The 57,098-nt window shown below is 53.9% G+C and carries 52 protein-coding genes, 1 tRNA gene and 1 pseudogene (2 of these 54 only partly in view); 32 read left to right on the top strand and 22 right to left on the bottom strand.

Features of this window, described 5'->3' with window-relative positions:
- A protein-coding gene (locus RTM13_RS13885) for a LuxR C-terminal-related transcriptional regulator (protein ID WP_312212573.1) crosses the window boundary here: on the bottom strand, window positions 1–233 show its 5' portion. It extends 505 nt beyond the left edge of the window; only the first 233 of its 738 coding nucleotides appear in the window; its start codon is at window positions 231–233; its stop codon lies off the left edge, out of view.
- A 470-nt stretch (window positions 234–703) separates the two neighbouring features.
- Between RTM13_RS13885 and RTM13_RS13880 the strand changes: the two genes are divergently transcribed.
- The 9 genes from RTM13_RS13880 (at window position 704) to opgB (ending at window position 8,176) form a co-directional block, all read left to right on the top strand.
- Complete coding sequence (locus RTM13_RS13880) at window positions 704–1,480, top strand: threonine/serine exporter ThrE family protein (RefSeq protein WP_312212572.1); 777 nt, start codon at window positions 704–706, stop codon at window positions 1,478–1,480.
- Complete coding sequence (locus tag RTM13_RS13875) at window positions 1,471–1,944, top strand: threonine/serine exporter (protein WP_312212571.1); 474 nt, start codon at window positions 1,471–1,473, stop codon at window positions 1,942–1,944. The genes RTM13_RS13880 and RTM13_RS13875 overlap by 10 nt, the downstream gene beginning before the upstream one ends.
- Window positions 1,945–2,009: 65 nt before the next feature.
- Complete coding sequence (locus tag RTM13_RS13870; protein ID WP_312212570.1) at window positions 2,010–2,651, top strand: TetR family transcriptional regulator; 642 nt, start codon at window positions 2,010–2,012, stop codon at window positions 2,649–2,651.
- A 63-nt stretch (window positions 2,652–2,714) separates the two neighbouring features.
- Window positions 2,715–3,170, top strand: a complete 456-nt coding sequence (locus tag RTM13_RS13865; protein ID WP_312212569.1) for a MarR family transcriptional regulator — start codon at window positions 2,715–2,717, stop codon at window positions 3,168–3,170.
- Window positions 3,171–3,275: 105 nt separating this feature from the next.
- Window positions 3,276–3,704 (top strand): organic hydroperoxide resistance protein, encoded by a 429-nt coding sequence (locus tag RTM13_RS13860; RefSeq protein WP_042388279.1) that lies wholly within the window; start codon window positions 3,276–3,278, stop codon window positions 3,702–3,704.
- Between the two features lie 123 nt (window positions 3,705–3,827).
- Window positions 3,828–4,367 carry a primosomal protein DnaT gene (dnaT, locus tag RTM13_RS13855; protein WP_312212568.1) on the top strand — a complete coding sequence of 180 codons (540 nt, stop codon included), beginning with the start codon at window positions 3,828–3,830 and terminating at the stop codon, window positions 4,365–4,367.
- Window positions 4,368–4,369: 2 nt separating this feature from the next.
- Window positions 4,370–5,107, top strand: a complete 738-nt coding sequence (gene dnaC, locus RTM13_RS13850) for a DNA replication protein DnaC (RefSeq protein ID WP_312212567.1) — start codon at window positions 4,370–4,372, stop codon at window positions 5,105–5,107.
- A gap of 72 nt (window positions 5,108–5,179) precedes the next feature.
- Window positions 5,180–5,680: a DUF2501 domain-containing protein gene (locus RTM13_RS13845; RefSeq protein ID WP_312212566.1), complete on the top strand. Its 501-nt coding sequence runs from the start codon at window positions 5,180–5,182 to the stop codon at window positions 5,678–5,680.
- Window positions 5,681–5,884: 204 nt separating this feature from the next.
- Window positions 5,885–8,176 carry a phosphatidylglycerol--membrane-oligosaccharide glycerophosphotransferase gene (gene opgB / locus RTM13_RS13840; protein WP_312212565.1) on the top strand — a complete coding sequence of 764 codons (2,292 nt, stop codon included), beginning with the start codon at window positions 5,885–5,887 and terminating at the stop codon, window positions 8,174–8,176.
- A 109-nt stretch (window positions 8,177–8,285) separates the two neighbouring features.
- On the opposite strand, the gene tsr is transcribed toward opgB, so the two are convergent.
- The gene (gene tsr, locus RTM13_RS13835) at window positions 8,286–9,953 is read right to left on the bottom strand and encodes a methyl-accepting chemotaxis protein (RefSeq protein ID WP_312212564.1); all 1,668 of its coding nucleotides are present in this window, start codon (window positions 9,951–9,953) and stop codon (window positions 8,286–8,288) included.
- A gap of 311 nt (window positions 9,954–10,264) precedes the next feature.
- On the opposite strand from tsr, the gene btsT reads away from it, so the two are divergent.
- The 5 genes from btsT (at window position 10,265) to RTM13_RS13810 (ending at window position 15,111) form a co-directional block, all read left to right on the top strand.
- Window positions 10,265–12,415, top strand: coding sequence for a pyruvate/proton symporter BtsT (gene btsT, locus RTM13_RS13830; protein WP_312212563.1), 2,151 nt, complete (start codon window positions 10,265–10,267; stop codon window positions 12,413–12,415).
- A 94-nt stretch (window positions 12,416–12,509) separates the two neighbouring features.
- On the top strand, window positions 12,510–12,704 hold the full coding sequence (locus RTM13_RS13825; RefSeq protein ID WP_090463333.1) for a YbdD/YjiX family protein: 195 nt from the start codon (window positions 12,510–12,512) through the stop codon (window positions 12,702–12,704).
- Between the two features lie 8 nt (window positions 12,705–12,712).
- Window positions 12,713–13,672: a GTPase gene (yjiA, locus tag RTM13_RS13820; protein WP_312212562.1), complete on the top strand. Its 960-nt coding sequence runs from the start codon at window positions 12,713–12,715 to the stop codon at window positions 13,670–13,672.
- Window positions 13,669–14,415: an AraC family transcriptional regulator gene (locus RTM13_RS13815; RefSeq protein WP_312212561.1), complete on the top strand. Its 747-nt coding sequence runs from the start codon at window positions 13,669–13,671 to the stop codon at window positions 14,413–14,415. The genes yjiA and RTM13_RS13815 overlap by 4 nt, the downstream gene beginning before the upstream one ends.
- A 48-nt stretch (window positions 14,416–14,463) precedes the next feature.
- Complete coding sequence (locus tag RTM13_RS13810) at window positions 14,464–15,111, top strand: LysE family translocator (protein WP_312212560.1); 648 nt, start codon at window positions 14,464–14,466, stop codon at window positions 15,109–15,111.
- Window positions 15,112–15,150: 39 nt separating this feature from the next.
- Here the strand turns inward: RTM13_RS13810 and RTM13_RS13805 are convergent, their stop codons facing one another.
- From RTM13_RS13805 to RTM13_RS13795, 3 genes are read right to left on the bottom strand one after another with little or no spacing between them, the layout of a single operon-like run.
- On the bottom strand, window positions 15,151–16,254 hold the full coding sequence (locus tag RTM13_RS13805) for a M20 peptidase aminoacylase family protein (protein WP_312212559.1): 1,104 nt from the start codon (window positions 16,252–16,254) through the stop codon (window positions 15,151–15,153).
- Between the two features lie 42 nt (window positions 16,255–16,296).
- Window positions 16,297–16,764, bottom strand: a complete 468-nt coding sequence (locus RTM13_RS13800) for a YjiG family protein (protein ID WP_312212558.1) — start codon at window positions 16,762–16,764, stop codon at window positions 16,297–16,299.
- Window positions 16,757–17,440: a nucleoside recognition domain-containing protein gene (locus RTM13_RS13795; RefSeq protein WP_312212557.1), complete on the bottom strand. Its 684-nt coding sequence runs from the start codon at window positions 17,438–17,440 to the stop codon at window positions 16,757–16,759. The genes RTM13_RS13800 and RTM13_RS13795 overlap by 8 nt, the downstream gene beginning before the upstream one ends.
- Window positions 17,441–17,760: 320 nt before the next feature.
- Between RTM13_RS13795 and RTM13_RS13790 the strand changes: the two genes are divergently transcribed.
- On the top strand, window positions 17,761–18,657 hold the full coding sequence (locus tag RTM13_RS13790) for a LysR family transcriptional regulator (RefSeq protein ID WP_312212556.1): 897 nt from the start codon (window positions 17,761–17,763) through the stop codon (window positions 18,655–18,657).
- Between the two features lie 25 nt (window positions 18,658–18,682).
- On the opposite strand, the gene RTM13_RS13785 is transcribed toward RTM13_RS13790, so the two are convergent.
- A complete protein-coding gene (locus tag RTM13_RS13785; RefSeq protein WP_312212555.1) occupies window positions 18,683–18,847 on the bottom strand; it encodes a DUF1127 domain-containing protein in 165 nt (54 codons plus the stop codon).
- Between the two features lie 177 nt (window positions 18,848–19,024).
- Between RTM13_RS13785 and RTM13_RS13780 the strand changes: the two genes are divergently transcribed.
- The gene (locus RTM13_RS13780; protein WP_312212554.1) at window positions 19,025–20,437 is read left to right on the top strand and encodes a PLP-dependent aminotransferase family protein; all 1,413 of its coding nucleotides are present in this window, start codon (window positions 19,025–19,027) and stop codon (window positions 20,435–20,437) included.
- 30 nt (window positions 20,438–20,467) lie between these two features.
- On the opposite strand, the gene RTM13_RS13775 is transcribed toward RTM13_RS13780, so the two are convergent.
- Complete coding sequence (locus tag RTM13_RS13775; RefSeq protein WP_312212553.1) at window positions 20,468–21,838, bottom strand: NAD-dependent succinate-semialdehyde dehydrogenase; 1,371 nt, start codon at window positions 21,836–21,838, stop codon at window positions 20,468–20,470.
- Between the two features lie 223 nt (window positions 21,839–22,061).
- Between RTM13_RS13775 and RTM13_RS13770 the strand changes: the two genes are divergently transcribed.
- On the top strand, window positions 22,062–22,583 hold the full coding sequence (locus tag RTM13_RS13770) for a VOC family protein (RefSeq protein WP_312212552.1): 522 nt from the start codon (window positions 22,062–22,064) through the stop codon (window positions 22,581–22,583).
- 41 nt (window positions 22,584–22,624) lie between these two features.
- On the top strand, window positions 22,625–23,896 hold the full coding sequence (locus tag RTM13_RS13765) for a DUF445 domain-containing protein (protein WP_312212551.1): 1,272 nt from the start codon (window positions 22,625–22,627) through the stop codon (window positions 23,894–23,896).
- Here RTM13_RS13765 and RTM13_RS13760 read toward each other — a convergent pair whose 3' ends face one another.
- Window positions 23,897–24,967 (bottom strand): DUF2955 domain-containing protein, encoded by a 1,071-nt coding sequence (locus RTM13_RS13760; protein WP_312212550.1) that lies wholly within the window; start codon window positions 24,965–24,967, stop codon window positions 23,897–23,899. It lies immediately after the preceding gene.
- Window positions 24,957–26,024: an HlyD family secretion protein gene (locus RTM13_RS13755; protein ID WP_312212549.1), complete on the bottom strand. Its 1,068-nt coding sequence runs from the start codon at window positions 26,022–26,024 to the stop codon at window positions 24,957–24,959. The genes RTM13_RS13760 and RTM13_RS13755 overlap by 11 nt, the downstream gene beginning before the upstream one ends.
- A gap of 479 nt (window positions 26,025–26,503) precedes the next feature.
- On the opposite strand from RTM13_RS13755, the gene RTM13_RS13750 reads away from it, so the two are divergent.
- Genes RTM13_RS13750 through RTM13_RS13725 form a run of 6 tightly spaced genes read left to right on the top strand, consistent with a single transcriptional unit; the run spans window position 26,504 to window position 32,666 of the window.
- Complete coding sequence (locus RTM13_RS13750) at window positions 26,504–27,439, top strand: ATP-binding protein (protein WP_312212548.1); 936 nt, start codon at window positions 26,504–26,506, stop codon at window positions 27,437–27,439.
- A 9-nt stretch (window positions 27,440–27,448) separates the two neighbouring features.
- A complete protein-coding gene (locus RTM13_RS13745) occupies window positions 27,449–28,735 on the top strand; it encodes a hypothetical protein (RefSeq protein WP_312212547.1) in 1,287 nt (428 codons plus the stop codon).
- Entirely contained in the window at window positions 28,732–30,366 is a 1,635-nt protein-coding gene (locus RTM13_RS13740) for a hypothetical protein (protein WP_312212546.1), read from the top strand. The genes RTM13_RS13745 and RTM13_RS13740 overlap by 4 nt, the downstream gene beginning before the upstream one ends.
- An 8-nt stretch (window positions 30,367–30,374) precedes the next feature.
- Complete coding sequence (locus tag RTM13_RS13735) at window positions 30,375–31,022, top strand: OmpA family protein (protein ID WP_312212545.1); 648 nt, start codon at window positions 30,375–30,377, stop codon at window positions 31,020–31,022.
- 19 nt (window positions 31,023–31,041) lie between these two features.
- On the top strand, window positions 31,042–31,776 hold the full coding sequence (locus RTM13_RS13730; RefSeq protein WP_312212544.1) for a DUF3944 domain-containing protein: 735 nt from the start codon (window positions 31,042–31,044) through the stop codon (window positions 31,774–31,776).
- Window positions 31,776–32,666 carry a hypothetical protein gene (locus RTM13_RS13725; RefSeq protein ID WP_312212543.1) on the top strand — a complete coding sequence of 297 codons (891 nt, stop codon included), beginning with the start codon at window positions 31,776–31,778 and terminating at the stop codon, window positions 32,664–32,666. Before RTM13_RS13730 ends, RTM13_RS13725 begins: the two co-directional genes overlap by 1 nt.
- A 75-nt stretch (window positions 32,667–32,741) precedes the next feature.
- Here the strand turns inward: RTM13_RS13725 and RTM13_RS13720 are convergent, their stop codons facing one another.
- Window positions 32,742–33,863, bottom strand: a complete 1,122-nt coding sequence (locus RTM13_RS13720) for a cupin domain-containing protein (protein WP_312212542.1) — start codon at window positions 33,861–33,863, stop codon at window positions 32,742–32,744.
- 206 nt (window positions 33,864–34,069) lie between these two features.
- Here RTM13_RS13720 and symE point away from each other — a divergent pair, with 206 nt between their 5' ends.
- On the top strand, window positions 34,070–34,381 hold the full coding sequence (gene symE / locus RTM13_RS13715) for an endoribonuclease SymE (RefSeq protein ID WP_312212541.1): 312 nt from the start codon (window positions 34,070–34,072) through the stop codon (window positions 34,379–34,381).
- Here symE and RTM13_RS13710 read toward each other — a convergent pair.
- Window positions 34,378–35,283 carry a WYL domain-containing protein gene (locus tag RTM13_RS13710; RefSeq protein ID WP_312212540.1) on the bottom strand — a complete coding sequence of 302 codons (906 nt, stop codon included), beginning with the start codon at window positions 35,281–35,283 and terminating at the stop codon, window positions 34,378–34,380. The genes symE and RTM13_RS13710 overlap by 4 nt on opposite strands.
- 430 nt (window positions 35,284–35,713) lie before the next feature.
- Here RTM13_RS13710 and RTM13_RS13705 point away from each other — a divergent pair, with 430 nt between their 5' ends.
- Complete coding sequence (locus RTM13_RS13705; protein WP_312212539.1) at window positions 35,714–39,415, top strand: NAD(P)-binding protein; 3,702 nt, start codon at window positions 35,714–35,716, stop codon at window positions 39,413–39,415.
- A gap of 53 nt (window positions 39,416–39,468) precedes the next feature.
- On the opposite strand, the gene RTM13_RS13700 is transcribed toward RTM13_RS13705, so the two are convergent.
- Both RTM13_RS13700 and RTM13_RS13695 read right to left on the bottom strand, forming a co-directional pair.
- Window positions 39,469–40,365 (bottom strand): manganese catalase family protein, encoded by an 897-nt coding sequence (locus RTM13_RS13700; protein WP_312212538.1) that lies wholly within the window; start codon window positions 40,363–40,365, stop codon window positions 39,469–39,471.
- A gap of 585 nt (window positions 40,366–40,950) precedes the next feature.
- A complete protein-coding gene (locus RTM13_RS13695) occupies window positions 40,951–44,463 on the bottom strand; it encodes an AAA domain-containing protein (protein WP_312212537.1) in 3,513 nt (1,170 codons plus the stop codon).
- A gap of 207 nt (window positions 44,464–44,670) precedes the next feature.
- On the opposite strand from RTM13_RS13695, the gene RTM13_RS13690 reads away from it, so the two are divergent.
- Together RTM13_RS13690 and RTM13_RS13685 are read left to right on the top strand one after the other, a co-directional pair.
- Window positions 44,671–45,339 (top strand): hypothetical protein, encoded by a 669-nt coding sequence (locus RTM13_RS13690; RefSeq protein WP_312212536.1) that lies wholly within the window; start codon window positions 44,671–44,673, stop codon window positions 45,337–45,339.
- A 243-nt stretch (window positions 45,340–45,582) separates the two neighbouring features.
- A complete protein-coding gene (locus RTM13_RS13685) occupies window positions 45,583–46,062 on the top strand; it encodes a type VI secretion system tube protein TssD (RefSeq protein WP_312212535.1) in 480 nt (159 codons plus the stop codon).
- A gap of 46 nt (window positions 46,063–46,108) precedes the next feature.
- On the opposite strand, the gene RTM13_RS13680 is transcribed toward RTM13_RS13685, so the two are convergent.
- Window positions 46,109–46,747: an HNH endonuclease gene (locus RTM13_RS13680; RefSeq protein ID WP_312212534.1), complete on the bottom strand. Its 639-nt coding sequence runs from the start codon at window positions 46,745–46,747 to the stop codon at window positions 46,109–46,111.
- Window positions 46,748–46,884: 137 nt separating this feature from the next.
- Window positions 46,885–47,643: a metallophosphoesterase gene (locus RTM13_RS13675; protein WP_312212533.1), complete on the bottom strand. Its 759-nt coding sequence runs from the start codon at window positions 47,641–47,643 to the stop codon at window positions 46,885–46,887.
- A 156-nt stretch (window positions 47,644–47,799) separates the two neighbouring features.
- On the opposite strand from RTM13_RS13675, the gene RTM13_RS13670 reads away from it, so the two are divergent.
- Window positions 47,800–48,450 carry a hypothetical protein gene (locus RTM13_RS13670; RefSeq protein ID WP_312212532.1) on the top strand — a complete coding sequence of 217 codons (651 nt, stop codon included), beginning with the start codon at window positions 47,800–47,802 and terminating at the stop codon, window positions 48,448–48,450.
- Here the strand turns inward: RTM13_RS13670 and RTM13_RS13665 are convergent.
- From RTM13_RS13665 to RTM13_RS13650, 5 genes and pseudogenes are all read right to left on the bottom strand, one after another.
- Complete coding sequence (locus RTM13_RS13665; protein ID WP_312212531.1) at window positions 48,439–49,620, bottom strand: hypothetical protein; 1,182 nt, start codon at window positions 49,618–49,620, stop codon at window positions 48,439–48,441. The genes RTM13_RS13670 and RTM13_RS13665 overlap by 12 nt on opposite strands.
- 3 nt (window positions 49,621–49,623) lie before the next feature.
- Entirely contained in the window at window positions 49,624–50,535 is a 912-nt protein-coding gene (locus RTM13_RS13660) for a serine/threonine-protein kinase (RefSeq protein WP_312212530.1), read from the bottom strand.
- Between the two features lie 178 nt (window positions 50,536–50,713).
- Window positions 50,714–51,039 (bottom strand): annotated as a pseudogene (locus RTM13_RS20225) (tyrosine-type recombinase/integrase).
- Window positions 51,040–51,077: 38 nt separating this feature from the next.
- Window positions 51,078–51,341, bottom strand: a complete 264-nt coding sequence (locus tag RTM13_RS13655) for an Arm DNA-binding domain-containing protein (protein WP_312212529.1) — start codon at window positions 51,339–51,341, stop codon at window positions 51,078–51,080.
- Window positions 51,342–51,505: 164 nt separating this feature from the next.
- Window positions 51,506–51,590: transfer RNA gene (locus RTM13_RS13650), tRNA-Leu, on the bottom strand.
- Between the two features lie 241 nt (window positions 51,591–51,831).
- Here RTM13_RS13650 and RTM13_RS13645 point away from each other — a divergent pair.
- The 3 genes from RTM13_RS13645 (at window position 51,832) to RTM13_RS13635 (ending at window position 54,546) form a co-directional block, all read left to right on the top strand.
- Entirely contained in the window at window positions 51,832–52,857 is a 1,026-nt protein-coding gene (locus RTM13_RS13645) for an HNH endonuclease domain-containing protein (RefSeq protein WP_312212528.1), read from the top strand.
- Window positions 52,854–53,441, top strand: coding sequence for a class I SAM-dependent methyltransferase (locus RTM13_RS13640; protein ID WP_312212527.1), 588 nt, complete (start codon window positions 52,854–52,856; stop codon window positions 53,439–53,441). Before RTM13_RS13645 ends, RTM13_RS13640 begins: the two co-directional genes overlap by 4 nt.
- Before the next feature lie 85 nt (window positions 53,442–53,526).
- Complete coding sequence (locus RTM13_RS13635) at window positions 53,527–54,546, top strand: NAD(P)-dependent alcohol dehydrogenase (protein WP_312212526.1); 1,020 nt, start codon at window positions 53,527–53,529, stop codon at window positions 54,544–54,546.
- Window positions 54,547–54,587: 41 nt separating this feature from the next.
- On the opposite strand, the gene RTM13_RS13630 is transcribed toward RTM13_RS13635, so the two are convergent.
- Window positions 54,588–56,231, bottom strand: a complete 1,644-nt coding sequence (locus tag RTM13_RS13630; protein ID WP_312212525.1) for a dihydroxyacetone kinase subunit DhaK — start codon at window positions 56,229–56,231, stop codon at window positions 54,588–54,590.
- Between the two features lie 108 nt (window positions 56,232–56,339).
- Window positions 56,340–57,098 carry the 3' portion of an LPS export ABC transporter permease LptG gene (gene lptG / locus RTM13_RS13625; protein ID WP_312212524.1) on the bottom strand. It continues 324 nt past the right edge of the window, so the window shows 759 of its 1,083 coding nt (coding positions 325–1,083); the start codon falls outside the window, past its right edge — the gene reads right to left on this strand; it ends in the stop codon at window positions 56,340–56,342.

Genomic DNA, 57,098 nt, shown 5'->3' with positions numbered 1-57,098 from the left:
ACCATGATCGAGTGGTATTTTTTACAGGCGCTTCGGGCCTGTCTTAAATCGTTAGTCAAATCGACGATGATCACGTTCGCGTGCTGTAGTAAAGAGAGTGTCATCTCCTCTGGGGTGGTGCAGTAGATAATTTCATATTCACAAAATGATTGCGCCATAATAGCGCCAAGGCCAAATTGTATTATAGGTGCTCTGCTTATTATTACTGCGCACCTGTACTTTTCTGACAGCATATCCCCTCCGCTTACATTCGAGAACTCAGTGTGTTAATTCATCACGATAACGTTCATGAATAAATAAATGCCAGAACAAAAGCGCTACTCAACATCACAGCTGTTAACACAGCATGTCATTATCTCTGTATGTCACACTTACATCTTTCAGACTAACGGTGGCCAACTGCGGTATTAATCTTTTATCCCTGATATAATATCGCATACCTTTGTTAAAAAAATAATGGGTTGGAAGGCAAAAAAATAACTTATTGCGAAATCAGATCTAAATATATAAATATGATGAATGGTTAATGTCTCTCATATAGCGTAAAAGGCCGATACTACGGGGGTGGGCGGCCAGAAAGAGATTAAACCAATTTATTAACTAAATATTGATCTATCACAGCGCCGAGCAGGTAGCACGTTGTGTTAAAAATAGGTTTTCTATTTCACCACATGGGTATTTCGCTACGTTACCAGGGCAAATTATGCAAGCAGATCGGGATAAACAGCGTGCCGTAACGCGGCTGTGCATTCAGTGCGGTCTTCTCCTGTTGCAGCACGGGGCAGAGAGCGCCCTGGTGGAGGAGCTCTCTACCCGTCTCGGCCTCGCGCTGGGAATGGATAGCGTAGAGAGCGCCATCGCCGCGAACGCCATTGTGCTCACCACCATTCAGGATGGCCAGTGTCTGACCTCCACGCGTAAAAACAGCGATCGAGGTATCAACATGCACGTGGTCACCGAGGTGCAGCACATCGTCATTATGACCGAACATAAGCTGCTGGATGAGAGAGGCGTAGAAAGGCGTTTTCAGCAGATTAAGCCGCTGCGCTATCCACGCTGGTTGGTTACGCTGGTGGTGGGCCTCTCCTGCGCCTGCTTCTGCAAACTGAACAACGGCGGCTGGGATGGCTCAGCTATCACCTTCTGTGCCAGCAGCGTCGCCATGTACGTACGCCTGATGCTGGCCCATCGGCATCTGCATCCGCAGATCAACTTCTGCCTGACGGCCTTTGTGGCAACTACCGTCTCGGGGCTGCTGCTTACCCTGCCCGCCTTCGCCCACACGTCAACGGTGGCGATGGCGGCCAGCGTCCTGCTGCTGGTTCCCGGCTTTCCGCTGATTAACGCCGTTGCCGACATGTTTAAAGGACATATCAATACCGGGCTGGCACGCTGGGCTGTCGCCAGCATGTTGACGCTGGCCACCTGTATCGGGGTAGTGATGGCCATGACGTTATGGGGACTACGCGGATGGGTATAACTGATTTTCTGCTGACGCTGGCGCAGGATATGCTGCTGGCCGCCATTCCTGCCGTCGGCTTTGCCATGGTGTTCAACGTACCGCAGCGCGCTCTGCCCTGGTGTGCGCTGCTGGGTGCCATCGGCCACGGCGCACGTATGGTGATGATGACCAGCGGCATCAACGTTGAGTGGTCCACCTTTATCGCTGCCATGCTGGTTGGCTGCATCGGTATCCGCTGGTCGCGCTGGTATCTTGCCCACCCCAAGGTCTTTACCGTCGCAGCGGTGATCCCCATGTTTCCCGGGATTTCGGCCTATACGGCGATGATCTCCGCGGTAAAGATAGGCCATTTGGGCTACAGCGAGGCGCTGATGATCCTGCTGCTGACTAACTTTCTCAAGGCGACCTCAATCGTCGCAGCGCTCTCTGTCGGCCTGTCGGTGCCCGGATTGTGGATCTACCGTAAGCGCCCTCGCGTTTGAGATTTGTGTTCTGCCTGCGTCGTGGTAATAATCCCTGTTTCTGTTGCGGCCAAAAAGAGGCGGATGTGAAGCACGACGGCGTGTATTTACCGGAGAAACTGGACGAGTCCAGCCTGAAGGACAAAATCTTCACCAGTGCCATTGAGCTGTTTGCCGAGTATGGTCTGAACGGCGCCCGTATGGAGCAGATCGCCGAGAAGGCGGGCACCACCAAACGGATGGTGGTTTACCACTTTAAAACCAAAGAGAACCTCTATCTGCAGGTTCTGGAGTATGTCTATACCCAGATCCGCGCCAGTGAAACGCGGCTCAACCTGACGCGCCTGCCGCCGGTAGAGGCGATGGTGGAGCTGGTAGAGAGCACCTTCGACTATCATGCTGCGCACCCCGACTTCATTCGCATTATCTGCATGGAGAACATGCAGCGTGGACGCTACATGCAGCAGTCGGAATATCTGCGTAAGGTTAATCGCAGCGCGCTGATCCTACTGGAGGATATTTTACAGCGCGGCCAGCAAAAGCAGCTCTTCAGCCGCAGCGTGAACGCCAGGGACGTGCACCGTCTGATGAGCAGCTTCAGCTTCCACTACGTGGCGAACAGCTACACCTTTACCCTGCTGTTTGAAGAGGGCGCGGATAATCAGGCTCAGCAGGCGCACTACCGTGCCATGGCGGTGCAGGTGGTACTGCGCTATGTCTGTCCCTGATTGCTTAGCTGCAAGGTAAAAAAATCACTTGCAATTAAATCGCGCACTACCTATATTCAAACCATGAAGACGAAATCGACAGCCCCGGCGGATGCGCCGCTGGCCCTGAATAACCAGCTCTGCTTTGCGCTCTACTCCGCAAACCTGGCGCTGAATAAACTCTATCGGCAGCTGCTGGCCCCGTTAGGCCTCACCTATCCGCAGTACCTGGTGATGCTGGTGCTGTGGGAGCGGGACGACGTCACCGTGTCAGAGATTGGCGAGCAGCTGTTTCTGGACTCAGCCACCCTGACGCCGCTGCTTAAGCGTCTGGAGAGCGCCGGGCTGCTTGTTCGCCAGCGCTCGCGCCAGGACGAGCGTCAGGTTGCTGTAACCCTGACCGAATCGGGACGGGCGTTGCAGCAGCAGGCACTTACGATCCCGGAATCGGTACGCTGCGCTGCCGCCTGCGATACGGATTCCCTGGCCGCGCTTCAGCACGAGCTGGAGACGCTGCGCCATCAGCTTCACCGGACGTAGATTTCACCAGGCACAGCACCGTTCCGACGGTGTTATGCTTAGCAGATAAATAGCGCGCTATTTTATAGCGAACATATTGATAACAGCGAAAATAAGGAACCTGCCATGTCTTTAGAAAAAGTAGTTTACACCGCAAAAGCCAAAGCAACCGGTGGCCGTGACGGCCGTGCAACCTCCTCCGACGGCGTGCTGGACGTACAGCTGGGCGTACCGAAAGAGATGGGCGGCATGGGCGGCAACGTCACTAACCCGGAGCAGCTGTTTGCTGCGGGCTACTCCGCCTGCTTCCTCGGCGCAATGAAATTTGTTGCTGGCCGCGACAAGATCGCCATGCCGAAAGAGGCCTTTGTAGAAGGCGAAGTCGGTATCGGGCCGCTGCCGACCGGTTTTGGTATCGAAGCTAAGCTGAATATTCACCTGCCGGGTATGGACGCGGCCGAAGCGCAGAAGCTGGTCGACGCAGCGCATATCGTCTGCCCTTACTCTAACGCCACCCGTAACAACATCGACGTGACGCTGAACATTATCGCCTAAGACGTTCGCAAGGCCGGGCGGCGCGACGCTTGCCTGGCCTATAAAAGCACCCCCTCTCTGTGCTACTATGAGCACATATCACCCGCGGATCTTTCCGCTCTGTTTTTAGCTTGAGATAGCGCTATGTCTTCCAGAATCCTCTCCACCAATGTCATCGGTATCGACGCGTTTATGCACGATCACGCCCGCGTCCTGACCCAGTCCCTTGAGGGGACGGTGGCCGTTTTTGCTGATAACGCCCCGGCGTTTTATGCCCTGACGCCTGCGCGCCTGGCCCAGCTGCTGGAACTGGAAGCCCGACTGCAGCGCCCGGCCAGCGATATCGCGCTCGATCAGCAGTTTTATGGCGAACCGACCGACGCACCGCCCAGCGTACCGATGGGCAAATTCCCCATGTACGCAGGCTGGCAGCCGGACGCCGATTTTCAGCGCCTTGCCGCACTGTGGGGCATCGGCCTGAGCCAGCCCGTTACCCATGAGGAGCTGGCCTCGTTTGTCACCTACTGGCAGGCCGAGGGCAAGGTGTTTCACCATATGCAGTGGCAGCAGAAGCTGGCCCGCAGCGTACAGATCGGCCGTGGTAGCCTGAACGGTGCCGCTAAGCGCGATGTGAACGCCGTCTCCGAGCCAGATAACCAGGTTCCCCCAGGCTTCAGAGGTTAATCATGAAAGACGTCGGCGAAATGATGAAGCGTTTGCAAAAGATGATGCCTGCCCATGTGAAACCGGCGTTTACCACCGGCGAAGAGCTGCTGGCCTGGCAAAAAGAGCAGGGAGAGATCCGCTCGGCGGCCATCGCCCGCGAAAACCGGGCCATGAAGATGCAGCGCACCTTCAACCGCTCCGGCATTCGTCCTCTGCATCAGAACTGCTCTTTCGATAACTATAAGGTCGAAAACGAGGGGCAGATGAACGCCCTGAGTCAGGCCCGCCAGTACGTCGAGGAGTTCGACGGTAATATCGCCAGCTTTGTCTTCTCCGGCAAGCCCGGCACCGGCAAAAACCATCTTGCGGCGGCCATCTGCAACGAGCTGCTGCTGCGCGGGAAGTCGGTGCTGATCATCACCGTCGCCGACATTATGTCCGCCATGAAGGAGACCTTCAGCAGTCGGGAAACCAGCGAAGAGCAGCTGATTAACGATCTCAGCATGGTCGATCTGCTGGTGATCGACGAGATCGGCGTCCAGTCTGAATCCCGCTACGAGAAGGTGATCATCAACCAGATCGTCGATCGTCGCTCCTCATCCAAGCGCCCGACCGGCATGCTTACCAATAACAACGTGTCGGACATGACCCGACTGCTCGGCGAGCGGGTCATGGATCGTATGCGTCTCGGCAATAGCCTGTGGGTCAATTTTAACTGGGATAGCTACCGCAGCCGCGTGACCGGCAAAGAGTATTAAGAGCTTTCCTGGCGTGGCCTGCCGGGTCTCCCGTTATATACTGACGCGATTCATCACAACAGGTTATGCCACATGAAATCAGCTAAACGTTTACTGTGCAGCGTCGCGATCGCCAGCGCCCTGCTCTCTTCTCTCTCTCACGCCGCCACCTGGCAGGAGCAGCTGACCAGCGCTGCCAACCAGCTGAGCCAGAATTCAGGTTCGGCCACGTCGACGCAGCAAAGCAATACCTCTATCTCTGCCCTCGGCAGCCTGCTGAACGGCGGCAACCAGGCGCTGAGCGCTGGCACCATGAACAACGCCGCGGGCATCCTGGAGTACTGTGCTAAAAACAAGCTTGCCTCGGTCACCAGCGCGGAGAATATCAAGAGCCAGGTGCTGGAGAAGCTCGGCCTGAGCGCGCCGGAGCAGAAGGAAGATACTAACTTCCTCGAGGGCTTACAGGGGATGCTGAACACCAAAGATGGTGAGCAGCTAAACCTGAACAATATCGGCAGCACGCCGCTGGCACAGAAGGTGAAAACCAAAGCCTGCGACCTGGTACTGAAGCAGGGTGTTAACTTCCTCTCCTGATAGCTCTCCCCCTGGCGCGTCTGCCCCGATATGCAGCAGGCGCGCCTGCTGCATATAAATGAGACATTGCTCATAAAACGTCCCTCTCTAAACCTTTTCTTAATAGAATCCAGGCTTTGTGACGCTAGAATTGCAGCTATGTGAATTCGCCATTAAAGTGTTATTCCTGCAACATTCCGGCTTGCTGCTATTGAGGATCGACCGTTGTCTGAATTTCTCTCTCTCGTGCTGTTTATTGCCTCGATAGCTATTTATTCTCTGAAGGCAGGCCGTAATACCTGGTGGTTTACCGCCATGCTTGCCGTGCTGGGTCTTTTTGTTGTCCTTAATATCGCCCTCTATGCCAGCGACTATTTTACCGGCGACGGTATTAACGATGCGGTGCTCTACACTATCACCAACAGCCTGACCGGCGCGGGCGTCAGCAAGTATATTTTGCCCGGCGCGGCCCTGGCGATCGGCCTGCTGGTGCTCTTTTTTGCCCTCGGCTGGATCCTGCGCCGTCGCCGCCATCATCCGCTGCACGTCGGCTATAGCCTGCTCGCGCTGCTGCTGGCCCTCGGTTCGGTGGATGCCAGCCCGGCCTTCCGGCAGATCACCGAGCTGGTCAAATCCCAGTCCCGGGCGGGAGATCCGGATTTTGCAGTCTGGTATAAAGAGCCAGCCAAAAGCATTCCGCAGCCGGCGCTTAACCTGGTCTATATCTATGGCGAAAGCCTGGAGCGTACCTACTTTGACAGCGACGCCTTCCCGGGGCTGACGCCGGAGCTGGGCGCGTTGAAAGATGAGGGGCTGGATTTTACCCATACCGCGCAGCTGCCGGGCACCGACTACACCATTGCCGGGATGGTCGCCTCCCAGTGCGGCATTCCGCTGTTTGCCCCCTTCGAAGGCAACGCCTCGGCCTCAATGTCGAGCTTCTTCCCGCACAATCTCTGTCTCGGCGATATCCTGAAAAACTCCGGGTATGAGAACCACTTTGTGCAGGGGGCGAACCTGCGCTTTGCCGGGAAAGATGTCTTTTTAAAATCCCACGGCTTTGACCACCTTATTGGTGCGGAAGAGCTGAAGGGCCGCGTCGCCGATCCGACCTACCGCAACGACTGGGGTTTCTACGACGACACCGTGCTGGACGAGGTGTGGCAGCAGTATCAGCAGCTCTCCCAAAGCGGCAAGCGCTTCTCGCTCTTTGCCCTGACCGTTGATACCCATCACCCGGACGGCTTTGTCTCCCGCACCTGCGAGCGGAAAAGCTACGCCATCGACGGCAAAGCGAACCAGTCCTTTAGCGCAGTCACCTGTAGCCAGCAGCATATCGCCGCGCTGATTAACAAGATCAAAGCCTCACCGTGGTTTAAGGATACGGTGATCGTCGTCTCCTCCGATCATCTGGCGATGAACAACACCGCGTGGAAGTACCTCAGCAAGCAGGATCGCAACAACCTCTTCTTTGTACTGCGCGGCGACCAGCCTGCGCAGGACGTCATCGGGCTGAAACGCAACACCATGGATAACGGTGCCACCGTGCTGGATATCCTCGGTGGGGATAACTTCCTCGGCCTCGGGCGCAGCAGCCTCTCTGGCCAGTCCCTCTCCCAGTCGTTCCTCAACATGAAGGAGAAGGTGCTGGCGTGGAAGCCGGATATTATCCGCCTGTGGAACTTCCCGAAGGAGATGAAGGATTTTACCGTTGAGCGCGATAAAGAGATGATCGCCTTCTCCGGCAGCCGGTTCCGCCTGCCGCTGCTGATCCGCGTCTCGGACCAGCGCGTAGAGCCGCTGCCGGAGAGCGAATACTCTGCGCCGCTGCGCTTCCAGCTGGCCGACTTTGCACCACGGGATAACTTTGTCTGGATCGACCGCTGCTACAAGATGGCGCAGATGTGGGCCCAGCAGCTGGCGCTCTCCACCGACTGGTGCGTTTCGCAGGGTCAGCTGGGCGGTGAGCAAAGGGTGCAGCACGTCGATAGCGCACAGTGGCAAGGCAAAACCACGTTTAAAGATACGGTCATCGACACCGCCCGCTATCAGCGCAACGTAGATATGCTCAAGGTGGTGGATAATGACGTTCGCTATAAGGCAGACAGCTTTATCTTCAACGTGGCTGGCGCGCCGGAAGAGGTGAAGCAGTTTAGCGGCATCTCTCGCCCGGAGAGCTGGGGACGCTGGTCCAACGCGCAGCTGGGTGAAGAAGTGAAGATCGAGTACAACGCACCGCTGCCTGAGAATTTCGATCTGGTTATTACTGCTAAAGCCTATGGCCCGAACGCCAACAAACCGATCCCGGTGCGGATAGGTAATAGTGAGCAGACACTAACTTTAGGCAACGAGGTCTCTACCACCACGCTGCGGTTCCATAACCCGTCGCATAGCAATACGCTGACGATAGTGCCGCCGGAGCCGCAGTCCACTAATGAAGGGAATATTCTTGGCCACTCGCCGCGCAGGCTGGGGATTGGGATGGTGGAGATTAAGGTAGTAAAAATCGAGGGCTAGCTGTTTGGTGTGAGTAGGCCGGGTAAACGCAGCGCCACCCGGCGTTACCGTAATGCCGGGTGGCGGCTCTCGCCTGACCCGGCCTACGGTCCTACGATGCTTCTAGAATTTAGAACGTTTCCCAGTTATCGCCTGCTTCGGCGACGGCTGGTTTGCGGGTCGCCAGCGGCGCGGCGGCTTTTGCCACGATAGCCTGGTCACGGGCCTCTTTACGCTGATCCTGCATAATGCGGAACACCGCTACGGCCTGGGTCAGACGGCTCGCCTGCTCTTCCAGCGCCGCTGCCGCTGCGGCAGACTCCTGCACCAGCGAGGCGTTCTGCTGGGTGACGCGATCCATCTCGGCAACCGCCAGGCCCACCTGGTCGATACCGCGGCTCTGCTCGTCGGAAGCAGAGGCGATTTCGCCCATGATGTCCGTTACGCGGGTGACCGCATTAACGATCTCGTCCATGGTCTCACCGGCGCTCTCGACCAGCGTTGAGCCAAGCTCTACGCGGCCTACGGAGTCTTCGATCAGGCTCTTAATTTCGCGAGCGGCCTGGGCGCTGCGCTGGGCCAGGTTACGCACTTCCCCTGCTACCACTGCAAAGCCACGACCCTGCTCACCGGCACGCGCCGCTTCTACCGCCGCGTTCAGCGCCAGGATGTTGGTCTGGAAAGCGATGCCGTCGATCACGCTGATGATGTCAGCGATTTTCTGCGAGCTGCCAGCGATGTCGCGCATGGTCTGCACCACGTTATCCACCACTTTACCGCCCTTCTGCGCGGTCTCAGAGGCGCTGAGCGCCAGATGGCTCGCCTGACGGGCGTTTTCGGCGTTCTGCTTCACGGTCGCGGTCAGCTCTTCCATGCTGGCAGCGGTCTCTTCCAAGGAAGCCGCCTGCTGCTCGGTACGGGAGGAGAGATCGTTGTTGCCCATTGCGATTTCGCTTGCGCCGCTATAGATCTCGTTCGCACCGGTACGCACGGTACCTACGGTACGCATCAGCTCACCCTGCATGTGGCGCAGGCTTTCCGCCAGCTGGCCCATCTCGTTAGCACCGTGCACGTCGATCTTCTGCACCAGATCGCCACCGGCGATATGGCGGATGCTCTCCACCAGACGGTTAAGCGGGGAGATCAGCACGTTCTTGATGCCGAACCAGACGGCAACGATCACCGCCAGCACCGCCAGCAGCACGCCAACAATGATCCAGATAGCCATGCTGTAGGAGCTGTTGTTGTCCGCGACGGCGAGATCGTACAGCTGGTCATTCTGCTGCAGGAACTCAACGTACTGTTTCTCGAACGCGTCCTGGTAGCCCTGGGTCGGCTGGTCAAAGAACTCGTTGATTTTGCCTGCGCCCAGCAGCTGGATAAGTTCAGCCAGCGCACCGTGGTAGATATCGTACTGGCGCTTGATCTCCTGGGTTACGGCTTCATTCTGGCGCGGATCGTGCGGCAGAGTCTGATACTCATTCCAGTGCAGCTCCGCCTGCTTCAGGGAGGCGCTGGCGGTCTGCATCAGCTCGGCAACGGTGGTGCCGCTGCCGATATTGTTCTGATCCATCATGTAGCGGATCCCGGCACGGTTAAGCGTGTTACGGGTCTGCAACAGGGCAACCCAGCTGCCGTTAAGCGTAGACTGCTGCTCACGGATGGTTTGCAGAACGGTGAAATTGTCTTTGTCGTGTTTCAGCGCGTTGAAGAACAGACCGCCGGAGGTGATTTGTAACAGGCCAAATAGTGCAAGGACCAGAAGTAAACTGGTCACAATTTTGATACGGTTCAACATGTTTTCTCATTCCTTTAGAGGGATAACAGTTTTTCGGCCTGGAACAGGAAAACTTTACCGAATAGTTGTGCGTTGCGACGTGGTCTGGCCTGCTGGCTTAGCCCTTAGCCAGTGATCCACATCACACTCTTTTTCCCGTTCACGCCCCGTTAAAACCGCTTATCGCGCTCCTGCGACCGCTTACCTCTCATATTCAACCGCTCGGCCACTTATTGCCCGCTTTCTGCCCGCCGTTTGCCATGATCCTCAGGGAAATTTATCAATTTAACGCCTCCTGTTCCTGTAATCTTTGTCATATAGCCAGGTCTGATATGGATAATAAAAAGCTACTCAAGCACATACCCTGGATGATCCTCGGGATCATCGGTGCTTTCTGTCTGGCGGTTGTCGCCTTACGGCGGGGTGAAAGCGTAAGCGCCCTGTGGATCGTCGTCGCGTCGGTCTCCGTTTACCTCGTCGCCTACCGCTACTACAGCCTCTATATCGCGCAGAAGGTCATGAAGCTCGACCCGACCCGCGCTACTCCGGCGGTCATTAACAATGACGGTCTGAACTACGTGCCGACCAACCGTAACGTGCTGTTTGGCCACCATTTTGCCGCTATCGCTGGAGCAGGTCCGCTGGTCGGCCCGGTGCTGGCCGCGCAGATGGGCTACCTGCCCGGCACTCTGTGGCTGCTGGCAGGCGTGGTTCTGGCCGGTGCGGTGCAGGACTTTATGGTGCTGTTTATCTCCTCCCGCCGTAACGGTGCCTCCCTCGGGGAGATGATCAAAGAGGAGATGGGACCGGTGCCGGGCACGATCGCCCTCTTCGGCTGCTTCCTGATCATGATTATCATCCTCGCCGTGCTGGCGCTGATCGTCGTTAAGGCGCTGGCGGAAAGCCCGTGGGGCGTCTTCACCGTCTGCTCCACCGTACCAATCGCGCTGTTTATGGGGATCTACATGCGATTCCTGCGCCCTGGCCGCGTAGGCGAAGTGTCGGTGATTGGTATCGTGCTGCTGGTGGCATCCATCTACTTCGGCGGTGTGATTGCAGCCGACCCATACTGGGGCCCGGCGCTGACCTTCAAAGACACCACCATCACCTTTACGCTGATTGGCTATGCGTTCGTCTCTGCCCTGCTGCCGGTGTGGCTGATCCTTGCTCCGCGTGACTACCTGGCAACCTTCCTGAAGATCGGCGTTATCGTCGGCCTGGCGATTGGCATCGTGATCCTCAACCCAGAGCTGAAGATGCCAGCCATGACCCAGTACATTGACGGTACCGGTCCGCTGTGGAAAGGCGCGCTGTTCCCGTTCCTGTTTATCACCATCGCCTGTGGCGCAGTGTCCGGCTTCCATGCGCTGATCGCCTCCGGTACCACGCCGAAGCTGCTGGCCTGTGAAACCGACGCCCGCTTTATCGGCTACGGCGCGATGCTGATGGAGTCCTTCGTGGCGATTATGGCGCTGGTGGCGGCCTCGATTATCGAGCCGGGCCTCTACTTTGCCATGAACACCCCGCCTGCCGGTCTGGGCATCGTGATGCCGAACCTGCACGAGCTGGGCGGCGCGAACGCCCCGGCGATCATGGCGCAGCTACAAGACGTCACCGCTCATGCAGCCGCTACGGTCAGCTCCTGGGGCTTTGTCATCTCCCCTGAACAGATCCTGCAAACCGCGAAGGATATCGGGGAGCCGTCCGTGCTGAACCGTGCCGGTGGTGCGCCGACGCTGGCGGTAGGTATCGCCCACGTATTCCACAAAATCTTGCCGTGGGCGGACATGGGCTTCTGGTACCACTTCGGTATTCTGTTCGAAGCGCTGTTTATCCTGACCGCGCTGGATGCCGGGACCCGCTCCGGCCGCTTTATGCTCCAGGATCTGCTGGGTAACTTCGTGCCGTTCCTGAAGAAAACCGACTCTCTGGTTGCGGGCATTATCGGTACCGCAGGCTGCGTCGGCCTCTGGGGTTACCTGCTCTATCAGGGCGTGGTCGATCCGCTGGGTGGCGTGAAGAGCCTGTGGCCGCTGTTCGGCATCTCCAACCAGATGCTGGCCGCCGTGGCGCTGGTGCTGGGTACCGTGGTGCTGATTAAGATGCAGCGTACCAAATACATCTGGGTGACCGTGGTTCCGGCCGTCTGGCTGCTGATCTGCACCACCTGGGCGCTGGGGCTGAAGCTGTTCAGCGACAACCCGCAGATGGAAGGCTTCTTCTACATGGCGAACCAGTACAAAGCGCGTATTGCCGCCGGTGGCGAGCTGACCGCTCAGGAAGTGGCGAACATGAACCACATCGTGGTCAACAACTATACCAACGCCGGGCTGAGCATCCTCTTCCTGGTAGTGGTATACAGCATCATCTTCTACGGCTTCAAAACCTGGATGAAGACCCGCAGCAGCACGGTGCGCACGGATAAAGAGACGCCGTACGTGCCGGTGCCGGAAGGCGGCGTGAAGACCTCTTCACACCACTAGTCGTTAACGGAACGCCGGATGACGCTGCGCTTATCCGGCCTACGTTTCTCGGCCCGGCAATCTTGCCGGGCTTTTGTAATTTTTGGATGGCATTATGTTTGGTAACTTAGGCGAAGCAAAAAAGTATCTCGGCCAGGCCGCGAAAATGCTGATTGGTATTCCTGACTATGATAACTACGTCGAGCATATGAAGACCAATCATCCGGATAAGCCCTGGATGACCTATAACGAGTTCTTCCGCGAGCGACAGGAAGCACGCTATGGCAGCGGCGGAAGCAGCTGCTGTTAGGAGACACTATGACACCCATTGCAGTAACGCTTCTTACCGGTTTTCTTGGCGCGGGCAAAACCACCCTGTTGCGCCACATTCTCAACGAGCAGCACGGCTACAAAATTGCGGTCATCGAGAACGAGTTTGGCGAAGTCTCCGTAGATGACCAGCTGATTGGCGATCGCGCTACGCAGATCAAAACCCTGACCAACGGCTGCATCTGCTGCTCCCGCTCTAACGAGCTGGAGAGCGCCCTGCTGGATCTGCTCGACGGCCTCGACCGGGGTGATATCGCTTTTGACCGGCTGGTGATCGAGTGCACCGGTATGGCCGATCCCGGCCCGATTATTCAGACCTTCTTCTCCCACGAGATCCTCTGCCAGCGCTACCTGCTGGACGGCGTTATTGCCCTGGTGGATGCAGTGCACGCCGACGGGCAGATGAACCAGTTCACCCTCGCCCAGTCGCAGGTGGGCTACGCCGACCGCATTCTGCTGACCAAAACCGACGTGGCGGGCAGCGCCGAGGCCCTGCGCGAGCGGCTACAGCGCATCAACGCCCGTGCGCCGATCTACACCGTGACCCACGGTGACATCGACCTGGCGCTGCTGTTTGACACCAACGGCTTTATGCTGGAGGAGAACGTGGTGCCCGCGAAGCCGCGCTTCCACTTTATGGCGGATAAGCAGAACGATATCTCGTCGATTGTGGTAGAGCTGGACTACCCGGTAGAGATTGGCGCGGTCTCGCGGGTAATGGAGAACCTGCTGCTCAGCTTTGCCGAGAGGCTGCTGCGCTATAAGGGAATGCTGTGGATCGACGGCAAGCCTAACCGCCTGCTGTTTCAGGGCGTGCAGCGCCTCTACAGCGCCGACTGGGATCGCCCCTGGGGCGACGAGCCGCCGCACAGCACGCTGGTGTTTATCGGCGTCCAGCTGCCAGAGGAGGAGATCCGGGCGGCGTTTGCGGAGCTGAAAACCCAGTGACCCGCGATATTGCGCAAACCTTCTGGCGCTCGCCGCTGCTGCCGGGGGTGGAGTTACGCTCCACCTGGCAGAGCCGCCAGGCATATAAAACGCACAGCCACGCCCAGCTGTCGATCGGTGCCATTGTCGAGGGACAAACCCGCTGCGTCTGCAACGGTGAAACCTGGCTGCTTTCGCCTGGGGATCTGATCGTTATCCCCGCGCATGCCCCGCACAGCTGCAATCCGGTGGATGGGCAGCCTCGCAGTTACCATATGCTCTACATCGAAACCGACTTTCAGCCTGCACCGCAGATCGTGCGGAGTGAATCTCTGTTTCGTCACTATCTGCAAGCCATTGAGGATCTCTCTCCTCACGCAGTTGAGACGCTGCTAGCCGCGCTTCCCGCTGAGCCAGTGCAGCCTGTTACGCTGCGCCCTACCAGCCAGCAGCTCCAGGAAACGCTGCTTGAAAACCTGGTGGCCCCGCCTTCACTGGATGTGCTGGCCCACCGGTTTTCGCTACGTAAAGAGACGCTGATCCGCACCTTTAAGCAGGATACCGGCCTGACGCCCGTTACCTTTCTGAATAGCGCGCGTATCGAATTTGCCAAAACGCGCCTGCGTGCCGGGGCGGATATCGCCGACGTCGGCTACCAGAGCGGCTTTGCCGATCAGAGCCACTTTCATAAAACCTTTGTCAGCTACACCGCCGCTACGCCACGCCAGTACGCCATGGGCCGATCAATATCCGACAATAATTAACGTCTCGTGCGCCGTAGGATGGCCTCAGTTTTCTTTTCTGAGGCCGCTATGGATCTATTACACACCCTGGTTCCCGCCGCGTTTGCCATGCTGGCGCTATCGCACTTTGTCGCTCTGCTTAGCCCCGGTCCCGACTTTTTTCTACTGACGGGCTATGCCATCCGCTACCGCCTGCGTGGCAGCATTGGTCTCTGCATTGGGATCGCCGCAGGTAACGCCGTCTACATTGTGCTAGCGATTATTGGCTGGAGCGAGCTGCGGCGCTCGCCGGTGCTGTTTTCAATTATCGAACTGGCGGGCGCGGCGTACCTGCTGTGGATCGGCAGCCATCTTATTCGCAGCAGGCCGGGCAACCTGGCGCTACAGGGGGTCGATAGTGGCCGCCCGTCGTGGGTAAAGCAGCTGCTGATGGGCCTGGCTTCGGCGTTGCTCAACCCAAAAAACGCCCTGTTCTACCTGGCGCTAATGACCTCGCTGCTGGGGGCTAACGTCACCCTGCTTCAGCAGTCGGTAAGCGGCATCTGGATGGTGAGCGTGGTGTTGGTGTGGGATCTGCTGGTGGTGATGCTAATCGGTTTGCCGCCGGTGCAAAGACGTCTCTCGGCGACGGTAGTGATTATCGAGCGGATCGCCGGTGCGGTGCTGATGGGGTTTGGGTTATGGATTTTGGCAGCATGGTTTTTTGCCCTGGCGTAGGCCCGGCAAGCCTCGCGCCGCCGGGCAAAAGGGGACTGACTACCCCAGCACGCGTCGTACGCAGGACTTAAACACCTTCACGCCGAGGGCCAGCGCGTCGCGGTCGAAGTGCATCTCCGGGTGGTGCAGGCCTGGCGTCAGGTTGGCTCCCAGCCCCCAGAAGCCACCTTTTATCTGCGGGCGCAGGCGCAGATAGTGGAAGAAATCTTCGCTGCCCGGCGTGCTTTTCGGCTCGGTTAACCCGGCGTCGCCAAGTACCTCGCGAATGGCGCTGGCAATCACGCCGGTAGCGTCCTCGTCAATAATCGCCGCTGGCATCTCTTTCAGAATACGGATATCAACGCTCGCGCCGTAGGCCTGGGCGCTGCTCTCAACTGCCCGCAGCACGCGCGCCTTCAGATCCGTCATGCCGTCGTTCTCTGCCGATCGCAGATCCCAGACCACTGTCGCCTCGGAAGGGATCGAGTTAGTCACCCCCGCATCGCAGAGGAAGCGGGTCGCTTTGGCGCTCCACGTAAGGGACGGCGACAGGTGAATGCCGTTAACCGCCTGCACCGCATGCGCCCCGGCGTCGAGGGCGTTGACCCCCAGGTGCGGACGGGCACCATGGGCCGCCTTGCCGTGGAAAACCGCCTCCACCGTGGCGGATGCAGAGTAGTACATGGCCGGAACCGCCTGCCCCATCGGGCACTCCTCCAGCGGGCGCAGGTGGAAGCCGAGCAGCATATCCACATCGTCGATCGCGCCGCCTTCGGTCATGGCGATCGCGCCAGTGCCCAGCTCTTCCGCAGGCTGGAAGAGGATCTTCAGCTTCCCCTGCTTAATGCCGCCTTCGGCAAGGATCTCCTGGGCGGTGGTTAACACCACCGAAGAGTGGCCATCGTGACCGCAGGTGTGGCGTGCAACATGCTGCCCATCGATGATATGCCCGAGGGCGTCCATATCGGCGCGCAGGGCCAGTACCGGCCCCGGAAGGCCGCTCTCCAGTACGGCAACAATGCCGGTGGTGCCGTTAATATTGCGGGTTACCTGGAACCCAGCGGCCTCCAGCTTATCGGCGATATAGGCCGAGGTTTTGAACTCCTCAAAACCCAGCTCGGGGATGTGATGCAGATAGTTAAAATGCTCTAAGGTTTGCGACACGGCTGACTCCTTGACTGCCAGGCAGATGAATTATTGGTTTTTTCAGGCAATAACGCGCATCACCAGCATGGCGATAACGGCGTTGAGAATGCTGACGCCCATCAGCAGCGGCCAGTATTTCTTCGGCACGTCAGCGACGCCGAGCAGGCGTCCCATGTACTGTAGCTGAGAGCCCATTAAAAAGATGGCCGGAGCCAGAATGGTGATCGCCGTGATATCCAGCGTGCCTTTGGTCAGCAGGCTCACCGCCACGCCGGTCCCCGCCGAGGAGGAGAGCCAGGCCGTCAGCAGCACGGTGATCGCCTCTCCCGGCAGGCCAAACAGCCCCATCAGCGGCGCACAGATCTTGCCGATAATCTGCATCACTCCCAGCAGGTTGAGCATCTCGGCAATGACGTATGCCATCAACACGTTCGGCATCAGGTTATTGATGGCGATATTAAACCCTTTGCGGGCGCCAACCACGAATATATCAAACGGGTTGCCGGAGACTTTAGCTTGATTACTCATGGGTGAAATCCTTCTTGTAAACAGTATTTAACGCCAGACGCACTATGGCGGCACCAACAAATTTCAGGACAAACATTAATACCAGAGGAATAATAATAGGGGTGGTGAGCGAGGCGAACATCGCCGAACCAATAGAGAAGTAGTTATTGATCAGGCCGGCACCGGAATATTGCCACGCCCCCATAATTACTACGTCCTTTCGGCTAATTTTATTGCTGTCGTACAGCTCTTTGGTGAGTGCTGCCCCCGCATCGGTGCTCTGAAGATCGGTAATCAGCGCCAGGCCGGTATAGCCAGGAATGCCGAGCAACGGACGCAGCAGCGGCGTCAGCAGCTTATGGGCCGCGCGGATCGCGCCGTAGTGGGTGAAGATTTCCAGCAGCCCGAGTGCCAGCATTACCGTCGGCACCAGCGACAGAGCGAAGAGGAAGCCCGCTTTAGCGCTGATGCCGCCGCTGCCGATGAAGGTGTTAGTCTCCGGCGACTTCATGGTGCCGAATGCCCCGCCGAGTGTAGTGAAGTCAAACGCCCCCAGCCATGCCATCCCCTCGACTTTAAAAAAGAAGCCGGAAAAGACCAGCAGAACAATAATCAGGGCGATCCAGGCTCCCGGCCCGACATGCCACTCATTTGCCTCTTCCTCTGCTGGACGCTCCAGCGTTTTTGATTCGCTCATCACTTCCCTCCTCCCCTAACAAAAAACAGGTTTAATTTTCTGTGCGTTTTCAATTAAGCAGAAACCATGCCTCAATAATCCGCAGCGAAAAAATAATTTATTTTAATAGTGACAGTTAAGAGATAAGTAAATTAACTTCTCTCACCTATACAGGGCACCAACCCGGTGCATCTGGCTTTTTATGGTGCGTATATTTTCTTAATTTTTTTGCAGCTGCAAAAATACCCGGAAATTCGATTATCTATAAACATTGGGGATTATAAATGCCTGCTGATGAATGTTATTGTTGCTTTCAGGTCAACAGACAGGAGCCAGACGCAATGTTTCATGAACGGCAGGTAGGCTATCTCTACGAGGTGAGTATTCAGGGCGGCATCCGCCGGGCTGCGGATATGCTGGGCATCAACCCCTCTGTTGTCAGCCGCCAGATAGCCCAGCTGGAGCGTGCACTCCAGCTCCCCCTGCTGGAGCGGCGCGGGCGTTCGGTGGTGCTGACCGAAGCGGGACGCCTGCTGGCGGCAGACTACTTCGAGAGCCGCCAGCGCCGAGAGAAGTTGGAGAGCCACCTGAAGGATCTGCGCCATATGCGCGGCGGCAGCGTCTCGGTAAAGATTGGCGGCGGATTGATTACGACCTTTATTGACGAGGTGATGTGCAACTTTGCGCGCTCTTATCCGCATGTGTTTGTGGATATCACCGTCGGCAGCATGCAGGAGATGCTCAACGAGATTGCCAGCGGTGATGCCGACATGGCGCTGGCGTTCGGCCCTATCGGCACGCCGGAGCTGAAGCGCCATAGCTTTCAGTGGGGGCCGATCTGTGCGGTCGTCTCTCCCACGCACCCCATCGCTACACGTACCTCTATAATTATTCAGGAGCTGACCGAATACCGGCTGATTGCCCTGACAGAGAACTTTGGCCTCCAGCGCCACATGAATGCGATGTTCAAAAGCGAGGGGCTGCAGTTCCACCCGGCCTACCGCTGCAACCTCTTCTCCACCGCCATGAGCCTAAGCCAGGCGGGGCTAGGGATCTCATTTATGACCGAATACGCCGCCGCCGGGCCGATCAGCCAGGGCTTGCTGAAAGCGGTGCCTCTCGATCACCCCATCGCCAGCAGCGCCCAGTGTCACCTGCTGCGTAATTCGGATCGTCGATTTACCCCGGCGGCGCACCATATGTGGCGACTGCTGCGGGATGCCTTTAGCGACAAGTGAAGTCGATGCGCAGTGTCAATCTCACCTACTCCACATCCTCTCGCCGCAGCCCCACATCTCTTAACCTTTCATCACTCATCTGCTTAAGAATGCGCTGCGCTTGTACTCGCAGATGCCATCTTTTGATTGCTCGCCAGAGCAGGACAAAGCCGATAAAGGGCCTTTTTCCTCTGTTTTCATGAAATTCCATTCTCTACCTCCTCGCGTTGACTGAAGCACTATTTTCAGCGAGATAGGCATAAACAATACAGACTCAAAAAACGATTTTGTTTTCCATACAGATGCGCTAAAACGGTATCTGAACAGCGTCATTAGCCCAGATCTGTACTGATTTTTTAATCTGTATGGTAAGAAACAAGGATACAGCATGGCACGTTACCAACTTCTGGCAGAGCTCTTAGCCGAGCGTATTGAGCAAGGCCTGTATCGTCATGGAGAAAAACTTCCGTCGGTACGCAGCCTGAGCCAGGAGCATGGGGTGAGCATCAGCACCGTTCAACAGGCCTACCAGACCCTCGAAACACGGCAGCTCATTACCCCCCAGCCGCGATCCGGCTACTTTGTTGCGCCGCGCAAGGTTCAGCCGCCGGTACCGCCGATGTCGCGACCGGTACAGCGTCCGGTTGAGATCACCCAGTGGGATCAGGTGATCGACATGCTAAAAGGCCACAGGGATAAAGAGATCATTCCCTTCAGCAGTGGCGCGCCCGATATCCAGCAGCCCAGCCTGCAACCGCTCTGGCGCGAGCTTAAACGCCTGGTGCAGCATAATCTCGACGAGGTTCTTGGCTATGACTCTCTGACCGGGCGTCAGGAGCTGCGGGAGCAGATCGCCCGTTTGATGTTAGACGGCGGCTCGGTGGTGAGCGCGGAGGATATCATTATCACCAGCGGCAGCCAGAGTGGGCTGTCGCTTGCACTCTTAACCGTATGCCAACCTGGGGATATCGTCGCCATTGAGTCTCCCACCTATTACGGCACCATGCAGCTTCTGCGCAGCCTGGGTTTAAAGGTCATCGAGATCCCCACCGATTCGGAAACGGGTATGAGCGTGGAGGCGCTGGAGCTGGCCCTTGCCCAGTGGCCGATTAAGGGGATTATTACCGTACCGAACTGCAATAACCCTCTCGGGTTTATTATGCCGGACGCACGCAAACGTGCGCTTCTTGCCCTTGCCCAGAGCCATGACATCGTGATTTTTGAAGACGATGTCTATGGCGAACTGGCAACGGACTACCCGCGCCCACGCACGCTCCACTCCTGGGATATCGATGGTCGGGTCATGCTGTGCAGCTCGTTTACCAAAACCGTTGCGCCGGGCCTGCGCGTTGGCTGGATTGTACCCGGCCGCTACCACGATCGCTTTTTGCAGATGAAGTACGCCGTGCTGGGTAGTAATGTCCCGGTGACTCAGCTGGCAGCGGCTAGCTTTATCAAAGAGGGGCATTACCATCGACATATCAGGCGGATGCGCCATTTTTACCAAAGCAATATGGCGATCTATTCCTGCTGGGTACGGGAGTATTTTCCGGAGGGGATCTGCATCACCCGACCGAAAGGCGGATTTATGCTGTGGGTGGAGCTGCCCGAACAAGTCGACATGGTCTGCGTGGCGCAACAGCTGTGCCGGCTGAAAATCCAGGTTGCACCGGGATCGCTGTTTTCGGCGTCAGGAAAGTATCGCAACTGCGTACGCATCAACTGTGCGTTGCCGCCAAACGAGAAGCATCAGGCGGTGATGGAGAAGCTGGGCAATGCGGTAAAAGTGGCGATGGAATAGCCCCCTCCCTGGCAGGAGGGGGACAATCATTTATTTACTCACAACCACCAGCTTCTGGTTCACAAACTCTTTGATCCCCAGATCCGACAGCTCGCGACCAAAGCCGGAGCGCTTGACGCCGCCAAACGGCAGCTCTGGTGCGGTATCGGTCAGGGAGTTGATGTAGACCATACCGGTCTCAATCCGCGATGCCAGCGCTTTTGCCCGGTCGATATTCTGGCTAAAGATAGAGCCACCCAGACCGTAGTTTGAGTCGTTCGCCAGCTTCACCACTTCGTCATCATCTTTGACCACATAAATCTGCGCTACCGGGCCGAAGAACTCTTCGAAATAGGCCGGATTGTCGCGGGTAATGTGGGTCAGAATGGTCGGCTCGAAGAAGTTACCCTCGCGCTCGACGGGCTTACCGCCAAGGTGCAGCTTCGCACCGTTTTTCACCGCCTCGTCAACCTGTTTGGTCAGGGTCTCCAGCGCGTCTTTTGACGACAGCGGCCCCAGAGTGGTGGTCTCATCCATCGGGTCGCCAATTTTCACCTGGCGGAAGGCTTCGGTATATTTCTCCAGGAACTTATCGGCAACCGCCTCCTGCACGATAAAGCGCTTCGCAGCGGTACAGACCTGCCCGGCGTTTTGCAGGCGTGCAGTGACACCCACCTCAACGGCTTTCTCCAGGTCGCTGTCGTCCAGTACCACAAACACATCGTTACCGCCCAGCTCAAGGGTCGCTTTCTTCAGTTTTTTAGCCGCCTGCGCCGCGACCGCGCTGCCCGCCGTTTCTGACCCGGTCAGGGCCACACCCTGCACGCGATCGTCGGCAATAATGGTGGAGACCTGATCTGAAGAGATAAACAGGTTTGTGTACGCCCCCTCTGGCGCGCCCGCTTCCCGTACCAGCTGCTCGAAGATTTCCGCACAGTGCGGCACGATGCTGGCGTGCTTAACGATAATCGGGTTACCGGCGGCCAGATTTGGGGCCAGGACGCGCATCAGCTGATAATAGGGGAAGTTCCACGGCTCCACCGCCATCAGCACGCCGATGGGGTGATGCTCAACCCAGGCGTCGCCCAGATCGGAAACGTATTTTACCGGTGCAAGGAAAGTATCAGCATTATCCGCGTAATAGCGCGCAATGTCGGCGCACAGTTTCACTTCGCCACGGCTCTGCTCAATCAGTTTGCCCATCTCCTGGGTGGCGATTTTCGCCAGCTCCTCGCTGCGCTCCTCCAGCAGATTGGCAAGCTTAAGCAGAACGGGCAGACGCTGTTGAATATCGCCCTTCGACCATGAGGAGTGGTATAGCGCATCTGCTTTTGTCAGCGCTGCCTCGACATCCGCGTCACTATGGGACGGATACTCTTTAACAAGCTGATTTGTAAATGGATTTACTGTCTGATAGGCCATCTCAAATACCTCCTGGTTAGCAGTAAAAGATGCTGATAAGGTTAATAAGGGTAGTTGAAACGTGTGATGATGCATGGATTATCCGGTATAAACGGACGGTTCTGAATCATCGGAATAGTGAAGAGTAGCCCAGCATTTGCGCGATGCGGCGTTCGCCTTCTACGCTTAAACGCATGGATAAAACCACTGACTACACATCATCGACTATGCATCGGGAGAGACCATGAGTGAAGAGACCATTCGCGGTATGGACCACATCGGCATTACCGTTCCGGACATCAAGCAGGCCACCACTTTTCTATGCGCGGCTCTGGGCGCGGAGCTGCTCTATGAGTCCGTCTCGCCCGGCCAGGAGATTGACCAGGACGCCCAGCAGCATACGCTGCGCCTTGCCCCGGGTACTCAGGTAAAAGCGGTCAGGATGCTCAAACTGCACAACGGTCCGGGCATCGAGCTTTTTGAGATGCAGGGGCCGGACCAGGATCGCCCCCCACGGGCAAGCGACTATGGTCTACAGCACTTTGCGGTCTACACCGATAACATTGAGCAGGCAACGCAACGCTTCGAAGAAGCCGGGGGGAAGATGTTTACCGAACCTAAGCCACTCACCTTCCCTACCGAGTACGGCGACGGCAATCAGTTCTGCTACGGAAGCACGCCCTGGGGCGGCATTATTGAATTTATCTCCCGCCCCACGCCGATGCCTTACGAAAAAGAGACCGCTTCGCGGCGCTGGAAACCCTGATTCGGATTTCTATTTAATCGTCAGGGATCTATGATGAACAGATGGATAAATTAGCCGAACTTAAACGCGCCAAGCGCCTGGCCCTGTCGCTGCTATTGATCGCTGCGGCAACCTTTGTCACCACGCTTTTTCTGCCGCCTGGCCGTCTGGTAGGCGCAGTGAAGGCGGTAGCCGAAGCGGCAATGGTGGGCGCACTGGCCGACTGGTTTGCGGTGGTGGCGCTGTTTCGCCGCGTGCCGCTACCCTTCATTTCCCGCCATACGGCGATCATCCCGCGTAATCAGGAGCGGATCGGCGACAATCTCGGCATCTTTGTGCAGGAGAAGTTTCTCGATACCCAGTCGCTGATTGCGCTGATACGCCGCCATGAACCCGCGCTAATGATCGGTACCTGGTTCAGCCAGCCGGATAACGCCCGTCGCGTAGGCCAGCACCTGTTACAGGTGATGAGCGGCTTTCTCGATCTCACCGATGATGCCCGCATTCAAAACCTGCTCAAGCGCGCCGTGCACAAGGCGATCGATAAGGTCGATCTCTCCGGCACCACCGCGCTGGTGCTGGAGAGCCTGACCAAAAACAACCGTCACCAGGTGCTGCTGGACTCGCTGATCGCCCAGCTGCTGACGCTTATCCAGCGCCAAAGCACGCGGGACTTTATCGCCCACCATATTGTACGCTGGTTGAAGACCGAGCATCCCCGCAAGGCGATGCTGCTGCCCACCGAGTGGCTGGGGGAGCAGAGCGCGGAGATGGTCTCCAGCGCGGTCAACTCCCTGCTGGATGACATCAGCCACGATCAGGCCCACCAGATCCGCCAGGCGTTTGACAAAGCGACCCTGAAGCTTATCGACCGACTGAAGAACGATCCCGAGATGGCCGCCCGCGCTGAGAGCACCAAAACCTATCTTAAAGAGGACGAAGCCTTTAACCGCTATCTGGGCGAGCTGTGGGGGGATCTACGCAACTGGCTGAAGGCCGACATGGAGGGTGAGAACTCAAAAGTGCAGCTGCGCATTGCCGAGGCCGGACAGTGGTTTGGCGAGACGCTGGTGGCGGATAGTGCCCTGCGCGCTTCGTTTAATCAGCACCTTGAGCAGGCCGCCCGCAGCGTCGCGCCGGAGTTTGCCCAGTTCCTGACCCGCCACATCAGCGATACGGTCAAGAGCTGGGATGCGAAGGAGATGTCGCAGCAGATCGAGCTGAACATCGGCAAAGATCTGCAATTTATTCGTGTCAACGGCACGCTGGTTGGCGGCACCATCGGGCTGATCCTCTGGCTCCTGTCGCAGCTGCCGGGGCTGTTTGCCAGCTAATCAGGCTGGCGGCGGTATCACGTAGCGTGTTGCCGCAAAGCGGTTGAGCAGCAGGTGTACCAAAAACACCAGCGTCAGGGTGATGAACAGCGACACGGTAACCGAGACGATACGGTAGAGATCGCTGAATACTAGATCCTGATTAGGGTGCATATTCTGGCCGAACATGATCCCAAGGGTGGTGATGCTGGCGAAGCCCACGCCCGCCCCCACCTTCTCCATGGTATGCAGCCGCGCACCAACCCCTAGCCCGAGACAGATCAGCGGCATCATCAGCAGCATGTGGCTGCTGTGATCGTAGAGCACCAGCTGGATCAGCAGAATATAGAAGCAGCCCAGCACTACCCCCGCGATTCGCCATATTGAGCTGAGCACCGCGCCACGGTAGCTCATCGGGAAGAGGCTGAGCACGCCCGCCATCAGCGCCGACAGCGAGTCGCTGAGGTTACACACCTGGAAAACGATAAAGATCACCGTTGCCACGGTGCCGGAGAGCAGCGACTCATGGCGGATGCGGGCAGCGTCTTTCTCGATAACCGGCGGGCGCATACGCGGCTCGACGTCTGGGATCAGGTAGTGCAGCAGCGCGCTCAGGCAGACCGCCATCACGCAGGCTTCAATATTAGAGAAGAACAGCACGTGCCAGTCGTTGGTGGGATAGCTCATAAAGTTGAGCATCGTGCTCTGGCACACCACGCCCATTGAGCCGAAGAGAAACAGCGGTCCCTGGCTCATAAAGCGAAAACGCACCACGTACAGGGCAAAGACCACCAGCGTCATGATCACCGGCCATTGCGACAGAAAGCCGATGATCAGCACCATCTCAATGCAGTTGATGACCGAGCTGAAGATAAACTGCCTCGCCACGTGGCCATTAAAGACCGGGACCAGCGACATCAGCATCAGCGGGTAGACCACAAAAAAGACGCCGTACTGGACGTTATAGAAGCTCGAGATACTCAGGGCCAGCGTCCCCGCCAGGGCAATGCGCAGCGTCTGGCGGAAATCGTTAGCCGAGTAGACGACCTTGTCGTGAGGCGAGAAAACGCGAGCCAGCGTACTAATAGACATAATGCAGCAGGCTAACCAGATGAATTTGCAGGCCCGAGAAGAAGTGGGCAAACGGGCCTTCGCTGTTGTAGAGCTGAACGGTGGCGCGTGCGCCGGTCGGCAGCGGCTGCGCCAGCGGTTCGTCCAGTACCACGTGGATACGCATCCGCTGGGCATCGCGCACCCAGCGGTTAGAGGTCTCCGGCTGGGAGAGATCGCCGTTTACCGCCTCCTGGCCCGCCAGGATCCCGGCATCGCGAGAGGTGACCCGGGCATGGAACACCTGACCCGGCAGGGCGTCAAAGACCACCGCCGCATCCGTTCCCGGTTTGGTGTGGCGCAGGCTCTTCTCACGGAAGTCGGCCACGATATCGGTATTGTTGCTCACCAGCGCCAGCGCTGCCGATCCGGCAGAGGCGTACCAGCCGGGGCTAAGCTGCAGGTTACTGATAGTGCCGTCGGCTTCGGCGCGGATCTGCGTCCAGCCAAGGTTAAGCTGCGCCTCTTCCAGCGCGTTCTGGTACTTCTGCAGGGTAACGTTACGGCTATCGTCCCGATCGCCACGCTGTATTTGCAGCGCGCGGATGTTTGCCAGCATGTTGCTGACCGACTGCTCGCTGGACTGCCACGCGGTGCGGACCTTATCGAGATCCTGCTGGGAGACGTTCTGCGTAGCGCTCAGGCGCTGATAGCGATCGAAGGTAGCCTTATCGTTACGGGCCGTAAGCTGGGCGCTGGTCAGGCTCGCCTGCGAGGCGGCGATCTGCGCATCCAACTGCTGATTGGTTAGATGCGCCTGACGCAGCGCGATCTGCGCCGCCTCGACGCGGTTGATAAACGGCGTACGATCCAGCTCAAACAGCAGGTCGCCCTTCTTTACCTGGCTGTTGTTGTGCACATAGACCTGCGCGACGTAGCCAGAGACGCGGGCGGAGACAGGTGAGACCACGCGCATCACGGTGGAGTCCGGCGTCAGCGGGATCCAGATATCCGCAACGATAAAATAGACAAACATCAGCAGGAAAGAGGCAATACTGACCCTTACCCAGCGGGCGAATTTTTGTTCAGGCGTCATCATAATTATTATGTCTTACGGTGTTAATGCAGATGATGCAGCGGCGCACCAGGCGCGCCAGCGGCGTCTATTGACAAAAGCGGGGTAAGCTAATGCTTATCAGAGGAACTATCAAGAAATGAACAGGTAAAGAGCATGGAATGTATAAAGTGATCTGCATCACATAACAAGCTTGTACATAAAGGGCCGGATCCGCCTTTCTCTGTCACAACCTGTCAATTAGCTATTTTAACATCTTACACAGTAACCGCTCTGTCGAGCGCTGGTCGATCATCCATAAAATTTCATTTTAGTTTTCTCAATACCTGCCGTTAATAACTGATAGCGCTCACCGATGGGCAGAGCAAAAAAATGATTAAGATCAAATAATAACGAATAGTAATAATAAGCGAGTCAACTTGTTAATCAGATATCTGATTCGACAGCGTACGTCTTACGTTTTTTTAAATTACATACAAACATGGCGATGAAAAGGTGTATCTATGTCAGCAGGAAGGATTCAATCGGCGTTTACACAAGGCATTGAGGGCCGTACCGTTCAAGATAAACCTCCCCTGGCCTCATCTATCTCCCCGCGGTTTACCTTAGAAAACGATGTGGCATTGGCCCCTGACGTTATCAAGCAACTAGAGGAAGCCAAAGCTAAGATCGATCACTATCAAAAAATTTATATCGATTGGGGTTTTTCTGCCGTTGATCCGCAGGGTAATGGCATTGTGCTTAATTTTTATGGCCCGCCGGGCACTGGTAAAACGCTGACTGCCGAAGCGCTTGCTGGATCGCTATCGCTCTCCATTTTGTCTATCAGCATTGCCGATCTGGAAAGTAAATTTATGGGAGAAACGGCGAAAAATATCGCCGCGTTATTCAAGCAGGCAGTAAACGAAAACGCCGTCCTGTTTTTCGATGAAGCCGATACGCTGCTCGGTAAAAGACTCTCTTCGGTAACACAAGGCATTGATAACGAAGTCAATGCAATGCGTTCAACGCTACTTATCGAGCTGGAAAAACATTCCGGCATCGTTATTTTCGCTACCAACTTCGTCAAGAATTACGACAGCGCGTTTTTAAGCCGTATTACCCACCATATTGGCTTTACGCTACCCGGCGAGAGTGAACGTAAGCATATCTGGAACAAACTCATCGTGGCCGCTATTCCCCTCTTTGGCGAGCGCGAAATGATTATCGACCAGGCTACTTCTCTTTCTGGTGGGCTTTCTGGTCGCGATATCCGTAATGCCATGCGACTGGCGCTGCCAAAAGCCGTTATGGAAACCGAAAATCAGGCGCTGGCTATGCACCATATCGAAAGCGCTATTAACCAAATCCGCGATGCCTACATTGCAATTACAAAAACACCGGCATCGGATATTCCTCCACACATTGACACAGCAAAAAAAATGCTCGGTTTGGGCTAAGGATAGAAAATGGGGTTTTTTAGTTCTTTAGGATCAGTTTGCTCTTCAGTAGGTTCAGCTTTTAGCAGCGCTATCTCCTCAGTAGGTCGCGCGGCCTCTTCTGCATTCAGTGCCGCCAAAGAGTATGCGACAAATGCTATTAGCTGGATGGCAACAAAAGCAGAAAGTTTTATGGGCAGCGTAAGTCAGATGTGGCAGCGCGTGAAGCCCTATATTGCTAAGGGCCGAAAAATTCTGCAGTTTGTCGGTAAAATGGTTAAAAACCCATGGGTAACAGCAGCCCTGGCGACGCTGGATAAGGCGCTGGCATTCCTGGAAAACATTGATAGAAGCCCTCTCGCACGTAAAGTCAAAAAAGCACTTGAATGGGTTATCGAGTGGTGTAAAGACGCTCATCAAAAACAGCTGGAAAAGGAAGAGCTAGAAGAGGCTCGCCGTCATGCCGCAGCGTTGGCCGAAGCCGAGAAGACGCTGCAAGGCGAGGAGCGCGACGCCGTTTCCGCGATGGCACTACTTAACAACTACATGATTGTTAAGGCTGAAGTAGACGCTGCCGTACAGAGTGATACGCTGCAAGACTTTGAGTACTTTCTGCGCCTGCGTGCAGTACAAAAATTGCTGGCCTTTTATGAAACCCGTATGGAAGAGGTGCGGGAGATTGGCGATATTGATGCGGACATGCAGTTCTTGATGTTTGCTGCCAACGCGATGATTGCCCAGGACGCAGAGTTCAGCGATGAGAATACGCTTCGCCTCGATGACCTGACTACGCGCAAATTTGGCAAGCCGATTATTCCATTCATTTTTGAAGAGATGATCATCGCCTGGGAAAAAAGTCGCCAGATACTGGAAAGCGAGTGGGAGAAAAATAATAACACCCTTGCTAAAGATCAGTTACTGCATAATCGCCTGGTGCGAGCACAGAAGTATGAAGAGCTAGACGCTGAAGAACTGAAATATCTTAACAGCTTGAAGGTTTCCCTTCCTCAGGATCGCCAAAATCTGGAGATGCTGGAAGACAGTCTTCTTGCCCGTCGTAATTACGTTAACGCTGCGGAAGGCTTTTTGCAAATGCTGGAAAAAGACGAGGCCACACTTATTGAGGAAGGCAAAGAGTACCTGCTCGAACAGGGCGCGGAAATTGGCCAACTGTTAATTAACTGCTCACAAGAAGAGCGTAGTTGGTCGGATCTATCTGCTGAAGAACAAATCTTAATTACTGACTTTGCAAATATTTTTGCCGCGGACTGTCAGAAACGCACTGAAGAAAATATGCTTGTCGAGGTAGCAGCATGAGTCTCTTTAACGAAATTCTCCATTTTCTCACTCCGGGCCTGGACGTTCTTCAACTCTTTTTCTTCTCGCTAATGCTGATTGCGATTGTTGCCACCATCTGGAGCGTCAAGCGTAATGCCAAAGAACAACGCTGGCAGCAGTATCTCGATAAAGGCGGTCTGAACCAGGTAAAAAATGGACTGAGCGCGGAGCTTGGCTCAGCAGCTGAGCTAAGCCAATCCGTCGCGACCAAAGCAGAAAAAGTTGCTGTTATCATGCCAGGCATGCTGTTAATCCTGGGTCTGCTTGGCACCTTTCTCGGGCTTGGTCTGGCGCTCGACAAGGCTTCCAATATCCTGCATAACTCAGATAACTCTATTGGCGCGATGGATAACTCCATGCGCGACTTAATGGATATGATGCAAGGGCTTGGAATCAAGTTCAAAACATCCACATGGGGCATTATTGCTTTTATTTTTCTGAAAACATGGGAGTCGTCAAACGGTTTTGAAGAGCGTCGTCTTAACTGGTGCCTTGTTAAACTTCAATCCGTTATTCAGGAGGCTAAACAGCAGAGTGCCGAAGAACGCTCGCAGTACCGCCTTGAGCAGCAACAGAATTTAGTAACGACTACCACGCAGATTGTAGCAGCCCTGCAACAGCAGACAGACGTGCTGCGGGATGAGTTTGTGCAGCAAGCGAAGCGTACAGAAGTTTATGAAGCGCAGCGTCACGAACATAATCTTGCCACCCTTAAAGAGATTGCCCAGATTAACGGCCAGTCGCGCAACTTACTGGAAACCTATACCACCAGTAGCCAGGAGAATTTGCACGCGCTACAGGAAGCGGCTGCGACCATGAGCGACGCCTCGCAAAAAGTAGCGGCGTCAGCGGAAAGCCTGCAAAGCGTGGTCTCGACACTGGGTAACGATCTCAACGTCACTATGGACAGCATCAAACAAGAGCTGTCACAAGTAGTGACAGAGATGAATACTGACTTCACCAATAACGTACAGAAAATGAGCGTCATGCTATCTGACTCAACGGCACAACTGAGTGCTACGATGTCAAATATTGAGGCTTCTCTGGGCGTTGCCATTACGAACATGGGCGACGCCTTTAGCAGCAATATGAGCGCCATGTCCAGCCAGCTCGTCTCAGCCACCACAGAAATTAGCGGCTCGGTCGATAAGATGTCTAACCAGATTGAGATGACTATGGCAACGGTTGCAGAACAGACCGAAGCCGCCGCGAAAATTCAGCTTCAAGCGATGGGCGAGTTTTCTGAAACCAGCGAAACGCTCAATATTAAAGTAGGCGCTATGACAAAATATATTGAGCGCGTAACAAAAGAGATTCAAACCGGACTCGCATCAGTTTCTGAAAATAACCGTAAGGCCGATCATAGCCTCAAATGCTTTAACCAAACGTTCGAAGCGTTGGGCAAAGTGCCAGAAGCCTTTGAGGGCATGTCGGGCCATATCAACGCGCTATGCACTCTTCTCACTCAGATCATTGAGCATCCTGCCATCGATAAAGATCGTCAGACCACTACATCCGCCATTACGGATATGCAGGGGAAAATGACCTCGCTATTGCATGAAGCAAGCCGGTTAAGAGAACTACTCGAAACTGAATATGTAGAGGCCTGACAGACTCTATGAAAGATAAACCAAACGAGTGGGTTTCTATCTCTGACCTGATGGCCGGCGTAATGGCTGTGGTCATGTTAATGCTCGTACTTTCGGTACTGCAAAATAAAGTGGCAGAAGTGAAGCGTGAGCAGGAAAAAAACAGCGGGTATGCAGCTCAGCAGCAAAAGCTGAACAACCTTATGCACGATATGCAAAAAGAGATGACTGACCAGGGAGAAGACTCACTGGTTGGTTTCGATTTAGCAAGTGGCAAAATTACCCTCAAAGATAAGATCTTTGCCCGGGGTAGTGCTTGCATTACCGATCAGGCTAAAGATGCGCTTGCCCGCCTCGCACCACGTATTGAGGAGTTCGTTACCGGCTCCTCAAATACGCAGGTTTTCGTTGAGGGCCATACGGACAATCTGCAGGTCAATAATCCTGTCACAGATGTAGTGCGCTTCTGTACCGTTTACGATGATAACTACACATTATCAGCGGCGCGTGCCAGGGAAGCCCGTAAGTTATTGATTGCAAATCTTAACGCTCAGCAGTCGCACCGCGTGATTGTGGCAGGCTTTGGTGACTCTCAGCCGCTGAATGGCATTCCTCCGGGCGATGAACGGAATCGCCGGGTCGAAGTACAGTTTCTGACACATGCAGTAGAGAATTAAATAAGGGTACCGGCGAACTATGAAATTTAGAACGGATAAAGACTTAGAGCTACTGCGCTACGCCGATAATGATATGTTAGAGGTGTTAGTAAACTATCTAACTAAAGATAAAGACGGTTCCGAGCGTTTAACAGAGTCGTTAACGGGCAATGAGGAGTTTAAAGCAGCCCGCGGTAACTACCGACAGGTCTGGAAGTTAATCGGGGCAGAGCTGCAGCATTTCGGTGGCGATACCTTTGTGAATCTCTTTCGCGGCAGCGGCGTAGTCTATAGAGAAATTCTCACCGATGTATGCAAGAAGCTATCGGTTAAAACAGATTTTAGCGCTGATATTGTCTCTATTGAGCAGGCTCTGTTAGCGAAGCTGTTTGCAGACTCCTGGGAAAAGATGAGCGAGGCTGAACGTCAGGCAATTCGTAAGCAGCTAAAAATTGACGGCTCGCTCACTAGTGGTGCCGCTTTAACCGCCATTATTAGCGCCATTCGTCTGGGCGGTTTTATGTCTTATCAGGTTGCCATGATCGTGGCTAATGCCGTAGCCAAGGCGCTGCTGGGCCGCGGCCTGGCGCTAGCCGCTAACGCTGGGCTGGCGCGTATGATCGGTATTTTTGCTGGCCCCGTCGGCATCGCTATCACCGCGCTGTTAACCATTCCTGCAATTAGCGGCCCGGCATTTCGCGTCACGCTACCCGCCGTGGTCCAGATTGCTGCTATGCGCCAGCAGCTCCTTAAAAAAGAGGAGGATATTTTCTGATGGATACCATTTTTACCTTTGACTGGCTTAAAGTTTATCCAGATGTCATGGAGGCATTGCAGAGCGGTAAAGCCATTCTACGCGATGGTGTCGCTTACTGGGCAGAAACGTCAGGAAAAAGCGGTATTGCACAGCATATGCCGCTTAAGCAATTGCCTTTTGATCCAGCCTCGCTTAACGATGTAACCCAGTTGATCAAATCTGCGCAAGCGGCGCAGTTTGCTGCAATTGGCCTGTCCACTGGGATCATTGTGGGAGCTATCGTCATACAGACTATGTATCTGGCGAATAAAATTGAAAAGCTGCAGGAAAGCATCGACATTATTTCAGCCGATATCAACGCTCAGAACGCCATCTTCTATATGGAGAAGCTGTCAAAATATTTTGGCGTTGTTGAATCTGCACGTGTGCTGTTGCTGGATAGAGCGCTGGTCAGCGAAACCGAAGAGATTGCTGCTCATCTCATTGCCCAGTTAGGAAACGAGCGTAACGAAGTACTGGCCCTTATCGATAACCTTATTGCCTATGCCGATAAGCTAAACGATCGTCATCTGGAGCAATTGTTAGATTTCATCACAATGGTGTTAGATGTTCTGCCCAAAGCAATTTACATCGAAAGCCAGCTTTGCGATCGCTATGGTAAGTTCCGACTGGCGGAACATCTGATGCGCGAAAATGGCAAACGGTACGGTATCACGCTAAACCATTATCGAAACTGGTGTAATCAGAAAGCTAAACGCGCTATTGCTGGTCATAGCGATCCCGAAGCACTGGCATTTCATAATAAAAGAACAGATTTAAAGCAGCTGTTCCAATCTGAAGACAATGCTGTACTTCTGGCACCGCTAAAATCGTTCGCGTTAGACAATACGATGGCGCGAATAAAATAAGCTGCCTCCGGCGGCTGAGCAGTCAGGCCCGGCAAGCCTGCGCCGCCGGGCATATCGGGCTATCTTCGCACACTTTTACTCGTCGAAGTACCAGTAGCCCTGGTTAATCAGCGCGGTGAGCTGGGCCACGCATGTTGGGTTACCGAGCGCCGCGCCCAGCTCGCTTTTACCAAGCGTGGTGTAGCGGCAGAGCGCATCCGCCGCTGCGGCATCGGACATCTCCAGCGGTTCGCTGTTGATAAATACGCTTTCGCCGACGTTCAGCACCCGCAGGCCGCTCAGGCGGGTCAGGAATTCACCCTCCATCAGGGCATCCAGTACCTCATCCTGCTCATAGGGCGGCTCGGCGGGTGCGATATCCAGCTCGTGGCGCGGCGTGGTTACAAAGCTGCCGAACCACTGCTTAAACGTTTCGGGCTGCTGGATCATCTCGATCATCATCGTACGCAGACGATCGAGTTCATAGGCCTCTACCCGACCCGGATGATCGCGGCAGGTGAGATCGGGATCGCTGTAGTGCTCGCCGCCGAGATCGTTTTCCAGAGCGTAATCAGCAAAGCTGCTGAGCAGATCCCGGCCGTTGGGTCCCCGGAAGCCGACGGAGTAGTTCAGCGCCGTAACATGGGTAATGCCGTCGTGCGGGAAGCCAGGCGGAATGTAGAGAATATCGCCCGGCTCAAGATCTTCATCGATAATCGGCGTAAAGGGATCAACGTGCAGCAGCGCCGGATGCGGACAGAACTGACGCATCGGCAGCTTGTCACCCACTCGCCAGCGACGGCTACCCATCCCCTGGATAATAAAGACATCGTACTGATCGATATGCGGACCTACGCCACCGCCCGGCACGGAGAAGGAGATCATCAGATCGTCCAGGCGCCAGTCCGGCAGCACGCGGAACGGACGCACAAGCTCGGCGGCGGGCATATGCCAGTGATTAACGGCCTGGGCCAGCAGCGACCAGCCCGTTTCACCCAGGTTATCAAAGTGCTCAAACGGCCCGTTGCTGGCCTGCCACTGGCCGTTGTGATAGCTGACCAGGCGGCTGTCTACCTCCGGCTCCATCGCCAGCCCTGCCAGCTCGTCGGGGGTGATGGGATCAACGAAGTTGCGCAGCGCGTTTTTTAAAACAACCGGTTGTTTTTGCCAGTATTTTTCCAGAAATTCCGGCCAGTTCAAATCGAGTTGGTAAGCCATAGGTTCACACCAGAGAGAGGACAAACGACCCTGATTATAAGGAGGTCGTTACCACTGCCGCCTTGTCATGGGTCAAGAGTCTGGCGAACCCACTATTTCTAAATAGCTCTTTGAGTTTTTCTAAATAGCCAACGGAAGAGCACTGTATATAATTACAGTTATTCTCTCTCGGCGTATCGCCTTTGTCTCTTTAAGGAGCCGTTATCATGACAGATGAAAATTGTCTTGTAGACCCCGTTACGCAACGCCGTTTAACCGTCAGCTATGCGACACGCTTTCATGACCATGCTCATGTGCCAGCCATCACCATAAAGGGCCAGTGGCTGGAAGAGGCCGGCTTCTCAACCGGCACAGAGATGGATGTTCGGGTGCTAAATGGCTGTATTGTGCTGATCGCCAAACCCGTAGAAGAGGAGCTGATTCGCTCGGTACGGAAAATCAGCAAACTTTCTGCACGAAAGCAGCGCCAGGTGCAGGATTACATTGACCTGGTCGCGGCGAAGAAACGAGTAAATTAAGCGTCTTGCGGCTGCGAATGGGTCGCGGGTTCGCAGCGTGCCTGCAAGTCCTGCGTAAAAGCAGCGCTCAGCGTTGCCGGGGCCACAATGCGGATGTCAGGCAGCCAGTAGCGTAACCAGCGAAACAGCGTGTTCTGGTCGCTGATCGCCGTTGTAATGGTAATGCTCCCGTCCCGGTGCTCCTCCAGCAGGCGCTGGGCAGGAAAGAGCGGTCGGCGCGTCACGAACGTGGCTGCATGGGCAGAGACATGCAGCGTCACGTCGGTCCTTTTCCCAAAGCGGATGCCGGGAGTAGTATCAAGCTCCTCAATGACGCTGGCGTCCGGCTCGAATGTGGCCTGCGTGATGGCAAACTCTGCAATGCGCGCCAGTTCGAACGACTTCAGACAGCCCTCCTCTACCGCCGCCAGATACCAAAGGCCATAGTGGTTAATGAGACGATACGGCTGCAGGCGACGGGATTTTTCACGGTAAAAACAGGCAACTTCAGTGCGGGAGGTAATCGCCTTATCGAGGCTATTCATCAGATCGCCATACTGCTGGTTCTCCCGGCTGCTGGCGCCGTGGATCGCAATATTGTCAGCGCTGTTCATACGCTTACGCAGAGAGTGTCCATCATGATGCGGAAAAAGGTGCGCAACGCCAGCAAAGCTGGCGAACTCGGCCAGATGGCCCGTATGGAGCGATGGCAGCAGGTTCGCTGTCAGCTTAAAACGCCCGCTTGATACCTCGTCCAGCACGTGGGCAAGCCTGGCGAGATCCCGGTAGGCCGTTCGCTCCGCAATGCCAAACCGCTCGCAAAGCCAGGTTTTATCGATGGTGACGCCCTGGTAGAGCGCGCCAAAGGTTTCGCACAGGCGCTCAATGAGCAAATCGTATTTTGTACTGCCGTTATCCTTCATTGTTTACGTCCCGAAAGAGAAGGTCCTGAAAGGCGTTAAGATCTAATAATTAACGGCAGGCGCGTTGAAAACTATAATTATTTTTTTTAATTGAGTATTTACTCACTATAAAATTCATACTTTTTATTGATGGCGTGCTTCATATATAAACAACTCTAATAATTTTTTATCACTCTTTAGCAATACCTAACTGGAAAAAGGGATTGCCAGCACTATACTTAACCAAAATTCACTAAAATATATCTATAGCTCTGTTTCTATTAAAAATTGCTCATGCAAAAGCATGAGGGAAAATATAACCCCTTGGATATACGCTTAAATTTCTTAAAGTTTTAACCGTTACCGCTTCGGTAAATTGCGCTGCCCGTTATAAAAATTGATATTCGTTGGTTACGGATCACAAAAAATAAAAAACGCAGGAGAGAACGGGATGCCTATATTTGACAGCTTTTGGCAGGGGGGGTATGAGGGTGCCGATCACCGTAACGGTCAAGGTATGCCGCTCTCAATGAACGACATTACCGGGCACAATGCCAGAGTGCTAAGCGATTATATTTCTTTAAAGAAGTTAAATATTTCAACGGTACGGGAGAGCGTAGGCTGGCGTCTCGTTGAGCAGCCTCACGGATATGATTTTTCATCCGTTGCCGAAAAGATGCAGGCCGCAAACGAGGCTGGAGTACAAATCTGCTGGACGATCTGTCACTACGGCTGGCCGGACGATACCGATATTTTTTCACCCGATTTTGTGCCGCGCTTTGCGCGGCTCTGCGGAGCGCTGGCCCGTTTTTTAGCCCCCTGGTACATCTCTGCGCCCGTCTACTCGCCGGTCAATGAGATCTCGTTTACCAGCTGGAGCCTCTCGGTAGGGTTTTTCCGCTGCTCTGCGCCACCGGGCATTACTACCGGAGAAGAGAGCAAGCGCCAGCTTGTACGCGCAACGATTGCAGCCTGTGACGCTATCTGGGCTGCCGATCCCCGTGCACGCATTTTACACTGCGACCCGATTATTCATCTGGCCGCGCCGGATGAGAGTCCGGAATCGTTGGCCGCTACAGTAGGCCATTACAATTCACAGTATCAGACCTGGGACATGCTCTCGGGAAGAATAGAACCGGAGCTGGGCGGGGCATCCCGTTACCTCGATCTCATTGGCGCGAACTACTATCACGATAACCAGTGGGAGAGTGGCAGCAACGCACGCCTGTGGTGGCATCTTGGCGATCCCCGGCGAGTCCCCCTTAGCCACATGTTACAAACGCTTTACCGTCGTTATGAGCGCCCGATCCTGCTGGCTGAGACCAGCCACGTTGGCAGCGGACGCGGGGCATGGATAAGCCAGATAGCGGCAGAGGTAGCCCAGGCGCAGCTGGCAGGCGTCGCGCTACATGGGGTATGTCTTTATCCCGCCATCGATCGGCCCGACTGGGAGGATTTGAGCCGTTGGCATCGCAGCGGACTATGGGAACTTGACCATCAGGGCACGGACCCACTGGCACGCATACTTGATCCTGTTTATGCCGCCGCTTTGCAAAAGGCGCAGCACACACTGGGTCTGTTCCAATCCCGATTATGCGATCTGAATGACGCTAAGAATAGTAGCGACCCTATGAAAAAACTGTATATCTTTAGCCATCTGCGCTGGGACTTTGTCTTTCAGCGCCCGCAGCACCTCCTGACCCGGCTGGCGAAGCACTACCAGATCTACTTTATTGAAGAGCCCACGTTCGCGCCTCCGCCCGCCAGCTTAAGCCTGACGCACCCTGCGCCCAATGTGACCGTGATAAAACCGCATACGCCGCTTCAGGTGCATGGCTTTCATGATAGCCAGATAGCCTATCTCCAGCCGCTGCTGGCGGATATTGTTGATGAAAATGAGTCGCCGCTGGTCTGGTTCTACACGCCGATGGCGCTGCCGCTGCTGGCGGTCTTTAACCCTTCGCTGGTGATCTACGACTGCATGGATGAGCTGGCCGCGTTTGAGAATGCGCCCAGACAGCTTCTGCAGCGCGAATCGGCCCTGCTTAACCGGGCTGAGTTGGTCTTTACCGGCGGGCCCAGCCTCTATAAGGCAAAGTCGGAGCGACATGAGAATATCCACTGCTTTACCAGCAGCGTGGACGCCATCCACTTTGAGCAGGCGCTTGACCGCAATAACTATCATCCGCTGATCAAGGATCTGCCGCACCCGCGTCTTGGGTATTGCGGCGTCATCGACGAGCGGATGGATCTCGATCTGCTGGCGGCCATTGCCGATGCTCACCCGGAGTGGCAGGTCATAATGATCGGGCCGGTGGTCAAAATCGATCCGGCAAGCCTGCCCCAGCGCCCTAATATTCACTATCTCGGTATGCAGCCTTACCAGGCCCTGCCCCATTTTCTGGCCGGGTGGGATGTCTGTCTTATGCCGTTTGCCCTCAACGCCTCAACGCGCTTTATCAGCCCGACCAAGGTACTCGAATACATGGCTGCGCTGCTCCCGGTGGTCAGTACAGCGATCACCGACGTGGTCGAGCCCTATAAGCATGTGGTGGCCATCGGCTACGATCGCGCGGGCTTTGTGCGCGCCTGCGAAAAAATGCTCGCTCTGACGCCCGAAGCCAGGCAGACGATGCAGCGTGAGATGAAGCGGATCGTTGACAGCACCTCCTGGGACGTCACGGCGCAGGCCATGCACGGCCTGATTGAGAAAGAGCTGGCAAAATCGGCCCTGCAACGCGTAGCCACCCCTACCGCGCAGGCGGCCAATGACGCAGCACGTAAAAGCACGGCGCTGAAGCTCAAACCCTCCCGCAGCGAAAACGCCATCCCTGCCCGCTGCCTGATCCTCGGCGGCGGCCCCACGGGGTTGAGCGCGGCATATCACTACGGCTCGCAGGCGGTTCTGCTGGAGCGCAACGAGAGCGTCGGCGGGTGGTGCCGCTCCATTGAAGATGGCGGTTTTACCTTCGACTATGCCGGGCACATCATGTTCTCGAACGATCCCTATGTGCTGGAGCTGTATGACATGCTGCTGGGTGACAACCTGCACTGGCAGATGCGCGAGGCCTGGATCTACACCGATGGCGTCTACACGCGCTATCCCTTCCAGGGGGCGCTGTATGGTCTGCCGACCGAGACCATTAAAGAGTGCATTCTCGGCGCAATTGAAGCCAAGTACAGCAGTACGGCGCAGGAGCCACCGGAGAATTTTGAGCGCTTTATCTATCAGGTCTGGGGCGCGGGTATCGCCAGGCATTTTGCCATCCCCTATAACCAGAAGCTGTGGACCGTGCCGCTCTCCGAGATGGAGACCTCATGGCTTGGCGGACGCGTGCCGCTGCCGGATCTGGCCCAGATTGTTGAAGGTGCAGTAGAGCCGGTCGGCAAACCGATGGGGCCTAACGCTCGCTTTGGCTACCCGTTGAAAGGTGGCTTCCAGGCGCTGATGTCAGCTTTTCTACCGCATATCAAAGGCGTGGTTGAGACCAGCAGTGAGATTACCCACATACTGGCCAACCAGCACATCGCGGTTCTCGCCGACGGCAGGCAGTTCCATTATGAGAAGCTGATTAGCACCATGCCCCTGCCGGAGTTGATCCGCATTATTGGCGATGAGGCCCCGGACGAGGTCATTGCGGCGGCGAACGGGCTGCACCATGTCTCGGTGCGCTGTGTAAACCTCGGCATTGGCCGGGCGAACCTCACCGATAAGCACTGGATCTACTTTGCTGGCGACACCATTTTCCACCGTATCTTTGTGCAGGGTAATACCAGCCCTGAGTGTAATCCGCCGGGCGGCTGCGGCCTGACCTGCGAGATTACCTACTCCGAGCATAAGCCGCTGCCGGTTGATGGTCAGGCGCTAATTGACCGCTGTATTGCCGAGTGCATTGAGATCGGCATCTTTACCGCGGAAGATGAGGTGCTGGTCGCTAACCAGCTGGATATTCCCTATGCCTATGTGGTTTACGATCACGAGCGGTCGAAAAACGTCGAGACGGTGCGTCAGTGGCTGCTGACTCAGGATATTGTGCTCGCAGGCCGCTACAGCGAGTGGGAGTATTACAACTCCGATCATGCGTTTATTGCCGGAAAAAATGCCGCTGAGAAGGTGAAAAACAGCGTCAGCCGGCGCGGAACAGGCGCTTAAGCCATAAAAAAACCCGGAAGATATCTTCCGGGTTTTTTGTCTCTTACCGACGATTACGGCGCTTTTTTAGCGGCGTCATTTTCAATCGGCGGAACCGAACCGAGGTCAGTACCGGTTACCGGATTAACCGACGGGTCAGATGCGGTACGCAGCTTCATTGCATCCAGGTTCGCTTGCTGCGGCCCCGGCAGCACGACGCTTGGTAAGCCATCACCACCGTCAACGGCAGGCTGTGGGTTAGTCACGTAGTCGAAGTTCTCGTCTGAGTTCCAGCTACCGCGCACTTCACCACCTTCAGACATATCAAAGTAGGTGTTAGCGTACTTCTCGATCGGCGGCAGTTTTCCTGGCGGGAAGTTGTTGCGGATCGAGTAGAGCGCTTTTTCAAAGGAGATCTGGTGCGCTACTTCGCGAGTCATCAGGAAGCCCAGCGCATCTTTTACGCCTGGATCGTCAGTCATGTTGATCAGACGTTCATAGATGATTTTTGCGCGTGCTTCAGCGGCAATGTTAGAGCGCAGGTCAGCGGTTACTTCACCGATGGTATCGATATAGGCTGCAGTCCACGGGAAGCCTGCAGAGTTGGTCAGCGACGGGCCACCGCCATACAGCAGCGCGGTCAGATGGCTGTCATTGCCGTTCCCGGTGATTTTGCGATAAAGCTCAGCTTCTTGATCTGTGCCTTCCGCCAGGTCGCCTTTCGCGCCCTTGTTGAGCATCCCTACCAGAGAGCCGATAATTTCGAGGTGGCTTAGCTCTTCAGTAGCGATGTCCATCAGCATATCTTTACGGCCCGGATCGTCATCCCCTAGCCCCTGAGTAAAGTAGCGGCAGGCTGCGGCCAGTTCACCCTGTGGTCCACCAAACTGCTCAAGCAGGAGGTTTGCCAGCCCCGGATTTGGCTCGGCAACGCGTACTGTGTACTGTAATTGCTTTACATGTCTGAACATAGGCTCACTCCAGTGATTATTTATTTTTCAGCAAGATCAACATTCGCTGGTTCAAGAATAAATAAATGCTTAAATATGAAACCCTTAAGTTTTCATATAAAGTCGTCGTGCAGGTTATAAGGATAGCCCATGATTGAAATTCAGCTGCGGTATTGAATCATCCTTAAGATTTTAAGATTTGTCTTAAGATTAAAGGTGGGTATAAATAATGCATTAAGAAATAAAAACTTACACAAATAATCACTAAGTTATTCAACGTCTACTACCCAATGCAATATGACGCTTTTATCCATATTCTACAAAAAGATACTCCTGCAAGATTTATAACAGATGTTTAACATCGCCAGTATTGATCTCTTCTGCTCTCGGCATCCATAACTTTCCCCATGAGTATTTATCAACTATTTATGATCACAGCCAGTAAATATCAACAGTCCTTTTTAGAATTTATATATCAGAACGCCTTCTCATAAAGTAGAGCTAGCCCCGGCTGACAGGTTAACCCCTCTGCCTCTTTTGCTTTTCGGTTTTCCAGCAACACGGTCACTTTCAACATGAGATTGAACCTCCCTGTTCAATTAAAAATTACACCTGCCGCTTATCAAGGCTGCTCTGGATCGCCTCTATCTCTCGCTTCAGATTACCGCCGTCGTAGACCATCGAGGTATCATATTTTTCATACTTTGCCTCGCGCGTTGCACTAAACCAGTTAAACGATCCGACGCACAGCAGGCCATCATCACCAATAACGATCTTGCTGTGCACGCGGTCCACCAGCCGGGTAGCGATGCCAACGGCGTTTAACTGCTCTAACGCCGCAGTCAGGTTCTGCTTCTTCTCCTGGCGTTTCGCATAGTCTTTGTCAGAGGTGTTATAGCTCTTATCCGTGACGACGGTAACCTCAATGCCCCGCCCGCGAGCCTCGAGCATCGACGCTAAAAAGCCCGTCTCCTCCAGCTTCTGCCAGGTGAGCCACGGCGAGACAATAGTGATCTGCTTCGCGGTCTTCTCCAGCGTCTGGTTGAGGAAGCTATCGTGCTGCTCAACGCCGTGCAGGGTGTAGACTCGCGTCTCCCTGGTCTCTAAATCTTTGCGCTTCTTGTAAGCAAAATAGAGGGCGTTGTTCTCATCGGCAAACAGATACTTCTTCAGCAGCCCACGTGGGGATGAAGCAGGCTGTATCTCAAACAGATCCATATCGCCAAACACCAGGAAGCTATCCTTCGCCCGAGAGACCGCCACGTTCAGCATGCTGCTATCGCTATCGATAAACCCGCCGTCCTCATGCTTGGAGTAGACCGGGGAGAAGATCACGATAGCCCGTTCAGCCCCCTGCAGGGAGTGCACCGTCCCGACGGTCAGGGTATTTTCACCGCTGCCGGTGGAGAGTCCATGGTTACCCAGCGCCTGCTTAATGGTGGAGACCTGAGCGCTGAACGGCGTCACGATCCCCACCACCTGCTGGATGGGCTTCCCGTAGTGGCTCTCAATGCGCTCCTGGTTATCCATCAGCCAGGCGGCGAGAGTATCGGCCTCCAGCACGTTGTAGCGGCTGCCGCTGCTGGCCTGCTCGCCTTTGCCATCGATATGCAGATACCCCATGGCAGGAAGCAGCGGGGAGCTTTTGTCTTCCCTTTTAGGTTGGAGCTTGCCGTGATAGCAGAGCGCGTTGCAGTAGCCGATGATGTCGTCGAAGCAGCGCCGATGCTCATACAGATACATCCCGCGCTCCAGCTCAGGATCGTACTGATAGCGCGAGGCCAGCTGGGCGATCCTCATCACGCTGCCGGACGCGGCGCTTTTACCCGCTTCAGCAATGGCAGCATAGGAGTCAGCTATCTCTTCCTGGGTATCGCCCGGCAGAAGCTTCTCCGCCAGCATATTGCCCACGTCGATCGCCGGCAAAATACTCCAGATAGGCGGGATCTGTTTGGTATCACCGATCACCAGCGCCTTCTTCGCCAGCGCAAATGACGCGGCGGCCACTTCAGGCAGCACCTGCCCTGCCTCATCGACGATCAGCAGATCCACAAAGCTGTAGAGATAGTTCGCCTCCCATCCCTTCTGTCCTTTGTGCTCCGATACCTTCATATGGCCAGGCAGCATATAGCAGGTCATCACCACGCAGGGGGTCAACTTCATCCTGCGCTGCCAGCGCGGTTTAACGGTGCCCGCTCCGGTCTTGCGCTTCTCCGCTACCGGATCGCTAATTTTAGTCATATCCATCAGCCAGCGACCTTCCCAGTAGTGAGTCGTCAGCAGGAACGCCGGGAAGCGGATCTGCGTATCCGCCAGCTCATCGGCCTGGGCCAAACTCAACTCATCATCGCCGGTATAACCCAGCTCGCGGATGCGATCCCGCCACGCCTGTGCCGCCCTGCTCTCCTTAAGCACAGCCTGCTGAGCCGTATCTATCTGCTGCTGGTACTGGCTATGCGCGCTTTCCGCGGCATCGAGCAGCGTCTTGATGGTGCTATCGATCCCTTCGATATTGGCCCACTCGCTCCCCTCCATCGACCGCTCCAGCTTAGGTTCAAGATGCTGCTTGATCATATAGAACCGCTTACTGCGGATGGCCGGGATCCATGAGAACAGGGAGTAGATCAGCGACTCTTTAGCGCGATAGTCATGCCATGCTGCTCTGGCACTGGTGAGCGTTTCAATCTCACGCGCCTGGCCGGTGAGCAGCTGCGTTTTATCGGCGAGATACTGTTCAATGTCATCGGCAATTGCCGCTCTCTGCTCTCGGGCCTGGCTCAACGTCTGCCACGCGGCCTTTAGCGCCTCAAGCTTATTTAGCTGCGCCTGAAGCTGGCCGTGGAGCAGCTCGACAACAGCTTCCGGAGAGGTGCACGCTTCATAGGGGAAGGCGGCCTGCGCTTTGCTGAGATAGAACGCCTGCGCATCCTCAACGTACTCTTTGGACTCTACGCGGTTGAAGAAGTCTTCGGTTTGATACTTTTTGGCGGCCTCGGCGCTTCTGCTGCGTGACGGGAAATAGGCCCCGAAGCTGTTAACCTCTGGCAGCCACCGTCCCGCCATCGGCCCGGTTCCGGCGGCAAAATCCTTCCCGAAGGCTTCGATGATATTGGTAACCGCCTGGTTGTTGGTGGATGTCGCCACGATCACCGGCGGCTCGCCCTGTTTCAGCGCGGCCCTCGCCCATTGGGTAGCGATGATGGAGAGCAGCAGCGTAGTTTTGCCCGTGCCGGGAGGCCCGTTAACCGCCAGGATGTCGCCATCCCTGCTATCCAGAAAATGACTCATCGCATCGCGCTGGGCCTCCGCCAGCGGGAACCTGTCCCCCGAGTGGCCCAGCCGCTCGCTGAACTTCGCGCCTGAAGCCAGCAGCGGCTCGGTCGGAACGTTCTCCAGCGAGGCAAAGCGCTCAAAGAGCGGTACATCTTTTTTGCTGACCAGCAGGTGATCGTAGAGGCCGAGGATATGGAAGCTGGCTCCGCCGGGCTGAGTCTTTTTAACCAGATAGCCATAGTCGGCGAGTTCGTATTGCTTTTGGTCATCCAGCGAGGAGCCGGCAACGGCTTTCAGCAGATCTTCTGCATCATCTTGGTAGCATTTCCATTTTTGCCGGTAGCCTTCGTGGCGCTTCGCCCGTTCTTCATCAGTTTCAGATTCTTCATCGAACTCATCGACGCTGGCGGAAACCGAGGGATGGGTGGTTTTGTATCGGTCGTAGCGGGAGATTTCGCCGATAGAGAACGACCCTTTGGGCAGCGGCTCAAGCAGGTCGCGGGGAATGGAGGTTGCAGGCGTGGGGAATAAAAACCCTTCGCGGTTCACGACCGCCGAGGTCACTAGCGGAGTGATCACCTCCGGCGCGCCCGCGGTACGTTCCTTGCCATGCTGTAGCAGTCGGAAGTAGACATGAGGCCGCAGCACGACGTCTACCGTTTTGACATCTTCCCGCTCGCCTGCAAAGAGTGCGGTGACCATCTCTTCGCTCAGACGTCCTGAATCCCTGTCGGTCCACTGAGTAAAACCGCTGACGTCCTTACGCTCAAACGTCCCCTTGCCGAACTCCGCATCCGCCAGCGAGTTACGCCAGTATGCGGCGAACCCTGAAGTGTTACTGTCCATCGCCTGTCCTGTAGCTTCATGCAAATTGTTGGTTTCGCTGTTATAAAAACAGCCGATGGATAAACATTGTCCACGTTGGGGAGGAGAGTGCAATGGTTTGAGGGAAGGTTTTTGCGGGGCAAGGGCTGCTAAAAATGCAACGAATCGCTTAACCAATACTCTTTCTAATGATTTAGAGTCATGACATAGTTCAGTGGAGAAATGGTCATGGCAGACATTAGCAATACAGAAGATATAGCAGACAGGATAGTTAATATTATTGACTCACCTAATACAATTAAAGGAATGATTAACGGTGCACTGACGGTTCCTCTCGATTTTGCGTATTTGGCGCTAGGCTATTTTGATACTGATTCAAGATACGATCACCAAACCCAACGAATTCGTATGCTTGCAGCAATTCGCCACGATATTTTAAACTACGATCATATCGTTGATGCTATTGAGATAATATTTAAAGAGTTCAATAAATACTTATCTAAAGAAAAACAAGATGATACGTATCGAGGTGTTATCACTGCAATTACCGGAAGAATATTAGCAACGAAAATTGCTGTAACAACCGCAGCAGCCATAATTGAACGAACTGCATTTATCGCCGCAGCAGAGAGTAAAACTATAATAGGCAAAGTGGCTTTTACTCTTCTCATCGGCGGGATGAGTGAACGCTCAATTAGAAAATCTGAAAGTCTTCAACACGAAGATCCAGAGATTTATTCGTTGCTACGTCCACATGATTACGATCTTACCTATTTTCTTTTTGAACCAGCGGTAAAGCCTTTTGTTGATGCTATTCATGTTAGCATAACACAGGGTAAGCCTGCCTTCGACGAGATAATATCTGTGGTAGGAAAGAAACTTCATGTTTTGCATTAAAAACTTGACTGCTTTGGTCAAAACCGCCGCAGACATCTTTATATATACGCTAACGAACATATGGGATGTTATAGAGTCACCTTTATTTATTTTAGGCATAGTACTCTGCGTTATGCTTTTCGAACCTTGGCCCATGAAGTTTGTTTACATAGGAATATGGATTATCACTTTTTACTTCACATCTAAATTCATACGTAAATTAGAAAGTTATAGAAAGCAAAACATTTAACTAAAGGAAATCATATGTCAAACCCAGCATATTTATGGTTAACGGATGAAAACGGTTCACCTATTATCGGAAGCTGCTCTGTACTTGGTAGAGAAGGTTCTATAGAGATAAAATCGCTTACTCATCACATGAGTATTCCAGCGGACAGTAATACAGGCAGGCTCACAGCAACCCGCGTTCATACCCCTATAATTTTTCAGAAGGAATTTGATCGCATAACTCCTTTCCTTTACCGTGCAATCAGCTTAGGAGTCACGCTAAATTCGGCGGAGTTAAAGATGTATCGTATCCTGGATGCAGGCTTAGAAGCTGAATATTTCAATATATTTATGGAGAACGTGAAGATAACAGGCATTACTCCTAACCTTCATCCCGGATCAATGACGGGAACTCATCTGGAGAATATCGAGATTAGATATGAGTCAATTCAGTGGAAGTATGTGGATGGGAATATTGTCTTTAAGGATAGCTGGAACAATCGTTGTGTGGCATAAATTATAAGAAGGGCTATAAAAAGCAGTTTTCTTGATGCGTATATTCTTATTTTCTTATTAGATTTTTTAGTGCCTCTGGCTTAAGCGGCGGATCCTGCCGATGCAGCATCGCATGGCAGTTGGGGCAAACAGGAATAAGGTCGGTTTTAGGATCAACCTGGTAGTTCGCTTTTATCTCTGAAAAAGGAATAAGGTGATGCACATGAATGAAGCCTTTCGCGATTTCACCATACACCTTGGTCATGTCAAGACCGCATACTTTACACTGATAACCATGCCAATCTAGCGCAGCCTGGCGGGCCTTGCGGTCACGTTCGTAGCGGTTGACGGTTACCTGAACGGCGGCTCCTTCGATGTAGGTGGCTTCCTGCTGGATCTCGTCCGGGAAGAGGCTTGGTTCGAGGGGTTCGATGGGTTCGCTTTTATTGACGATCTGAAAGCCTTGATCGGTGAGCAGCCTGACGCACTTTGATTTTATCCCGCCACTGAAGTCTGCTGGCATGAAGGTTAGGCCAGTGAGTGTTGAAGCGGCGATGCCGACAATGGCTTTTGGTGGGTAACGGCGGTCGTTGATGATGACGTCGTAGTCTCGGGAGTCAGCGAAGGCGTGATCAACTCCCGCATCGTAGGCGTGGGCTGCGGCTAGGATGGCTTCGCGAAGGAGGCTGTTGGGGAGTTTGTTCATGAGTGCACCTTTTGAACAATTATTACGTGGAAGGCCGGACTCGACAAACAAATTCAACTAGTTTATTTTAAAGCACAAATAATACAATAAGCTTCTCACTGACCTCCAAAATGCCCCCTTCCAATATCTCTAGATACCTATATTGATAGATCTGTAACTCTATAACTTTTATAGTCAAGCTCATGAAAAAGAAGGTTCGTAGATGATGCTATTTCGCACAAAGTTAATCTTGGCTTTCGGAGATTTTCATTAGCATAATGGCCACAGCCCGTATCGATAAATAAATGATTCCCCAATAAAGTAGGAGCGTCTATTGGTGTGTGTCCGGAAATAATTAATGATACACCTGTAGTGATTTTAGTGTGGGATTGTTTAAGGATTTCTCTATCCCATAGGATATTTTTAAGATGAGATTTATTTAGTTCCTCATCATTCCGTAGAGGCCACTCACAGAATGGATATCCGGAATGTATGACTCCAACATTACCCAATGCCGTTTCCACGGACAAAGAGACACAGAACTCTTCCAATATAATTTCTTCTAATAACGATCTTTCATTAAAACCTACTTCAGCCCACCACTGCCCGCCGTTTCTAAACCATACTTCTTTTTTAAAAGCATTATCTTTTGACTCTAGAAGCATAGCCTCATGATTGCCTAACACTGAAAAAAACCATTTATTTTTGCATAACTTTAAACATTCAGCAGAAGCATCCCCCCTATCAATAACATCCCCAACACAAAATATACGATCAGTTTCAATGTTAAATTTTATTTTTTTAAGGGTTTTGTTTAACAACTGAATAGAACCATGAAGATCTCCTAGGAAAAAGTCTCTCCCTATATGATTAATTTTATATTTCCTATGGTTATCAATTCCGTAATTATTTTTCATATGACCCAATTTATAAAATCACTATATATAGATTCTAGATTAGAATCACACTATACTATACAAGATGCACTTGCAAACAGACAGTTAAAGGCCATGAAAAACATATTAAAAACAACAAGATACACAAAAAAAAGCAGCGCAACCCAAGAGCCATTTGTGACCGAACTTGCATTGGTCAATATTTTTACATCTTTAGTCAAAAAAGACAGAAAAAACATAAATCTTGAGCATGAATTTGATTGCGGCTTTGGTATTGCAGATTTAGTTGTTTTTAAGACAAATAAAGATGATGGCCTGCTAGATTTAGGGAAAATACCTGCTGACTGGGCTTATACCCTGAGAGCCCTTCCTTTCAAAAAATCCTTTTCTATAGAATATTTGGCTTCCTTATCCGGAACATCAGAAAACTCATCAAAGAAAGCATTAAGCAAGTTTATCAATGCTGGTTACTGCATTAAAACAGAAGGCGAAGAGTATATTAAAGTGAGACAACCAAAACCCCTCTGCTCATCCATAATTGCTATTGAAGCAAAGCTAAGGGACTGGAAAAAAGCTTTATGGCAAGCTAGCAGATATAGAATATTCTCCAACGAATCCTGGGTTGTTTTAGACCAATATAGAGCAAATGCTGCCAAGCTAAATATATCTGAATTTAAAAAACTCAATATTGGATTAGCCACAATTTCTATTAATGGCACTTATGAAGAAATATTCTCACCTACTCCAGAGGATCATAAATCAGAATTGGCCTTTTGGAAAGCCAATTCCCTTTTAGCAAAAAAGTGTCTCTCATTATCATCTATTTGAAAATAGTTTTATTGCATTCTTCCATGGAATGAGGTGTTCATCACTACCATTTTTTTCAAGCGTGAATACCTTTTTAAGGTTTGTGTAATTTTCAATTGCCTGATCAACCATAGATGTTACATAACCTACACGATCGCCCATATGATATGCGGAAATATTATTTATCTGCTGGAAGAACGTCAAAAAATAATGCTTATATAATAATGGGTTTTGGAATGTAATAGTAGTTGTCGCATTAAAAGCATCTTCAGAATATTTAGTTGGTGTATAGATTTTTTTCCATAACTCAGGACTTTCTTTTCTTAATAACTTAGCTTCCTCGAAATTAACCCAATTAAGCAATGCTGGCATATAAATCCTTGGTTTTGGCCCTCGTCTATCTTCATCCGAGACAATAAATTTATCTAATGAAAATATTCTCGTATTCTCAAAAGCACCAACTGTTAAATATAAATCACCACATAATGTGTATAAAATAGATTCAGTGTTGGTATAGCCTACAATAACCTCAAGATCGGCATCAATAGTAGATTTAATTGTATCCATATAATCAACTAAAAAACCAGCATCTGAAATTTGTTTTGATGGTCTATCATGTTGACATATGAAGTAAACACCTGATATCTCAGGAAAACTTGTAATCCAATTTAATAAATTAATTTTATATTCTTCAACATTCAGCATCCCAGAAGTTATCGGGACGGTAAGGATTATTTTTTTCTTTGCATTAATACCTATTTTTTTTATATAGTTAATAAACGGTATAACAAAACTTTCACTTTGCTGCTCAATATACTTGGGATGTATTTGCTCATAAAATCTTGCAGGTATAACTATTCTTTCAAAATTATTTTTAATCTGAAAATCAACACAGCGCTTTGCTGATTCGCTAGAAATCGCCGTGAAATCTATTGTATTAAAGCCCTTCTCACCAAGAATAGTATTAGGGAAAAAATCATACGTTTGAAACTTTTTCTTTTGTGAGCTAGGAAGGTAAAATTGAGGGTCAAATATTGAAGTTTCTTTTAATTGCTTCTTTGTACCATTAATGTTTTTTGCTACTTCATGTACAGGGCTATAACAAAGCCCTACACCAACACCATCCTTCTCAAATGAATCTTTGTTCCAGACAGAGTTATGTCCCATTTGATGCAGTAATTTAATAGTCATAAGTTATACCAAAGCCTCCAAGTCTTGTAAGAGTATTTCCACTGTGCGATATCTTTTAAAAGGTTCTTTACTCATCATTTTACCTACAATCCTAGAAAATTCGGTTGAGGCTCCATATATTTCTAGCGGAGGTGGCTGAAATTCGCAAACACGCTCTAAAATATCATCGAAATATTGCTCACCATCTCCATCGAGAAATGGATTTTTACCACTCAGCATTTCATAACAAATAATACCGAGTGCAAACACATCAGTTTTGAATGATATATTTTTTTTATCATTTATGGCTTGCTCTGGGCTTGCATAACATGGTGTGCATGGCCCAATTGCATTGAAACTATTAGTTACCCCTTTCACTCCCTCCTGTCTTAGAATGCCCAAATCAATAATCACCAAACGCCCATCTTTCCTGACTAAAATATTATCAGGTTTAAGGTCTCTGTGAACAAGAGCTTGAGTATGCCCCCATAGTAATCGCAAGGCACTTAACATCTCAATCAAAAAAGAAACTACCTTATCTTCACTATTATAACTTCGTATAATATCAGTAAGCGTTTGAGACTCGATTTTCTCCTCTATACTAATAATCCTCATGGGATTAAGTGGCTCCTCAGTCAGAGGATCAAATGTTATTACCTCATCAAAAAATAACTTAGGAAAACAATCTGAATCCATTGATTTAAGAATTTCAATTTCTTTTTGCAAATAAGAAATCGAAGACCGAGAGGTTGCCTCGCTAATCTTTAAAACCACCTCGCCCCATGAGTCACAATTATTTGGTTCAATATCCAGACGGGAATGGAAGCTCCCAAAATAGACAACTCGCTGACCAGATGCTTTTGCTGTGCTGTGTAAGTCAAAGCTTGGATAAATGATTTTAATGAACTCTCGGAGCTCAAGTGTATCTGCAAGCATTACAATGTTCCTTACTGTATATGTTCAAACAAATGTCTTACACCATCACATCCGACACTATCACCGAAGAACTCATAATCCAAGTCATAAGCCCCAAAACTATAATCTAATTAACAACTCCGCGCGCAATGCTAAGCAGGCGGCCTTTATGTATTTCGATACGCTGAAGAAAATCAGGTTAGCGTTCTAAAGGCAGAGCTGGTCTGTGAGTAGCTTTTCTCGTTATGATTGCCCCGGCAAGATCTTGGGCGGGATTACGGTCAGTAATGCCAATCTGAACCGCATAACGCATAATACCCGTGATCCTTTGTTGCAAACGGGAGCCACATCCAGGCGGCCGCTTAGCTCTACCTCTTTCAAAGGCAACAGCAGGTCGCGGGTTGTTAAATCAGCAATATTTCTCTTTCCAATAGCTGGGAAGATATTACGCTCAAGGTCACGCCACACCCGCTCAGCATGACCGACGGACCAACGTTTATTGTTCGCATGCCACTCATAAGCCACTTTTTCAAAAGTGTTAAGTGCTGCCTCTTCCTGTTGCCTTACTTCTTCTTTTTCGCATTGGGGCTAATACCTTCCGCTATCAGAAGGTGTATCTCATCACGTTTCTCACGCGCTTTTGCCAAGGAAAGAAGAGAATAAGCACCTAACGCTATTCTGCTCTCTTTCCCTTCAAAACGATACTTGAGATACCAGCGTTTAGAACTGGTTGGTTTGATAAGAAGATACAATCCGTGGCCATCAGTGAGTTTGTACTCTTTCTCACGAGGCTTTGCGGTACGGGCCTCGACATCAGTTAAAGGCATAATTTGGGGGTCAAAAGTTTATCGAAGCGAAGTGCCCCCCATTCTGACCCCCAAACTTGCCGGATGTCAATGGATGACCTCGGACGTGCACGGACGCAATAAAAACTCTTATCGTTGATTTTAAAGGTTTTTTGGACTTGCTCGGACGAGGATGGACAGGATACTGGTGCCGAAGGCCGGACTCGAACCGGCACGTATTTCTACGGTTGATTTTGAATCAACTGCGTCTACCGATTTCGCCACTCCGGCACTGAAGGGGATGTACAGATAGCGGATGCATTATACCCGTTGCGGATCGCCATGCAAGCTCCCCTTCCCGCCTCCAGCGCTAACCGCATAAAAAACCACCGCCCTCCATCCCTACTCCATCCCATCTCGAGCCACCTCGCAAAAACCTGCAACACAATCCGAGGTTTACATTATCCCCTGTTTGTTATTTGATTCTGTTACCCCCTGGGGTTACCCCATCAACAGACATCAGGATGCAGGCATGCGCTTCTATCAGGTCGATCCCACGCTGGAGAACTACTGGCGCGGCGTGATCCTCTTTGGCAATAACTTCGCCACCTACAAGTTCGCCCTGGCCCATGCCCTGTACGATGTCGATCGCAGCGATACTTTGATTAAGCTCGATGACCTGGCCGTACCCTTCAGCAGGCATATCTGCGAGCACCTGAAAAATGCCCCGCGGCAGATCCTCAACGACAAGAAACCCGGCAAGCTGATTACCGCCTGTCTGCAATACAACCTCGGCGAGATTGATGAAGATGAGCTGCGCCAGATGACGATGCGCTACGGCTTCTCGGTGGTGCTGGATGCCTTCCATAACGTTAACGGTGGGCCGCTGGAGAAGCAGTTCTTCATCAACGAACGTCGGGAGCACAAGGGCATCCTTCTGACGGATGAGTTCTACCGCCTGACGGAGACACCGCAGTTCCACAACCTGGTGCATGAAACCGATGCCCGCTGGCGGCTGGTTGAGAAGGCCTGGGAGATGGATCTGCCTCCGCAACTGCTGGACGTGCATTACGACGCCGGGAGTGAAACCCTCTTTACCCAACTCAACAGCTATCGCATCTCGCTTACCAGCTGCCGCAACAGCCTGAACGGCTATCAGAAGGGGCACTGCTTCTACTGCAACGCGCCGATAAGCCTGGAGTCCGGGCATCCGCTGCTGGCCGATGTGGATCACTTTATCCCGCTGGTTGCCCAGAAGGAGATGCCGGGCATGAACCTCAACGGCGTCTGGAATCTGGTCCTGGCCTGTCAGTCCTGCAACCGGGGGCAGAATGGCAAGATGGCGCAAGTTCCAGCCCTCGATCTGCTCTATCGTCTCCATGCCCGCAACGAGTATTTTATTAACAGCAGGCTGCCGCTGCATGAGGCGATCATCAACCAGACCGGCAAGAGCGAGCCGGTGCGCCGCACGTTCTTAAACGATCGCTGGAACGCCGCCCTGGCCTGTCGGTTCCATACCTGGCAGCCGGTCGCTGCCGGAGAGGTGATGTTCAGATGACGATGGCGTATTACCAGCGCAACGCGCAGACGTTTTTTGACGCCACGGTGGGGGTGGATATGTCCTCCCTCTACGCGCCTTTCCTGCGCCTTGTTGCTCCCGGCGGATGCGTACTGGATGCGGGCTGCGGCTCGGGGCGCGACGCTAAAGCGTTCAGCGCGCTGGGTTACCAGGTGGAAGCCTTTGACGCCTCGGCGGAGATGGTGGAGCTTGCCACGGCCTATACCGGCCTGCCGGTCAGGCAGATGACGTTCAGCGCGCTAGAGGCTGTGGAGCGCTACGACGGGATCTGGTGCTGCGCCTCGCTGCTGCATCTTCCTCAGGTCGAGCTGCCCGAGGCGATGCGTCGTCTCGCCCGCGCTCTGAAGCCGGGTGGCGTGTGGTATCTGTCGTTTAAATACGGTGCTAGCGAGCGGGAAAAAGAGGGTCGTCACTTTACCGATCTGAATGAGGCTAGCCTGCAAACGCTGGTATCCGCCCTGCCGCAGGTGAGCATCGTTGAGCAGTGGACGACCCAGGACAAACGTCCCAACCGGGACGAGGTCTGGCTGAACGCGCTGCTGCGTAAGCATCTGTCTGAATAGACTTCCATCTCGCACCTTCCGCCCATGCGCCGCCCTACCCCATGCTCTACACTTCCTACTCAACGCTGAACCTGAGGAAACCACAATGAGCACAATAAAAAGCTATGCCGCGAAAGAAGCTGGGAGCGAACTGGAGCTATACGAGTACGATCCTGGCGAACTGCAGGCGGGGGACGTTGAGGTGCAGGTAGACTACTGCGGGATCTGCCACTCTGACCTGTCGATGATCGACAACGAGTGGGGCATGTCCCAGTATCCGCTGATCGCCGGGCATGAGGTGATTGGTCGCGTAGTGGCGCTGGGCAGCGCGGCGCAGGACAAAGGTCTGAAGGTAGGCCAGCGTGTGGGTATCGGCTGGACGGCGCGCAGCTGCGGTCACTGCGATGCCTGTATCAGCGGCAACCAGATCAACTGTCTGGAAGGCGCGACGCCGACCATCCTTAACCACGGCGGCTTTGCTGAGAAGCTGCGCGCCGACTGGCAGTGGGTGATCCCACTTCCGGACAGCATCGATATTGAATCCGCCGGGCCGATGCTCTGCGGCGGCATCACGGTGTTTAAACCGCTGTTGATGCACCACATCACCGCCACCAGCCGCGTCGGGGTGATCGGTATCGGCGGGCTGGGTCATATCGCCATCAAGCTGCTGCACGCCATGGGCTGCGAGGTGACGGCGTTCAGCTCTAACCCGGCCAAGGAGCAGGAGGTGCTGCGGTTCGGGGCGGATAAGGTGGTGAATAGCCGCGATCCAGAGGCGTTAAAAGCCCTGGCGGGCCAGTTCGATCTGATTATTAACACCGTTAACGTCGATCTCGACTGGCAGCCCTACTTCGAGGCGCTGGCTCACGGCGGTAACTTCCACACCGTCGGCGCGGTGCTGAAGCCGCTTCCGGTCCCGGCCTTTACCCTGATCGGTGGCGACCGCAGCATCTCCGGTTCAGCTACCGGCACGCCGTACGAGCTGCGCAAGCTGCTGCGCTTTGCCGGTCGCAGCAAGGTCGCCCCGCAGACCGAGATGTTCCCGATGTCGCAGATCAACGAGGCCCTGCAGCACGTTCGTGATGGCAAGGCCCGTTATCGCGTAGTGTTGAAGGCGGATTTTTAAATCGTAAATGCCCGGCGGCGCGTAGCTTGCCAGGCCTACCGTTAGACCTTCACTAAAGCAGCAAAGACTTCGGCTACCGCTACTGCCCCCGGATCGGTGACGCCCGTCAGGCTGTCGCTGTTAACATACGACGAGCGCCCCGCCCCCGCTTTCTGCATCGCGGCGGTGCTCTCTGCCCCCTCTTTTGCTGCCGCAACCGCAGCGCTAAGATCCTTGCTCTGTAACGCCTCCAGGGCAGGCTGTAGCGCATCGATCAGCGTCCGGTCTCCCAGATCTGCCCCACCGTAGTGTTTCATCTGCTTGAGGCCTTTTAACAGCGCATCGGCGATGCTGGCCCCGTCGTGGATCGCCTGTCCGGCTGCGGTGAAGAATATCGACATCAGCACCCCGCTGGAGCCGCCCATTACCGTCGCCAGTCGCTCGCCGATGAGCTGGAAGAGCTGGGCGCTGTTGTCCAGCGGGAGCTTACCTTGCTCGAGCTGCTGGGCGATATCCCGCGCCCCTTCGGCAAAGGTCGAGCCGGTGTCGCCGTCGCCGACTTTGGCATCCAGAGCGTTGAGCCGGTTCTCAAGGCTAATCAGCGTCTCGGTGGCAGCGTTGACCCGGGCGCTCACCTCCGGGTTATCAGAGGGCTGAGTCTCGATGCCGGTGGTGATCGCGTTGTACTTAACCGTGCGCACCGGGGCGAAGGCCACCGGTTTTTGCCAGCCGACGGTCTCCACGTCCGCGTTGAGGGCGCGCTCAAACTCATCGTTGAGGCGCAGCAGCGAGAGCGAGAACCCTTTCATATCCAGGGAGCTGACCAGCGGCGCGGGGCCGATGAGGTAAGCAATCTGATCCTTCAGCGCCGAGTGCGCCAGCTCTTTGGTGAGCAGAGCCATCTCCAGCGCCGAGACGCCGCCGAGGTTGTTGATCAGCACCGCCACGCGGTCGTTACCCGCCTGCGCCTTCAGCGGCTCGACGAGGGTATCAATAAGGGTTTTGCTGTTGTGAGTGTCGACGGTGCTGGCACCCGGCTCGCCGTGGATGCCGAGGCCCAGCTCGACCTTGCCGCGCTGGATGCGGTTCTCCTCCTCTTCGCCGCTGCCTGGCAGGTTGCAGGTCTCCATCGCCAGCCCGAGGCTCCAGACGCTGTCGCTGGCCTGCTGGGCTATGGCCCGCACCTCACCGAGGGATTTACCCTGCTCGGCGGCGTGGCCCGCAATCTTATGCACCAGCGCCGTTCCGGCGATGCCGCGCGGCTGCTTGTTATCCGGCAGGGCGATATCGTCGGCGACGATCACCATCTCAACCTTCAGGCCGTGACGTTTGGCTTTCTCAGCCGCAAGGCCGAAGTTGAGGCGGTCCCCGGTATAGTTTTTGACGATCAGCAGGCAGCCGCGATCGCCGGTAACGGCAACGATGGCGTTAAGCACGGCGTCGACGCTGGGGGAGGCAAACACGTCCCCGCAGACGGCGGCGGTGAGCATCCCTTTGCCAACGAAGCCCGCGTGGGCTGGCTCGTGGCCGGAGCCGCCGCCGGAGATGACCGCCACGCGGCCCTTGTCCCAGTCGCCACGTGCAACGATGCGGATAGCGGGATCGATATCGAGACGCACCAGGTTCGCGTGCGGCGCGGAGATAATTAAGCCTTCGATGGCATCATTGACCAGCTGCTTGCGGTCGTTGAAGAAAAATTTGGACATAGCTTCCCGAGCGGTTAATTAATCGTAAGGAAAGCATAGACGGTGTGACGAAGCGCAAAGTATGAAAGCGCAATTTCCCCCGCCCAAAAAAGAGCGGGGGAGGCAAGATTACGCCCGACGCATCATCAGCCAGACGCTGATGGCAAAGAACGAAGCGCTCGGCAGCAGCGCGCCGATAATCGGCGGAATGCCGTATACCAGCGTCAGCGGGCCGAAGATCTGATCCAGCACGTAGAAGACGAAGCCGAAGCTGATCCCGGTGACCACCCGCACGCCCATTGGCACGCTGCGCAGCGGGCCAAAGATGAACGACAGCGCCATCAGCATCATGACTGCCACCGACAGCGGCTGGAAGATTTTACTCCACATGTTGAGCTGGTAGCGGCCAGAGTCCTGCCCGGTTGACTTCAGGTACTTCACATAGTCACGCAGGCCGCTGATGGAGAGCGCATCCGGCTCCAGGGCGACTACGCCCAGCTTGTCCGGCGTCAGGTTGGTCTTCCAGGTGCCGCTCACGGTCTGGGAGCCGGTGATCTGCTTCGGATCCTGGAGGTTAGACTCGTCCACCTGCGACAGTTTCCAGACCTTCTGCTGCTCATCAAACGCCGCGTGGGCCGCGTAGCGCACCGACTGCAGGCGACGCTGATCGTTGAAGCTGTAGATGCTTACGCCGTTCAGCTCGCTGTTGCCAGAAACCTGCTGGATATAGACAAAGCTGTTGCCGTCTTTGGCCCACAGCCCCTGTTGAGTAGAGAGCATCGCGCCGCCGTAGATGGCCTGAGCACGGTAGTTACGCGCCATCTGCTCGCCCTGCGGCGCGACCCACTCACCAATCGCCATAGTCAGCAACACCAGCGGGATCGCCGT

The organism is Pseudescherichia sp. (genome assembly GCF_031979925.1).
Lineage (GTDB): Bacteria > Pseudomonadota > Gammaproteobacteria > Enterobacterales > Enterobacteriaceae > Pseudescherichia.
Note: the sequence above shows the minus strand (reverse complement) of the source record. Positions and strands in the feature narration are given on the sequence as shown.

Excerpts from the sequence above, each read along its gene's own strand:
- RTM13_RS13780 (WP_312212554.1), top strand. The coding sequence starts at position 19,025 with ATGGCACGTTACCAACTTCTGGCAGAGCTCTTAGCCGAGCGTATTGAG.
- RTM13_RS13660 (WP_312212530.1), bottom strand. The coding sequence starts at position 50,535 with ATGCTTGCAGATACACTTGAGCTCCGAGAGTTCATTAAAATCATTTAT.
- dnaC (WP_312212567.1), top strand. The coding sequence starts at position 4,370 with ATGAAAGACGTCGGCGAAATGATGAAGCGTTTGCAAAAGATGATGCCT.
- yjiA (WP_312212562.1), top strand. The coding sequence starts at position 12,713 with ATGACACCCATTGCAGTAACGCTTCTTACCGGTTTTCTTGGCGCGGGC.
- RTM13_RS13680 (WP_312212534.1), bottom strand. The coding sequence starts at position 46,747 with ATGAACAAACTCCCCAACAGCCTCCTTCGCGAAGCCATCCTAGCCGCA.
- RTM13_RS13740 (WP_312212546.1), top strand. The coding sequence starts at position 28,732 with ATGAGTCTCTTTAACGAAATTCTCCATTTTCTCACTCCGGGCCTGGAC.
- RTM13_RS13630 (WP_312212525.1), bottom strand. The coding sequence starts at position 56,231 with ATGTCCAAATTTTTCTTCAACGACCGCAAGCAGCTGGTCAATGATGCC.
- RTM13_RS13760 (WP_312212550.1), bottom strand. The coding sequence starts at position 24,967 with ATGTCTATTAGTACGCTGGCTCGCGTTTTCTCGCCTCACGACAAGGTC.
- RTM13_RS13865 (WP_312212569.1), top strand. The coding sequence starts at position 2,715 with ATGAAGACGAAATCGACAGCCCCGGCGGATGCGCCGCTGGCCCTGAAT.
- RTM13_RS13665 (WP_312212531.1), bottom strand. The coding sequence starts at position 49,620 with ATGACTATTAAATTACTGCATCAAATGGGACATAACTCTGTCTGGAAC.
- RTM13_RS13770 (WP_312212552.1), top strand. The coding sequence starts at position 22,062 with ATGAGTGAAGAGACCATTCGCGGTATGGACCACATCGGCATTACCGTT.
- dnaT (WP_312212568.1), top strand. The coding sequence starts at position 3,828 with ATGTCTTCCAGAATCCTCTCCACCAATGTCATCGGTATCGACGCGTTT.
- RTM13_RS13695 (WP_312212537.1), bottom strand. The coding sequence starts at position 44,463 with ATGGACAGTAACACTTCAGGGTTCGCCGCATACTGGCGTAACTCGCTG.
- RTM13_RS13655 (WP_312212529.1), bottom strand. The coding sequence starts at position 51,341 with ATGCCTTTAACTGATGTCGAGGCCCGTACCGCAAAGCCTCGTGAGAAA.
- RTM13_RS13790 (WP_312212556.1), top strand. The coding sequence starts at position 17,761 with ATGTTTCATGAACGGCAGGTAGGCTATCTCTACGAGGTGAGTATTCAG.
- RTM13_RS13845 (WP_312212566.1), top strand. The coding sequence starts at position 5,180 with ATGAAATCAGCTAAACGTTTACTGTGCAGCGTCGCGATCGCCAGCGCC.
- RTM13_RS13825 (WP_090463333.1), top strand. The coding sequence starts at position 12,510 with ATGTTTGGTAACTTAGGCGAAGCAAAAAAGTATCTCGGCCAGGCCGCG.
- btsT (WP_312212563.1), top strand. The coding sequence starts at position 10,265 with ATGGATAATAAAAAGCTACTCAAGCACATACCCTGGATGATCCTCGGG.
- RTM13_RS13640 (WP_312212527.1), top strand. The coding sequence starts at position 52,854 with ATGACGATGGCGTATTACCAGCGCAACGCGCAGACGTTTTTTGACGCC.
- RTM13_RS13725 (WP_312212543.1), top strand. The coding sequence starts at position 31,776 with ATGGATACCATTTTTACCTTTGACTGGCTTAAAGTTTATCCAGATGTC.
- RTM13_RS13635 (WP_312212526.1), top strand. The coding sequence starts at position 53,527 with ATGAGCACAATAAAAAGCTATGCCGCGAAAGAAGCTGGGAGCGAACTG.
- RTM13_RS13705 (WP_312212539.1), top strand. The coding sequence starts at position 35,714 with ATGCCTATATTTGACAGCTTTTGGCAGGGGGGGTATGAGGGTGCCGAT.
- RTM13_RS13745 (WP_312212547.1), top strand. The coding sequence starts at position 27,449 with ATGGGGTTTTTTAGTTCTTTAGGATCAGTTTGCTCTTCAGTAGGTTCA.
- RTM13_RS13775 (WP_312212553.1), bottom strand. The coding sequence starts at position 21,838 with ATGGCCTATCAGACAGTAAATCCATTTACAAATCAGCTTGTTAAAGAG.
- RTM13_RS13685 (WP_312212535.1), top strand. The coding sequence starts at position 45,583 with ATGTCAAACCCAGCATATTTATGGTTAACGGATGAAAACGGTTCACCT.
- RTM13_RS13755 (WP_312212549.1), bottom strand. The coding sequence starts at position 26,024 with ATGATGACGCCTGAACAAAAATTCGCCCGCTGGGTAAGGGTCAGTATT.
- RTM13_RS13730 (WP_312212544.1), top strand. The coding sequence starts at position 31,042 with ATGAAATTTAGAACGGATAAAGACTTAGAGCTACTGCGCTACGCCGAT.
- RTM13_RS13675 (WP_312212533.1), bottom strand. The coding sequence starts at position 47,643 with ATGAAAAATAATTACGGAATTGATAACCATAGGAAATATAAAATTAAT.
- RTM13_RS13720 (WP_312212542.1), bottom strand. The coding sequence starts at position 33,863 with ATGGCTTACCAACTCGATTTGAACTGGCCGGAATTTCTGGAAAAATAC.
- RTM13_RS13785 (WP_312212555.1), bottom strand. The coding sequence starts at position 18,847 with ATGGAATTTCATGAAAACAGAGGAAAAAGGCCCTTTATCGGCTTTGTC.
- symE (WP_312212541.1), top strand. The coding sequence starts at position 34,070 with ATGACAGATGAAAATTGTCTTGTAGACCCCGTTACGCAACGCCGTTTA.
- RTM13_RS13690 (WP_312212536.1), top strand. The coding sequence starts at position 44,671 with ATGGCAGACATTAGCAATACAGAAGATATAGCAGACAGGATAGTTAAT.
- RTM13_RS13795 (WP_312212557.1), bottom strand. The coding sequence starts at position 17,440 with ATGAGCGAATCAAAAACGCTGGAGCGTCCAGCAGAGGAAGAGGCAAAT.
- RTM13_RS13700 (WP_312212538.1), bottom strand. The coding sequence starts at position 40,365 with ATGTTCAGACATGTAAAGCAATTACAGTACACAGTACGCGTTGCCGAG.
- tsr (WP_312212564.1), bottom strand. The coding sequence starts at position 9,953 with ATGTTGAACCGTATCAAAATTGTGACCAGTTTACTTCTGGTCCTTGCA.
- RTM13_RS13750 (WP_312212548.1), top strand. The coding sequence starts at position 26,504 with ATGTCAGCAGGAAGGATTCAATCGGCGTTTACACAAGGCATTGAGGGC.
- RTM13_RS13810 (WP_312212560.1), top strand. The coding sequence starts at position 14,464 with ATGGATCTATTACACACCCTGGTTCCCGCCGCGTTTGCCATGCTGGCG.
- RTM13_RS13765 (WP_312212551.1), top strand. The coding sequence starts at position 22,625 with ATGGATAAATTAGCCGAACTTAAACGCGCCAAGCGCCTGGCCCTGTCG.
- RTM13_RS13710 (WP_312212540.1), bottom strand. The coding sequence starts at position 35,283 with ATGAAGGATAACGGCAGTACAAAATACGATTTGCTCATTGAGCGCCTG.
- RTM13_RS13860 (WP_042388279.1), top strand. The coding sequence starts at position 3,276 with ATGTCTTTAGAAAAAGTAGTTTACACCGCAAAAGCCAAAGCAACCGGT.
- RTM13_RS13645 (WP_312212528.1), top strand. The coding sequence starts at position 51,832 with ATGCGCTTCTATCAGGTCGATCCCACGCTGGAGAACTACTGGCGCGGC.
- RTM13_RS13800 (WP_312212558.1), bottom strand. The coding sequence starts at position 16,764 with ATGAGTAATCAAGCTAAAGTCTCCGGCAACCCGTTTGATATATTCGTG.
- RTM13_RS13735 (WP_312212545.1), top strand. The coding sequence starts at position 30,375 with ATGAAAGATAAACCAAACGAGTGGGTTTCTATCTCTGACCTGATGGCC.
- RTM13_RS13875 (WP_312212571.1), top strand. The coding sequence starts at position 1,471 with ATGGGTATAACTGATTTTCTGCTGACGCTGGCGCAGGATATGCTGCTG.
- RTM13_RS13880 (WP_312212572.1), top strand. The coding sequence starts at position 704 with ATGCAAGCAGATCGGGATAAACAGCGTGCCGTAACGCGGCTGTGCATT.